Consider the following 48191-nt stretch of genomic DNA (forward strand, 5'->3'; position numbering starts at 1 on the left):
CGGGGCGGCCGACGGCGCCGGGGCGGGCGTCGAGCCGCTGCGGACCGGCTGCCCCCGCAACGACCCGCTGATCACCGGCGGCGACCCGCACGAGCTGGCGGCGCTGCGGCGGCGCCTCGGGCTGAGCGGCGACCGCCGCTACGCGGTGCTGTACGCGCCCGCGCCCCGGATCGGCGACGACGGCCTGCCCGCGCGCTCCGCCGAGCTCGCGTTCCCGCTGGAGCGGTTCGTCCGGGAACTCGGCGGCACGCACGTCCTGCTCGTCCGCCCGCCGCACGCCGGGGCCGCCGTGATCCCGCCCGGCATGGACGGCGCCGTGATCGACACCGCGGCCGTCCACGACGCGACCCTCCTGATGCTGCTGTCCGACGCGCTGGTCACCGACGAATCCCCGATCATGTTCGACTACGCGCTGCTGGACCGGCCGATGGTCTTCTACACTCCGGACGGGACGCGCCGGCCGGCGGGCGCTCCGGAGCCGCCCGTGCCGGTTCCCGGTCCGGTCGCCGCCGGCGACGACGCGCTGCTGGCCGCCCTCGGCGACCTGGACGGCGTGCGGAGCGGGCACGCCGCCGCGCGCCGCCGGTTCACCGAGCTGTACGGCGAGTACGACACCGGCACCGCCGGGAAGGCGATCGTCGAGCGGTTCTTCGCCGGCGGCGGGCGCTGACCGGCGATCCGCGGGTGTACTACCGGGTTTGTAGTAGAAAGAGACCATGCCGACCGCAGTGAACGCACCGCCCCGGACGGGGAGCGCCGACGGCGCCGTCCCCTGGGTGACGGTGGTCGCGCTGGCGTTCACCGCCGCGCAGCTGCGCTTCGTCCCGGCCGGCATGACGCTCGGCGCCGGCGAGGTGGGCAACGTGTGGCAGGCCCGCAGCGGCGACCCGGGCGCCTTCCTGGACGTGTCGCGCGGCCACGCGACCGTCGCGCTGGTCGCCCCGGTCGTCCAGGCGACCTCCTCGACCGCGGCGATGCGGATCTACCTGGCGGTCGCCTCGGGCGCAGGGCTGTTCGCCGCGCTGTGGGCGTGGCGGCCCCTGCACCGGCCCGAGGCGCTCGCGGGCGCGGGCGTGCTGTTCGGCGGGCTGTGGGCCGCGCAGCTCTACGGGTCGCAGGCGATGCCCGACCTGTGGTGCGCGTTCGGGGCGCTCGCCGCCGCCGGCTGCCTGCTGCGCGTCGCCCGGGACCGGCAGGACTATCCCGCCATGCTCGGGGTGACCGCGAGCCTCGCACTGGTCGCGGCGATGCGGCCCTCGCAGGGGCTCTGGCTGGCCCTGCCGCTGTGCGCGGCCCTGGCCGTCGTCCCCGCGTGGCGGCACCGCGAGGCCGTCGTCAGCGTCCTGGCCGGGCTGGTCCTGGACGTCACGGCATGGCTCGTCCATGAGCACGGCGGCTCCGGGCCGGAGCCCGTCCAGCGCGCCCAGCGCGCCGCGGCGCGCGGGTCGGGCTGGGTGGACGGCTGGCCCGGATGGTCGGGGTTCGCGGCGGTCGCGGTGTTCCTCGCCGTCGGCGGGCTGGTGCTCGTGTCCGGCGGTCGGCGGCCCGGCAACGCGCTGCTGCCGATGGCCGTCGCGGCGTGGATGCTGGTGCCGGGAGCCCTGGCCGGTCCGGGGACGGCGGCGGGCTTCCTGCTGACGGCGGGTGCGCTGGCGGCCGTGCCCGCCGCCGCGGGATGCGTGCGGGCGCTCACCCGGGCGCGGCGCCGGCCGCTGGCGGCGCTGCTCACCGCCGGCTGCCTGGTCACCCACCTGGCCGTGCAGAACGCGGCGCTCGACGCGGCGACCGACGCCGCGTCGGCGCCGGGGCGGCACGCGACCGGGCAGGGCGCGCACGCGCCCGGAGACGGGGCCGTTCGAGCGGAGGGGACGGGCAGTGACACCTTCCGGAGCTGATCAGGACGCGGCCGCCGGGGCCCCGGACGCCCCGGCGGGGCACCCGCGCCCGGCGCCCGGTACGGCGCGCACCGCGCTCGCGGCGCTCGGGCGTGCCCTGTCGGCGGAGGCGTCGGTGCCGCGCGTCGTGCTGGGGACCGCGGTCGCGGGCGCGGTCGTCGTGCTCGCGCTGACGCACCGGGTCGCCCTGGACGCGGGCGGCGAGAGCCTGATGGGCGCCGACCGCGCCTGGCTGCTGATCGCCGCGCTCGCCACCGCCGCGATGTGGTGCGTGGGCACCGTGACCCAGCTCGGCTCGATGCCGGTGCGGCCGCCGGTCGGCCGGCTGTTCGCGGTGCAGGTCGCCGCGTCCTTCGCCGACCAGCTGCTGCCCGCCGGCTCGGGCGGCATCGCGATCAACGTGCGGTTCCTGCGGCGCTGCGGGCTGACCCGCGGCGCCGCGATGGGGTCGGTCGGGCTGAACTCGCTGGCCGGGCTGGTGACGCACCTGCTGCTGCTCGCGGTCGCCGTCGCGGGCGTCCCGTCGGCGCTCGGCATGCTGGGGGAGCGGCGCTGGCCGCGCCCTCGGGAGGTCGCCGCCGCCGTCGCCGGGAACCCGTGGGTCGAAGGCGGCCTCGCCGCGGCCGCCGTCGCCGCCGTGGTCGCGGTGGTGTGGCTGCGCCCGGCCCGCTTCGCGCGCGTCCTGCGGTCCCGCGCCACCGCCGGCCTGCGGCACGTTCGGCACGAGCTCGCCGGGCTCGGCACGGTCCTGCGGCACCCCGGACGCGCCACCGCGCTCTGGCTGGGCTCGGCGTTCTCGCCGCTGCTGCACGGCCTCGTGCTGTTCGCGGTGCTGCGCAGCCTGTCCGTCCCGATCACGGTGACCAGCGTCGTCGTGGTCTACCTCGTGGTCTCCTCGGTCTCGGCCCTGGTGCCCTCGCCCGGCGGCATCGGCGGGCTGGACGTGGTGCTCGTCGCCGGGCTGGTGTGGGCGGGCGTGCCGTCGGCCGCCGCGCTCGGCGCCGTCGTCGGATACCGGCTGATCACCGTCTGGCTGCCGCTGCTGCCGGGCGCGTGCGTGTTCGCCGTCCTGCTGCGCCGCCGGATCATCTGACCGCCCGCGTAGACCGTCCCGTGCCCGGCCCACACCAGGCCGGTCGCGAGCACCGCCGCCGCCGTCACCGCCATCCCGGCCAGGACGTCCAGCAGGTAGTGGTTGGCGGTCGCCATGACGACGAACGCGGTCGTCGCGGGATACAGCGCGGCGAGCCAGCGCGCCCGATGGCGGCGCAGAAGCGCCACGACCACCGCCACCACCCACGTCGCCCACGCCAGGTGCAGCGACGGCATCGCCGCGTACTGGTCGGCGGGCACCGGGCCGCCGTGCGTCGTCCCGAACCCGGCGAGCGCCACCGAGTCGGCGAACCCCGCGCCCGGCAGCAGCCGCGGCGGCATCACCGGCAGGACGAAGAAGACCGTCATCCCGGCGAGGTTCGTCAGCACGAGCGCGTTGCGCGCGGGCCGGTAGAGGTCCGGCCCCGCGATGTAGCACCAGGCCAGGGCGGACAGCGTGACGCCGATGTGCGCGCGCTGGTACCACTCCACCGCCGCCCACGCCGTGGCGTGATGCCCGGTCAGCCACCTGTTCAGCGCGTGCTCGACGTCCAGATGCAGATCGCGTTCCACGGCGAGGACGTCCCGCCCGTGCGCGAGCGCCGCACCGTGCCGTGCGGCGGCGAGCGAGCGCACGTAGTCGTACACCTTCAGCAGCGCCAGGACGATCAGCAGCTCGCCGATCAGCCACGGCCGCCTGCGGCGCGGCCGTCCGGTGGCCCGGCGGCCGGTCATGCGCGCCTCGGGGCGCGGGAGCGACGCGCGGACGGCTCAGCCCACCCTTCCCTCGGGCCGCCCGCCGGGCGCCCTGTCCAGCCGTTCGACGGCCAGACCGTACAGGTCCTCGGTCCGGCGCAGCACGCCGGGCCAGGTCACGGGCGGTTGCACGGCGCGGGCGCGGGCGGTCATCCGGGCCCGCAGCGCCCCGTCGGACGCCAGCCGCACGATCGCCTCCGCCATCGCGCCGTCGCTCGCGGCCAGGAGGCCGTCCTGGCCGTCGGTGACGAACTCGCCGATGCCGCCCTCGGTCCGGGCGATCACCGGCAGGCCCGCGCACCGCGCCTCGAGCGCGGCGATGCCGAACGACTCCAGCACCGCCGGCGCGACGAACAGGTCGGCCCGCTGGAACAGCGCGCGGATCTGCTCGCGTTCCAGCCGGCCCGGCAGGTCGACCCAGCCGGTCATGGCGTGTCGGCGCAGGTAACGGTCGATGGAGCGGCGCTCCGGCCCGTCTCCGACGATCACCGCGCGCAGCCCGGCGGACGGGCCCAGCGCGGCGCGCGCCCGCCGCAGGATCCGCAGCAGGTGGTGCGGACGCTTGCGCGGCGCGAGCCGCATGACGGCGACGACCAGCACCTCGCCCGGCGTGCGGGGGAGCGGGTCGACCCGCCAGGCCTCCGCGTCGATGCCGTTGGGCAGCACGAACACCGGCGCGGGGGCGACCAGGCGGCGCACCGGCTCGGCCGCGGTGTCGCTGACGGCCGTCCACACCGCGGGCAGTGCGGACCAGCCCGTCGCCGCGTCCAGCACCCGGAACGCCGGCTCCATGTAGGAGATCAGCGAATGCACCGTCACCACGGTCGGGATCTCGGCGGCCAGCGTGGCGCCCGCCACGGCCAGCGGCGTGAACGGCCCCGCGTGCACGTGGACGACGTCGTACTTGCCGTCCCGCGCCAGCCGCCGGCCCGCCACGATCCCGCCGGGGTTCAGCGTCGTCGGGAACGCCATCCGCTCGGTGGGCCGCAGCACCCGCGGCCCGTCGCGGCCGGTGCGGCCGTCCGGGGCCGGGCGCCGCAGCCCGGCGGGCCGCGCCGACGAGGTGATCACGGTGACGTCGTGCCCCGCCTCCTGCTGCCGGGTCGCCAGGTCGTGGACGTGCATCTCCACCCCGCCGAGCCGCGGGAGGTAGTAGTCCGTCAGGTGCGCGATCCTCATCGCCGGGCTCCCGGCGCCGGGCGGGCGGCCCGCTCCGGCACACTTGACCGGTGCCGTACACGCTGGTGTCCTTCCACGCCCATCCCGACGACGAGGCGCTGCTGACCGCCGGGACCCTCGCCCGCGCCGCCGCGGACGGCCACCGGGTCGTCCTCGTCATGGCGACGCTGGGGGAGGCGGGCCTCGCGGCGTCCGCCGACCGGGAGGACGGGCGGCTCGGCGAGCGGCGCCTCGCCGAACTCCGCGACTCCGCCCGCGAGCTGGGCTGCGCCCGCGTCGAATGGCTCGGCTACGCCGACTCCGGCATGGCGTCCGACCCGTCGGGCGCGCCGGGCTCCTTCGCGGACGCCGAAGTGGAAGAGGCGGCCGCGCGGCTGGCCGCGATCCTGGACGAGGAGGGCGCGGACGTCCTGACCGTCTACGACCCGGCGGGCGGGTACGGGCACCCCGACCACGTGCAGGTGCACCGCGTCGGCACCCGCGCGGCCGGACTCGCCGGCACCCGCGTCGTGCTGGAGGCCACGGTGGACCGGCGGCTGCTGCGCCGCGCGCTCGCGCTGATCGCCCGGCTGCCGGGCATCCCGTCGGACTTCGCGCCGTCCCGGTTCGCCGCCGCCTACAGCGCACCCGAGGCGCTCACCCACCGGGTGGACGTGCGGCGCTTCGCCCGTCAGAAGCGCGCCGCGATGGCGGCCCACGCCACGCAGGCGGGCGCGGACACGGGCGTCCGGACGCTGGCGGTGCTGCTCAGGCTGCCCCGGCCGGTGTTCCGGTGGGCCCTCGGCCACGAGTGGTACGTCGAGCACGGCAGGACGCCCGCGCGCCCCCTGCTCGACGACATCTTCGCGACCCTGCGCGACGCCCCGGACCGGCACGGCTGACACCGCGGTCACGGCTGACACCGCCTTGACGGCCGGTCGGGGGCGGGCGGCGCACGGGCCCGTCACGCTCGCCCCCGTCACGGCAGCCCCAAGCCTCGATCACGTACGCTTCGCTCCAATCTACTACAAATCGCGTAGTAGATCGTTGTCGCGGCGAAGGCGCGAGTGGTGGGGGTGCGGGGTCTCCCGAGGGCGCGGGCGCAGTGCTAGGCCGGCGCGGACGCGCCGGTGCCGAGCGCGGCGCGCAGCGCGCCGGTGGTCAGCCGCCGGGCTTCGACGGCCGCCGGGAGCACATGGTCGAGACCGAAGAACCCATGGAAGGCGCCCTCGATCCGGTGGGCCTCCACCGGCACGCCGGCCTCGGCGAGCCGCGCCGCGTACGCCTCCCCCTCGTCCCGCAGGGGATCGCACTCGGCGGTGAGCACGAAGGCCGGGGGCAGGCCGGACAGGTCCGGCGCCCGCAGCGGGGAGGCGTACGGGTGGTCCGCGTCGGACGGGTCGTCCAGGTACTGCTCCCAGTACCAGCGCATGTGCGTCGCGGTGAGGAACTTGCCCTCGCCGTGCTCGCGGTAGGACGGGGTGTCCTGCCCGGCGTCGGTGACGGGGTAGACCAGCGCCTGGAACGCGATCGGCGGGCCCGCCCCGTCGCGCGCGGCGAGGCACGCGACCGCCGCGAGGTTGCCGCCCGCGCTGTCCCCGGCGACCGCGAGACGCTCGGGATCGCCGCCCAGCGCCGCCGCGTTCGCGTGCGCCCAGGCGACGGCGGCCCGCGCGTCCTCGACGGCGGCGGGGAACGGGTGCTCGGGCGCCAGCCGGTAGTCGACCGAGACCACGATCGTCCCGGCGCCGGACGCGAGGATCCGGCAGAAGCGGTCGTGGCTGTCGAGCCCGCAGAGGGTGAAGCCGCCGCCGTGGAAGAACACCGTGACCGGGTGCGGGGCGGCGCCGTCCGGCCAGTAGATCCGGACCGGCAGGTCGCCCTGCTCGAGGCGCAGGGTGCGGTCCTCGGTGCGGGCGACGGGGATCGGTTCGAGGCCGGGGCCGGGCGCGGCGGCCAGCAGCCGCCGCGCCTGCGCCGCGTCGGTGACCTCGGCGCCGATCGGGGGGAAACCCGCCGTCATCGCGGCGGCGATCTTCTGCGCGCGGGGGCCGAGCGGCATGGTCAGCCGGCCGCCTGCGCCATCATGACGACCTCGCCGGCCGTCCAGCCGCCGTCCACGGCCAGCTCGGCGCCGGTCACGTAGGCCGCCGCGTCCGAGATGAGGAAGGACACCGCCTCGCCGATCTCCTCCGGCACGCCCACCCGGCCGAGCGCGGCGAGCGGGAAGCCCCCCTCGCCCTGGGTGGCGTGCTCGGCGGTCATCGGCGTGTAGGTCATGCCGGGGTGTACGGAGTTGACCCGGATCCGGTGCCGGCCCAGCTCCGTCGCGGCGATCTTGGTGAGGCCGCGGACGCCCCACTTGGACGCGCCGTACCCGGACGTCAGCGGCAGCGCGGTCAGCCCGGCCGCGGAGGAGATGTTGACGATGGAGCCGCCGCCCGCCGCCTTCATCGGCTCGATCACGGCCTGCAGGCCGAGGAACACCCCGAAGAGGTTGATCTTCAGCACCTTCTCGAAGTACTCCGGCGACTCGTTCTCGATCAGCGAGTTGGACGCGATGCCGGCGTTGTTGACCAGCCCGTCGATCCGGCCGTAGGCGCCGAGCGCCGCCTCGGTGACGGCGCGCCAGCCCTCCCGGTCGGTGACGTCGTGCCGGACGAACAGCCCGCCGACCTCGGCCGCGGTCTTGGTGCCCGGCTCCTCCAGCAGGTCCGTGACGACGATCTTCGCGCCGTCCCGGGCCATCCGCGCGGCGGCCGCGGCGCCCAGGCCCCGGGCCCCGCCCGTCACGATCACTACCTTGTCCTGCAGTCCGGACATGTCCATCTCCTCGCTCTGACGTGCGCTTTCTTCTGCAGCGTATTCCAAATTGGAACATCTCTGTCGGGGTGTGACGCGTCAGACCCCGGCAGGTGGCTAGGCTGGTCGCCATGGCGCGCCCCTCCGAACCGCCCGGCTCCGAACCGCCCGGCGAACGGCTCCCCGCCACGGCGTGGGCCGTGCTCGGCGTCCTCTCCTTCGGCGAGGGGCTGACCGGCTACGAGATCCGCCAGTGGGCCGAGCACATCCTGCGGTTCTTCTACTGGAGCCCCGCGATGAGCCAGATCTACACCGAGCTCAAGCGGCTGGAACGCGTCGGCTACGCCGAATCGCACCTCGGCACCGCCGCCGACGGCCGGTCCCGGCGCGTCTACACCATCACCCCCGCCGGCCGCGACGCGCTCACCGGCTGGGTCGAGCGGGCCCCGGTCGAACCGCCCGTCCTCAAGCACGGCACGGCCCTGCGCGTGTGGCTCGGCCACCTCGCCACGCCCGAGCGGCTCCGCCAGATCGTGACCGAGCACCGCGACGACGCCCAGCGGCTGCTGGAGGAGGCGGAGTACTCCCGCTCGTACGCGGCGTCCGTGTCCGGGTGGGCCTACCCCGAACTGGTGGCGCGCTGGGCGACCCGCTACTACGCGGCCGAACGCGACCTGGCCGACCAGATGCTCGCCGACCTGGACGAGCTGCTCGCGTCCGGGCGGGCCGTCCCGCCCGCGGGCACGCCCACCCGGGCCTCGGGCTGATCACGCGCGCTCCCGCAGCTCGCCCTTGACGACCTTCCCGCTCGCGTTGCGGGGCAGCTCGTCCACGACGTGGAAGTGCCGGGGCACCTTGAAGTTGGCGAGGCGCTCGCGCAGCCACCCGGTCAGCTCCGCGTCGTCGATCCCCGTGCCGCCCTCGGCCGGGACCAGGAACGCGGCGCCGACCTCGCCGAGCCGCGCGTCCGGCACCCCGATGACCGCCGCGTCCGCGATCGCCGGATGCCGGACGAGGACGCCCTCGATCTCCGCCGGGTAGGCGTTGAACCCGCCGACCACGAACATGTCCTTGATCCGGCCGGTGACGGTCAGGTAGCCGCGCTCGTCGAGGCGGCCGCAGTCGCCCGTGCGCAGCCAGCCGTCCGCGTCGATGGCCTGCGCGGTGGCGTCCGGGTCGTCCAGGTAGCCCTTCATCACGTTGTAGCCGCGCACGAGGATCTCGCCGGTCTCGCCGGGCGGCAGCGGCCGCCCGTCGGCCGCGGCGATCCGGATCTCGGTGCCCGGCAGGGCCGGGCCGGTGGTGCGCGCGACGGTCTCGGCGTCGGCGTCCACCGGGCAGACCGACGCGACGCCGCATGCCTCGCTCAGCCCGTAGGCCGTGAACACGTCCGGCACGCCGAGCTCGGCGCGGATCCGGCGGACGAGGTCGACCGGCACGTCGGCCGCGCCCGTCCCCGCGAGCCGCAGCGCGTGCGGCGGCCGGGCGGGCAGCGCGAGCAGCGACGAGAAGATCGTCGGCGGGCCCATCAGCACGGTGACCCGCTCGTCGGCGAGCCGCCGCGCGGCGCGCTCCGCGTCGAACACCGCCTCCGGCAGCATCGTCGCGCCGTTCAACAGGCAGGCGAGCACGCCCGCCTTGTAGCCGAACGTGTGGAAGAACGGGTTGATCAGCAGGTACCGGTCGCCCGGCCTCAGCGTGGCGACCTCGCTCCAGGCCTGGAAGACGCGGAGCGTCTGGCCGTGCGTCGACATGGCGCCCTTGGGACGCCCGGTGGTGCCGGAGGTGAAGACGATGTCGCACACGTCCTCGGCGCGCACCGCCTCCGCCCGCTTCCGCGCTTCCTCCGCGCTCACGGATGCACCGCCCGCGAGGTGATCGGCCCAGCTCACGGCGGTGCCGTCGGGCTCTCCTTCCAGCAGGACGGTCAGCCGGAGGCCGGGCAGGTCGGCGCCCGAGGCGGCCAGCATCGCCGGATAGTCGGTGCCGAGGAACCCGCGCACGGTGAACAGCGCGGTGGCGCGGCTGCGGCGCAGGATGTCGGCCGCCTCGGCGGCCCGGTAGCGGGTGTTCAGCGGCACGAGCACCGCGCCCGCGCTCACCAGCCCGAGCGCCGCGACGACCCACTCCGCGCTGTTCGGCGCCCAGATCGCCACCCGGTCGCCGGGCCGGACACCGGCCCCGGCCGCCGCCCGCGCCGCCGCCTCGACGTCGGCTCCGAGCTGCGCGAACGTCCGGCGGACCGGGCCGTGCGCGGTCTCGGTCACCAGCGCCTCGCGGTCGCCGTGGACGCGGGCCGCGTGCCGGACGAGCGCGGGGATCGTGGCGGGGGTCAGGTCGGCTGGCATCGTCGCTCCTTCGGGCCGGACGGGGGAGCCGGGCGCCTTGACATGGAACCACAGGGATGCTTCTAATCGGAATGTTTCTATTAGAAATATATCGATTCGATGCATCGGGAGGACGCATGGCGGCGCACGCGACGATGGAGGAGACGGTGGAGCCGGTCAGCGGGGAGCGGATGCGCCGGGTCCTCGGCACGTTCTGCACGGGCGTCGTGGTCGTCACGGCGATGGACGGCGACGAGCCGGTCGGCATGGCGTGCCAGTCGTTCTCGTCGCTGTCGCTGGACCCGCCCCTGGTGTGCTTCTGCCCCGGCGCCGCGTCCACGACCTGGCCGCGGGTGCGCGCCGCGGGCCGGTTCGCGGTGAACGTCCTGGCCGCGGATCAGGGCGAGGTGTGCCGGGCGATGGCGGGCCGGGACAAGTTCGCCGGCGTGCCCTGGACGCCGGGGCCGGGCGGTTCGCCGCTGCTGGACGGCGCGCTGGCGTGGATCGAGGCCGACATCGAGCGGGAGCTGCCGGGCGGCGACCACTCCATCGTGGTCGGGCGGGTCCGCGACCTGGCCGCCGGGCGGGCCGAGCGGCCGCTGCTGTTCTTCCGCGGCGGCTTCGGCCATGCGCTCACGAGCTGAGCGGCCGGCCCTTCGCGGATCCGGCGGCGAGCTCGTCCAGGTCGGCGAGCATCGTGCGGGTCAGTTCGCGCTCGGCCTCGTAGTAGCGCTGGGACCAGCGCAGCACCAGCTCCGGGTAGGCCCACTCGGCCACCTCGGCGGCGCCGTCGGCGTCGGCCTGCGCCCGCCGGCTCATCTTCTCGGCGTACTCGCCGTGCTGCTCGAGGATCTCGCGGAGCCGGGCCGGTTCCATCAGGTGGCCGAGCCAGGTGCGGAGCATGACCCCGTGCTTGAGGACGGGCGGCTCGACGGGCGCCTCGCGCGCCCAGCGCGACACCGCGGCCATGCCCTCCTCGGTGATGGTGTAGACGCGCTTGCCACGGGTGCTCTCGGTCAGCTCGACGCGGGACGTGGCGTACCCGATCTTCTCCAGCCGCTTCAGCTCGCCGTAGATCTGGCTGTAGGAGGGGCTCCAGTAGAAGAACTTGAGGCTCCAGTCGGCCCACTTCTTCAGGTCGTAGCCGGAGAGCTCCTCGCCGAAGGACAGCAGCCCGAGCACGGCCCAGCTGGTCGGCGGCAGGTTCGGGATCCCGTCCTGTGCCGCCCTGTCCTCCGCCGTGCCGTTCCGGGGTGCGCTGCCGCTCGTCGCCGTGTCGCTCACCCGGCCAGCCTAGCCGCCGCGGCATGCCGGACGGTCATGTGGCGGTCCCGGCATATATCTGTTAGGAATATTCCGAACCGAAATACTGGAGGTGCCCCCCGATGCAGTTCTCGATGATCTTCGAGGCCCAGCTGGCGAAGCCGACGCCGGAGCGCGAGCGTCGGCTCCTGCTCGACAGCGTCGAGCAGGCCGTCTACGGGGAGGAGATGGGCTTCGACCGCGTCTGGGCCGTCGAGCACCACGGGCTCGAGCGCTACGCCCACATGACCGCGTCCGAGATCTTCCTCAGCTGGGTCGCCGCCCGGACGTCCCGGATCCGCATCGGGCACGGCGTGATCTGCATGCCGTTCAACTACAACCACCCGGTCCGGGTGGCCGAGCGGGTCGGCATGCTGGACGCGCTGTCGGGCGGCCGTCTCGACGTCGGCGGCGGCCGCGGCTCCACCCGCATGGAGATGGGCATGTACGGCGTCGAGCCGTCCGAGACGTACCCGCAGATGGAGGAGTCGCTGCGGTTCCTCGCCAACGCCTGGCGCAAGGACGAGGTCGACTGGCACACCGACCTGCTCGACGTCGGTCCCGCGAAGATCCTTCCGCGTCCCGTGCAGAGCCCGCACCCGCCGCTCTACATGGCCTGCTCCAAGCGCGACACCGTCAAGCTCGCCGCCGCGCTCGGCGTCGGCGCCCTGGTGATGGGCTTCGCCGGCCCCGAGGAGGTCAAGGAGATGTACGACCTCTACTGGGACACCGTCCGCACGCGCACCCCGGAGCGGCTCGTCACCACCGACACGACCGACAAGTTCGTGGCGCTCTGCCCGACGATCGTGCTGGACGACGGCGACCGCGCCCTCCGGATCGGCGCGCGCGGCCAGCGGTTCTTCGCCGAGTCCATCGCGCACTGGTACGGCCACGGCCCCGCCCCCGCCGAGGACACCGAGGACGACGACAACATCGCCGCGCTCGCCCGCGACAAGGAGGCCCTCGTCGCCAAGCTCAACGAGGCCAACATCCCGGCCCGCCCGCAGGACACCGGCACCTTCAACGCCGAGCACGCCTACGGCACCGCCGAGTACGCGATCGAGTACGTCCAGCGGCTCGCCGACATCGGCGTGGACGAGATCATGTGCCTGATCCAGATGGGCACCGTCCCGCAGGACGTGTGCATGGAGACGATCCGGCAGTGGGGCGAGACCGTCATCCCGCACTTCCGGGGCGCCGGCAAGGCCCGGGCATGAGGCTCGATGGGAAGGTCGCGGTCGTCACGGGCGCCGCGCGCGGGCAGGGCGAGGCCGAGGCGCGGATGTTCGCCGACGCCGGCGCCCGGGTCGTGCTCACCGACGTCCGGGAGGCCGAGGGCGCGGCCGTGGCGGGGTCCATCGGGGACGCCGCCCGGTTCGTCCGCCACGACGTGGCCTCGGCCGGTGACTGGGAGCGGGTGGTCGCCGTCGCCCGCGAGGAGTTCGGCGGCGTCGACGTGCTGGTCAACAACGCCGCGATCTGGCGCACCGCCCCGGTCGCCGAGGAGACCCGCGAGAACTTCGAGGAGATCCTGCGGATCAACCTCGTCGGCCCGTTTCTCGGTGTCCAGGCCGTGGTGCCCGCGATGCGCGAGCGGGGCGGCGGCTCGATCGTGAACATCTCCTCGACGGCCGGGCTGCGCGGCATCCGCGGGCACTCCGCCTACGGCGCGAGCAAGTTCGGGCTGCGCGGCCTGACCCTGTCCGCCGCGCTCGACCTCGGCGCGGACGGGATCCGCGTCAACTCCGTCCATCCCGGCGTGATCGACACCCCGATGATCGCGAGCATCGGGGTGGAGCGCGGGGCGGGCAAGGCGCCGCGCGTCCCGCTCGGCCGCGCCGGGATCCCCGAGGACGTCGCGGGCCTCGTCCTGTTCCTCGCCTCGGACGCGTCCGCCTACATCACCGGCGCCGAATTCGCCGTGGACGGCGGCCTCAGCACCGGCTGACCCCGTCGAGGTGTGGCGGAGGCGGGCCTGGGTGCGGGCGTCGACGCCCAGGCCGACGCGCAGGTAGCGGTCGAGCGTGCCGTACGAGCGGCGCACCTCGTCGAGCGCCGAGTCCAGGTAGTCGGCGCGGACCTCCTGGATCGGGATCAGCAGGTCGGGGTCCTCCATGTATCCGGCCGCCTTCAGTTGCGCCCGCGTGGCCGCGTCGGCGTCCCGCCGGTACTCGTTCGACAGCAGGTAGTCGTACCGCGCGGTCGCGTCCGGGACGCCGAGCGCGCGCAGCAGCAGGTAGCTCATCCAGCCGGTCCGGTCCTTGCCGCTGGTGCAGTGGAAGACCAGCGGCGTCCCCGGCCGGTCGGCGGCGTCGCGCAGCGTGCGGCCGAACGCCGCGCGCGAACCGGCGTCGCTGACGAACGTCCGGTACAGCGTGCGCATGATCTCCGCGCCGCGCCCGCCGCCGAGCACCGCCTCCTGCTTCGCCGGGTCCTTCGACCCGATCGCCGCGTTCACGGCCGCGTACATGCCGCCGTCGGAGATCGGGCGCGCCGTGACGGCGAGGCCGGGCGGCAGCCGGTCCGCGCCGTCGCCGGCGACCTCGCCCGGCGTGCGGAAGTCCACGACCTCGCGGACGCCGAGCCGGGCCAGCGCGCCGAGGTCGGCGTCCGTCGTGCGGTTCAGCGCGTCCGTCCGGAACACCAGGCCGGGCCGCACGCGCGCGTGCGAGACCGTCCGGTATCCGCCGAGGTCGCGGAAGTTGACGGTGCCCTGCAGCGCGTCCTGTGCCGCCGCGGTGGCCGCGGGCGCGGCGGCCGGCACGGGCGCCGCCGCGACGGCGGCGGGGGAGACGAGCAGGCCGCCCGCCGCGACGAGCGCGGCGACGCCCGCACCACGAATCGAAGGCATGGGGATCCTCCTGGAAGGGGGGTGAGAGGTGGCTCACACCGTAGGAACCCCTGCCGGGCGCGCCTCCGCGCTTTCCCGATGAGCGGGAGGCCGATCCGGGCGCCGCGTCAGCGGGTGCGGGTGCGGGGGGTGGCGGTGAAGAGGGCGCGCCACACGTCGCGGGCGGTGGTCAGCAGCGGCGGGACGACGCGGCGCGCGTCCATCCGGGACGGCGGGCCGCAGACGGAGATCGCCGCGACGCCGCGCCCGGTCGCGTCGCGCAGCGGCGCGGCGACGCAGGACACGCCCCGGTGCCCCTCCTCGCGGTCGAACGCGACGCCGTGGTCGCGGATGTAGGCCAGCTCGCGGCGGAGCGCGCCCGGGTCGGTGATCGTGAACTTGGTGCGGGCGGGCAGCCCGGCGGCGAGCGTCTCGGCGAGCTCGTCCTCGCCGGCGAACGCCAGCAGGGCCTTGCCGGCGCCGGTGCAGTAGGCGGGCTGCCGGCCGCCGAGCCGGGACGGCACGCGCCCCTCCGGCCCGTCGCCGATCTTCTCCAGGTAGACGATCTCGGGCCCGTCGAGCACGGCGAGGTGCACCAGCATGCCGGTGGTCTCGTGCAGCCGGCGCAGGTGGGGGAGGGACGTCTCGCGCAGCCGGTTCTGGTGCACGGCGAGCGCGCCGAGCTCGAGCAGGCCGAGGCCGAGCCGGTAGCGCGACCCGGTCCGCTCCAGGGCGCGCAGCTGGACGAGCTGGTCGAGGATGCGGTGCACCGACGAGCGGGGCAGGCCGGTGCGCCGGACCACGTCGCTCATCGACAGCTCGGGGCTCGTGCTCGTGAAGGAGTACAGGATGCGGGCCGCGCGGGCGAGCATCGAGGACTCCAGGGGCGGCGCGGACGCCGCGGCGGGTGCCGCCATGGGGTGGTTCCTCCCGGCTTGTCTCCCACTCAGCGGGAAGTTGGTATTTCTAATTGGAACACCATGCCTAGCGTGCACGCAACTCCCGGGTGAGCCGGATCACCCGGAACGGCGCCCGGGGGACGAGTGTCCGAGCAAGGAGCGAGCATGAGCGAGCAGGTTCTGGAGGCGGTGCGCGACCTCGTGCCCGCGATCGCGGCACGGGCCGGCGAGGCCGAGGAGGCGCGCCGGGTCCCGGAGTCCACGATCAAGGAGCTGGCCGGGACGGGGTTCTTCCGGCTGCTGCAGCCGAAGGCGTTCGGCGGCCACGAGGCGCACCCGGCGACCTTCTACACCGCGGTCCGGGAGATCTCCGCGGCCTGCGGCTCCACCGGCTGGGTCGCCTCGGTCGTCGGCGTCCACCCCTGGCAGCTCGGGCTGTTCCCCGTCCGGGCGCAGGAGGAGGTGTGGGGCGCCGACCCGAACACGCGGATCTCCTCGTCGTACGCGCCGACCGGCAAGATCACGCCGGTGGACGGCGGGTTCCGGGTGAGCGGCCGGTGGAGCTTCTCGTCCGGCTGCGACCACGCCGACTGGGTGTTCCTCGGCGGGCTCGTCCCGGGGCCCGACGGCACCCCGGTCGACATGCGGACGTTCCTGCTGCCCCGCGCCGACTACCGGATCGACGACGTGTGGCACACGATCGGGCTGCGCGGCACCGGCAGCAACGACATCGTCGTCGAGGACGTGTTCGTGCCCGAGCACCGGACGCTGAGCTTCGCCGACACCTCCGTGTGCGCCTGCCCCGGCCACGAGGTCAACAAGGCGCCGCTGTACCGGCTGCCGTTCGCGGCGGTGTTCTCCACGACGATCAGCATGCCGATCGCGGGCATCGCGCAGGGCGCGCTGGACGCCTACCTGAAGGCGACCCGCGAGCGCATCCGCGTCTCCTACGGCGGCCAGAAGGTGGCCGAGGACCCGCACGCGCAGGTCCGCATCGCCACCGCCGCGGGCGAGATCGACGCCGCGTGGACGCTGATGGAGCGCAACATCCGCGAGCTGATGGCGGCGGCCGAGGCGGGGGAGGAGTTCTCGCTGAAGCTGCGGCTGCGCACCCGCCGCGACCAGGTCATGGCGACCGCGCGCGCGATCCGGGCCGTCGACCTGCTGTTCGAGAACGCGGGCGGCCACGCGCTCAAGGAGGGCCACCCGGTGCAGCGCGGCTGGCGCGACGCGCACGCCGGCCGCGTCCACGCCGTCAACGACCCCGAGCGGGCGCTGACCCTCTACGGGATGGGCGCGCTGGGCCTCGAGGTGACGGACACGATGATATGAGCGGCCCGGATTCCGGGGCCCGCTTCCGGGACGTGCTCGGCCGGTTCGCGTCCGGCATCACCGTCGTCACGTCCGTGGACGGCGACGGGCGCCCGGCGGGCCTCGCCTGCCAGTCGTTCGCGTCGCTGTCGCTGGACCCGCCGCTGGTGATGTTCTGCGTGGCCCGCACGTCCACGAGCTGGCCGCGGATCGCCGCGACCGGCCGCTTCGCCGTCAACGTCCTCGCCGAGGACCAGCGGGAGGTGTGCCGGGCGTTCGCGGTGAGCGGCGCCGACAAGTTCGCCGGCGTCGGCTGGACGGCCTCGCCGCACGGCACCGCGCACCTTGACGGGGCGCTCGCCGCGATCGACTGTGCGATCGAGGACGTCCACGAGGCCGGCGACCACCTGATCGTGGTGGGCGCCGTCCGCGAGCTGCGCGACCGGCGCGACCACGGCCCGCTGCTGTACTTCCGCGGCGACTACGCCGCCGGCGCCTTCCACTAGCCGGAGAAGGAACATGGAACGAGAACACGAGTACGACGTCGTCGTGGTCGGCTCCGGCGCGGGCGGGCTCGCCGCGGCGGTCACCGCCCGGGCGCACGGCCTGACCGCGCTCGTCGTGGAGAAGACCGACCGGTACGGCGGGTCGACGGCCCTATCCGGCGGCGCCGTCTGGATCCCGAACAACCTCTACCTGGAGCAGGCCGGGCAGCGCGACACCCTCGCGAACGCCCGCGCCTACATGGACGCGACGGTCGGCGACCGCGTGCCGGACGAGCGCAAGCACGCGTACCTGACCCGCGGCCCCGAGATGCTGCGCTTCCTGCACGACCGGACCCGCTGGGTGCGGTTCGCGTACACGCCGGGCTACTCCGACTACTACCCGGAGGCGCCGGGCGGGAAGCCGGAGGGCCGGTCGGTCGAGCCGTGCATCGTGGACGGCCGCAAGCTCGGCCCCGAGTTCGCGAGGATGCGCCGCGCCGGGCTGCCCACCTACGGGCTGACGATGACGTCCGCCGACTTCGGCAAGCTCAACATGGTCACCCGGACGTGGAAGGGCAAGCGGACGGCGATGCGCGTCGGCCTCCGCGCGGTCGGCGCCCTGCTGACCGGGCGGCGGCTGCTGTCGCTCGGCGAGGCGCTGATCGCCCGGCTGCGGCTGGCGCTCGCGGAGGCGGGCGGCGAGCTGTGGCTGTCCAGCCCGTTCCAGGAGCTGGTCGTCGAGGACGGGCGGGTCGCCGGCGTCACGGTCCGCCGCGGCGGCCGCGACGTGACGGTCCGGGCGCGGCGCGGCGTCGTCCTCGCGGCGGGCGGGTTCTCCCACGACCAGGCGCTGCGCGAGCAGTACCTCCCGTCCCCGACGAAGACGGAGTGGACGCACGCCGCCGAAGGGCAGACCGGCGACACCCTGCGGGCGGGGCTGAAGCTCGGCGCCGCCGTCGACCTGATGGACAAGGTGTGGGGCGCGCCGTCCGTCCCCACCCCGGACGGCCGGCTGTTCTTCCTGGTCGCCGACCGGGCCATCCCGTCCATGGTGATCGTGGACGGCAACGGCGAGCGGTACGCGCGCGAGTCGCTGCCGTACCACGAGTTCGTCGAGCGGATGTACGAGCACGGCGCGCCCGCGATGGACTCGTGGATGATCGTCGACGCGCGCGCCAAGGCCCGGTACGTGTTCGTCGGGCTGTTCCCCGGCCAGCCGTTCCCGAAGAAGTGGCGGGAGAGCGGCTTCCTCAAGACGGGGGACACGCCCGCCGAGCTCGCCGCAGCGATCGGCGTCCCGGCCGAGCGGCTCGAGGCGACCTTCGAGAGGTTCAACGAGTTCGCCCGGGCCGGCAAGGACGCCGACTTCGGCCGCGGCGACAGCGCCTACGACAACTACTACGGCGACCCGACGCTGCCGAACCCGAACCTCGCGCCGCTGGAGAAGGGCCCGTTCTACGCGGTCCCGGTCGTCCCGGGCGACATCGGCACCAAGGGCGGGCTCGTCACCGACGCCGACGCGCGCGTGCTGCGCGCCGACGGGTCCGCCATCGAGGGCCTGTACGCCACGGGGAACTGCTCGTCGGCGGTGACCGGCGAGACCTACCCGGGCCCCGGCGCGACGATCGGGCCCGCCATGACCTTCGGCTACGCCGCCGCCACCCACATCGCCACCGCCGCGGCCGCCCGGGCCGCCGGCGACGAGCCGGCCACGCAAGGAGGCACATCATGAACCACCGCGTCATCGAGGCCGCCCCGCCCCCGGAGCGGTTCGCCCGGGGCTGGCACTGCCTCGGCCTGGCCGACGCGTTCCGCGACGGCAAGCCGCACGCCGTCGAGGCGTTCGGGACCAAGCTCGTCGTGTTCCAGGGCGAGAACGGCAAGCTGAACGTCCTCAACGGCTACTGCCCCCACATGGGCGGCGACCTGACGCAGGGCACCGTCAAGGGCGACGCCATCGCCTGCCCGTTCCACGACTGGCGGTGGGGCGGCGACGGCAAGTGCGCGGGCATCCCCTACGCCAAGCGCGCGCCGCGCGGCGCCCGGACCCGCGCGTGGCCGGTGCTGGAGGAGAACAAGCAGCTGTTCGTCTGGAACGACCCGCAGGGCAACCCGCCGCCGCCCGAGGTGACGATCCCGCGGATCGAGGGCGCGTTCAGCGACGAGTGGAGCAACTGGACCTGGAACACGCTCCGGGTGGACGGCTCGCACTGCCGAGAGATCGTCGACAACGTCGTGGACATGGCGCACTTCTTCTACATCCACTACGCGCTGCCGACGTACTTCAAGAACGTCTTCGAGGGCCACGTCGCCACCCAGTTCTTCGACGGGACGTCCCGCGACGACGCCTACCTCGGGTTCGTCCCGGGCCCGCCGCAGAAGATCGACCAGAAGTCCGAGGCGGCCTACTACGGCCCCTCCTACATGATCGACTACCTGTGGAACAAGGCGGAGGACATGACGGTCGAGACCGTCCTGATCAACTGCCACTACCCGATCAGCCCGACGTCGTTCATGCTCCAGTGGGGCGTGATCGTGAAGAAGTTCCCCGGCATGTCGGCCGAGGAGGCGGACGCGACCGCCGCGCAGGTCGCCGAGGGCGTCGGCCTCGGCTTCATGCAGGACGTCGAGATCTGGAAGAACAAGACCGCGATCGACAACCCGCTGCTGTGCGACCAGGACGGCCCCGTCTACCAGCTGCGCCGCTGGTACAGGCAGTTCTACGTGGACGTCGAGGACGTCACGCCGGAGATGACCGACCGGTTCGAGTTCGAGATCGACACCTCCCGCGCCGTCGAGACGTGGCGCGAGGAGGTCGCCGAGAACGTGGCGAACGGCGTGTCGTTCTCCGTGATCCCCGAGTCGATGCGGGCCTAGCGGATGCAGCCGGTCGACTGCCGGGCGTGCGGGGCCCGCGTCCTGGTCGAGAAGAAGAGCCCGCCGCACACCAGCGTGCAGTGGACGGCCGCGGCCGGCGCCGCCTGCGGGGAGATCGCCCCGCGGGTGGCGGCCGGCGAGCCCGGCGCCCGCATCCGGCACTGCGGGGCGCTGCGCGCGTCCATCGAGTGGGCGGTCGCCGAGGGCCTGGTGCGGATCGAGAACCCGGAGTGAGGGACGAGGATGGCAAGGCTTGACGGCAAGGTCGCGCTGATCACCGGCGGCGCGCGCGGGATCGGCGAGGCGCACGTGCGCCGGTTCGCCGCGGAGGGCGCGCGGGTGGTCTTCGGCGACCTGCTGGAGGACCGCGGCGCGGCCGTCTCGGCGGCCACCGGCGCGGTGTTCGTCCCGATGGACGTGACGCGCGAGGACGACTGGGAGCGCGCGGTCGCGACCGCGGTCGACCGGTTCGGGACGCTGAACGTGCTGGTCAACAACGCGGGGATCCTGCGGCACCGGCTGCTGACCGACATGACGCGCGAGCAGCTGCAGCAGGTCCTCGACGTGAACCTGGTCGGCCCGTGGCTCGGGATGCGGGCGGTCGTCGAGCCGATGAAGGCGGCGGGCGGCGGCTCGATCGTCAACACGTCCTCGATCGAGGGCTACGCGGCGGCGGCGGGGCTGTCGGCGTACGCGGCGAGCAAGTTCGGCGTGCGCGGCATCACCAAGGCCGGCGCCCAGGAGCTCGGCAGGTTCGGCATCCGGGTGAACTCGATCCATCCCGGCGGGATCGCGACGGAGCTGGCCCTGGACCCGGAGGTCGCGCAGGGCGTGGAGGTCGACGCCGACGCGTTCTTCAAGGCGCTGCCGATCCCGCGCTGGGGCGAGCCGGACGACGTGGCGGGCGCCGCCGTGTACCTCGCGTCCGACGAGTCCGCCTACTGCACCGGCACCGAGATCCTCGTGGACGGCGGGTTGCTGAGCGGCCCCGGCTACTGACCGCGCCGCCGAGCCGGGGCGGGCCCGTCCTGCCCCGGCCCGCCCCTTTCCGGGGGCCGCCCGCGGGGTTACGTTGTGAGGTACCTCACTCACGGACCGGGAGGTCAGGCGCGTGAAGACCAGGGCAGCAGTACTCGCGGGACCCGGCAAGCCGTTCGAGATCACCGAGCTCGACCTGGACGGCCCGAAGGACGGCGAGGTCCTCATCCGCTACGTCGCGGCCGGCCTGTGCCACTCCGACCTGCACCTCACCGACGGGGACCTGGTGCCGCGGTTCCCGATCGTCGGCGGGCACGAGGGCGCCGGCGTCATCGAGGAGGTCGGCACCGGCGTCACCAAGGTCGCGCCGGGCGACCACGTCGTGTGCAGCTTCATCCCCAACTGCGGGACGTGCCGCTACTGCTCGACCGGGCGGCAGAGCATCTGCGACATGGGCGCGACGATCCTGAACGGCGACCTGCCCGACGGCACGTTCCGCTTCCACGGCGGCGGCGAGGACTTCGGCGCCATGTGCATGATCGGCACGTTCAGCCAGTACGCGACCATCTCGCAGCACTCGGTGGTGAAGGTCGACGACTGGCTGCCGCTGGAGACGGCGGTCCTGGTCGGCTGCGGCGTCCCGACCGGCTGGGGGAGCGCGGTGTACGCGGGCGGCGTCCGGCCCGGCGACACCGCCGTGGTGTTCGGCATCGGCGGCGTCGGCATCAACGCCGTCCAGGGCGCCCGGCACGCGGGCGCGGCGAACGTCGTGGCGGTCGACCCCGTCGCGTTCAAGCGCGACAAGGCCCTCGAACTCGGCGCCACGCACGCGTTCGCCGACGCGGACGAGGCGCTCGCCAAGGTGATGGAGCTGACCTGGGGCCAGGGCGCCGACCAGGCGCTGGTGACGGTCGGCGTGGTGGACGAGGAGGTCGTCGGCGCCGCGTTCAACGTCCTCGGCAAGGGCGGCACGCTCGTGGTGACGGGGCTCGCGCATCCGGAGAAGCTCACGATCCACGTGTCCGGCGCGGTGCTCACGCTCTTCGAGAAGACGATCAAGGGGTCGCTGTTCGGGTCGGCGAACCCGCAGTACGACATCCCGCGCCTGCTGCGCCTGTACGACCAGGGCAAGCTCGACCTCGACGCGCTCGTCACCAAGCGGTACACGCTCGACCAGGTCAACGAGGGCTACCAGGACCTGCGCGACGGCAAGAACATCCGGGGCGTCATCGTGCACGAGCACTGACGCGCCCTCCCGTACCGTCACCGCCCCGCGGCTCCGGCCGCGGGGCGGTCGCCTTTGCGCGGTGGCGCGCGCCGCGGTCTCCCAGGTCGGTCGCGCCGCGGGACCGGGAACCCTCTTATTGGCGATCTGCCAACAGCTATTGTCGCACCGCCAAAGTGCGCCTAGAGTTCCGGTCAACGGATTGGTCCGGCGTCTCGGACGCCCGCCGCCGAAGCCCCGGTGCCGGCCGCACGCGCGCCCAAAGGTGCGGCCGGCGCCGGTTCTCCCGCTCCCGCGCGGGTAGGGCCCCCGCATGATCGATGCGGTGCTCTTCGACGTCGACGGGACGCTGGTCGACACCAACTACCTGCACGCCACGACGTGGTGGCAGGCGTTCCTGCAGCACGGCCACACGGTCCCGATGGCGGACGTCCACCGGGCCATCGGGATGGGCTCGGACAAGCTGCTCGACCACCTGCTGCCGAGCGACCGGGACCGCGACGCCGACGACGCGATCCGGTCGGCGCACACCGCCCTCTACGCGCAGTACTGGACGCGGCTGAAGCCGTTCGACGGCGCGGCCGACCTGCTGCGCGCCTGCCACCGGCGCGGCGGCCGCGTCGTGCTCGCGAGTTCCGCCGCCGTCCCCGAGCTGAAGGCGCTGCGCGCCGCGCTCGACGCCGACGACGCGATCGACGAGGCCACCTCGTCATCGGAGGTCGGAGCCAGCAAACCGGCCCCCGACCTGGTCGAACTGGCACTGGAACGCGCCGGGGTGCCCGCCGCGCGGGCCGTGTTCGTCGGCGACACCCGCTGGGACGTCGAGGCCGCCGCGCGCGCCGGGATGCCGTGTGTGGGCGTCCTCACCGGCGGATGGAGCCGGGACGAGCTGGAAGAGGCGGGCGCGGCGGCCGTCTACGACGCCCCCCGCGCCCTCCTCGGCGACCTGGACGGGAGCCCGCTCGCCGGAGCGGGCTCCCGGGCCTGAGGCGGCGGGACCGGGTCAGGACGCGCGGTCGCGCTCGGCGGCGAGCTGCAGCGCCACGTCGATGATCATGTCCTCCTGGCCGCCGACGTAGCCGGCCTCGCCGACCTTCTGCAGGATCTCGTGCGCCGGCACGCCGTAGCGCTCCGCCGCCCGCTCGGCGTGCAGCAGGAAGCTGGAGTACACGCCCGCGTAGCCCTGCGTGATCGCGCCGCGGTCCGCGAACGGCAGCCGGTGCAGGAACGGCTTCACCACGTCGTCGGCGGCGGCCATCGCGCCCTGCACGTCCACGCCCGTCGGGATGCCGAGCCGCTCGAACGTCGCGACCAGCACCTCGGTCGGGGAGTTGCCCGCGCCCGCGCCGAGCGCGCACAGCGCCCCGTCGATCTGCCGGGCGCCGTTCTGCTGCGCCAGCACCGAGTTCGCGACGCCGAGCGAGAGGTTCTGGTGGCCGTGGAAGCCGACCTGCGCCTCGTGCCCGATCTCCTTGACCAGCGCGCTGATCCGCTCCTGCGCCTCGCCGAGCACCAGCGCGCCCGCCGAGTCGACGACGTACACGCACTGCGCGCCGCCGTCCACCATGATCCGCGCCTGCTTCGCCAGCTCCTCCGGCCCGACCCGGTGCGACAGCATCAGGAACCCGACGGTCTCCATGCCGAGCTCGCGGGCCGCCGCGAAGTGCTGCAGCGACACGTCCGCCTCGGTGCAGTGCGTCGCGACCCGCGCCACCGACGCGCCCGCGTCGTGCGCCATCCGCAGGTCGTTCACCGTGCCGAGGCCCGGCAGCAGCAGCACCGCGATCTTCGCCTGGGTCGCCTCGTCCACGGCCGCGGCGACGAGCTTGACGTCGTCCTCCAGCGAGAAGCCGTAGTTGAAGGACGAGCCGCCGAGGCCGTCGCCGTGCGTCACCTCGATGACCTCGACGCCGGCGCTGTCCAGGGCGTGCACCACGCCGCGGACCTGCTCCTCGGTGAAGCGGTGCGCCATCGCGTGGCTGCCGTCCCGCAGCGTCGAGTCGGTGATGCGGATCTTCTCCGCCGTCTGCTCGGTCATGAGGTGGCCTTCCTGCGCGCGAGCTGCTCGCCCACCCGGGCGGCGGCCGCGGTCATGATGTCGAGGTTGCCGGCCCACGGCGGCAGGTAGTCGCCGTTCCCGCGGACCTCCAGGAACACCGCGACGCGGGCCATCCCGTTCCAGATGTCGCGGGGCTCGTCGAACTGCGGCTCGGCGCGCAGCGTGTAGCCGGGCACGTACGTGGCGACCTCGGCGACCATCTTCTCGATCGACGCGGCGATCGCCTTGGTGTCGGCGTCGGACGGGATCGCGCAGAACACCGTGTCCCGCATGATCATCGGCGGGTCGACCGGGTTCAGGATGATGATCGCCTTGCCCCGGGTCGCGCCGCCGACCTGCTCGATCGCGCGCGCCGTGGTCTCGGTGAACTCGTCGATGTTCGCGCGGGTGCCGGGACCGGCGGACCGCGAGGCGATCGACGCGACGATCTCCGCGTACGGCACCGGGACGACCGACGACACCGCGTGCACGATCGGGATCGTCGCCTGCCCGCCGCAGGTGATCATGTTGAGGTTCGGCGCGTCCGACAGCGTGTCCAGGTTCACCGGCGGGCACACCAGCGGCCCGGTGGCGGCGGGCGTCAGGTCGATCGCGGTGATCCCCGCCTCCTCGTAGCGCGGGGCGTTGGCGAGGTGCGCCTTCGCCGACGTCGCCTCGAACACGAGGTCGGGCAGCGTCGGCTGCTTCAGCAGCCAGTCCACGCCCTCCGCCGACGCCGGCACGCCCATCTTGCGGGCGCGGGCGAGGCCGTCGGAGTCGGGCACCACCCCGACCATCGAGTGGACGTCGATCAGCTCGCTGCGCGTCAGCTTGACCAGCAGGTCGGTGCCGATGTTGCCGGGCCCGACGATCGCGGCCGTCAGCTTGCGCGCGCCTTCTCGAGGGGGGACGACCCCCCGCGCCCCCCGGGTCGCTTCGCTCATTTGAGCTCCTCCTTTCCGAACCGTGCGGTGACGGAACCGATCCCGGCGAACGTCGCCGTGAGCGTCTCTCCTGGCGCGACCGGGACGGCCGCGGTGATCGAGCCGGGCAGCACCACGTGCCCGGCCTCCAGCGCGATGCCGCGCTCGCCCAGCACGTTGGCCAGCCACACCAGCGCGTTGATCGGCGAGCCCAGCACCGCGCCGCCCGCGCCGGTGTCGATCAGGTTCCCGTCGCGGTGCAGCAGGCAGCCCATCAGCGCGAGGTCGAGGTCGCCGAGCCGGACGGGCCGGGTGCCGAGCACCAGGCCGCCGCTGGAGGCGTTGTCGGCGATGGTGTCCGGCAGCGTGATCTTCCAGTCGGCGATCCGCGAGTCGATGACCTCCAGCGCGGGCAGCACGTACTCCACCGCGGCGACCGCGTCGGCGGCCGTCGCGCCGGGCCCGGACAGCGGCCGGCCGAGCACGAACGCGACCTCCGGCTCCACCCGCGGCTGCAGGAAGCGGCCCGTGTCGATCGGGCTGCTCTCCGGCAGGAACATCGAGTCCAGCAGGACGCCGAAGTCCGGCTGGTCCACGCCCATCTGGCGCTGCATCGCGGCGGACGTCAGCCCCACCTTGTGGCCCTTGATCCGGGCGCCCGCGGCGGTCCACGCGTCCGACTGGGCGCGCTGGATCGCGTACGCGTCGTCCACCGTCATGCCGGGGTGCGACGCGGTGAGCGGGGCGATCGGGACGCCGGAGGCGTACGCGTCGAGGAGGGCCCTCGAAGCCTTCTCCACTGAACCCGGGTCCATGGCCGTTTCCTTTCGGTCGTCTCTGCGACGAGCCTTCCGCGCCGGGGGCCGTCCGGGCAACGCGGCCGTCCCGCGTGGTGGGACACGTCTTCTACAGTGAGGCCATGCCGTCCGACGACACCTTCCTGCGCCGCGCCGTCGCGGTGCTGACCGCCTTCCGGGCGGACGACGACGGGCTCGGCGCGGCGGAGCTGGCCCGCCGCAGCGGCCTGCCGCGCTCGACGGCGCACCGGATCGCCCTCGACCTGGTGGAGGCGGGGCTGCTGGAGCGGCAGGGTACGCGGGTGCGGCTCGGCCTCAGGCTGTTCGAGATCGGCCAGCGGGTGCCCCGGCAGCGCGTCCTGCGGGACGCCGCCGTGCCGTACATGTCGGACCTGCGGGAGGCGACGCGGCAGACCGTCCACCTCGCCGTCCTGGAGGGCGCGGAGGTCGTGTACGTGGAGATCCTCGGCGCGTCCGACGCGCCGAGGATGCCGTCGCAGGTCGGCGGGCGGCTGCCCGCGCACGCCACCGGCGTCGGCAAGGCGATCCTGGCGTTCTCACCGCCGGAGGTCGTCCAGGGGGTGCTGGACGCGGGGCTGGTCAAGGTCGGCGAGCGCACCGTCGTCGCGCCCGGCCTGTTCACCCGCGAGCTGGCGAAGATCCGCGAGGAGGGCGTCGCCTACGATCGGGAGGAGTCCGGCAACGGCATCCTCTGCGCGGCGAGCCCCGTCCTCGGCCCGGACGGCGAGGCGATCGGCGCGCTGTCGGTGTCCGGCTGGTCCAACCGCATGCGCCTGGCCGCCGTCGCGCCGGCCGTCCACACCGCCGCCCTCACCCTGTCGCGGACCCTCGCCCGCCGCTGACGTCACTCCGGGAGGTGGCGGGCCAGGAGCTGGGCCAGGTGCTCGCCCCGCCTGGACGCGAGGTCGGCGAGCTGGGTGCGGCAGCTGAAGCCGTCGGCGAGGACGACGTCGCCTTCGGCGGCCTCGCGGACGGCCGGGAGCAGCCGGTGCTCGGCGATCGCGACGGACACGTCGTGGTGGCCCTTCTCGACGCCGAAGTTCCCGGCGAGGCCGCAGCAGTCGCCGAGCCGGGCGATCGCGGCGCCGGCGTCCTCGAGCAGGGCGGCGTCCTTCGTCCAGCCCATGACGGCGTGGTGGTGGCAGTGCGGCTGCGCGATCCCGGTGACGCCGGACAGGTCGGGCGGCGTCCAGTCCGGGGTCTCGGCGAGCAGCTCGGCGAGGGTGCGGGTGGCGGCGGCGACCTCGCGGGCCGCCGCCGCATCGACGCCGCGCAGCAGCTCCTCGGCGTCGGAGCGGAGCACCCCGGTGCAGGACGGCTCCATGCCGACGACCTTCGCGCCGCGCCGCACCGGCGGGAGGAGGGCCCGGACGGTGCGGCGGAGCTGGGCGCGGGCGCCGTCGAGCTGGCCAGTGGAGATCCATGTGATGCCGCAGCAGACCGGGCGCTCGGTGACGGTCACGCGGTAGCCGGCGTGTTCGAGGACCTTGACGGTCGCGTCGGCGACGTCGGGGGAGAAGGCGTCGGTGAAGGTGTCGACGAACAGGACGACCTCGCCGTTGCGGCCCTCCGGGCTGCGGTGGGAGGCGAACCGGCGGCGGAACGTGACGGGCGCGAAGGCGGGCAGGGAGCAGCGGCGGTCGATGCCCGCGGCCCAGGCGACCAGCGGACGCAGCGCCCGCGACCGCATCGCGGCGTTCACCACCGTCACGGCGGCGGGCGCCTTCGCGGCCAGCCGCGTCCAGCGCGGCAGCAGGCCGAGCGCGTAGTGCGCGCGGGGCCGGATCCTGCGGCGGTAGCGCTGGTGGAGTGCCTCGGCCTTGTAGGACGCCATGTCGATGCCGGTGGGGCAGTCGGACGCGCAGCCCTTGCACGACAGGCAGAGATCGAGGACGTCGTGTACGGCCTCGGACTTCCAGCCGTCCGGACCGAGATGCCCGGAGACGACGTCCTGCAGGACGCGGGCCCGCGCGCGCGTGGTGTCCTTCTCCTCGCGGGTGGCGAGGTACGACGGGCACATCACGCCGCCGGTCCCGGTGTTGTCGGCACGGCACTTGCCGACGCCGGTGCAGCGGTGCACGGCCCGTGACAGGTCGCCTCCGTTGTGCCGGTAGGCGAGGCCGAGCGTCGGGAGTTGCGCGCGGGTGACCGGGGCGATGCCCGCCATCCGCACGTCGGCGTCCACCGGAGCGGGCCGGACGATGATCCCCGGATTCAGCAGGTCGTCGGGATCGAAGAGATCCTTGACCTGCGCGCACAGGTCGAGCGCCTCGGCGGAGTACATGTGCGGCAGCAGTTCGCCGCGCGCGCGCCCGTCGCCGTGCTCGCCGGACATCGTGCCGCCGTGCCGCGCCGCGAGCGCCGCGGCCTCGTTCAGGAAGTCGCGGAACACGCCGGTGCCGCCGGGACGGTCGAACGGGAAGTCGATGCGGACGTGTACGCAGCCGTCGCCGAAATGCCCGTACGGGACGCCGAACAGGCCGTACCCGTCGAGGAGCGCCTCGAACTCGCGCAGGTACGAGCCGAGCCGCTCGGGCGGGACGGCCGCGTCCTCCCAGCCGGCGTGCGCCTGCCGGCCGTCCGGGGTGCGCGCCACCAGGCCCGAGCCGTCCTCGCGGATCCGCCACAGCGCGTCCGCCAGCGCCATGTCCTCGACCAGCATCGAGCCGGCGCTTCCGGACTCGGCGACGACCTTGCGGGCGGTGTCGCGCAGCGGTCCGATCACCGGGCCGGCCAGCTCCACCAGCAGCCAGCCCGAGCCCTCGGGCAGCGGCGGCACCGCGTCCGGGCCGCGCCGCTCCCGCACCACGTTCGTGATCCGCGAGTCGAGCCCCTCGCAGGCGACCGGGCCGTGCGGCAGGATCGCCGGGACGGCGTCGGCGGCCTCGGCCATCGACCCGTACCCGAGCACGACGAGCAGCCGGCGGGCGGGCTCGCGGACCATCCGCAGCCGCGCCGCGAGCGTCACGGCGAGGGTCCCCTCGCTGCCGACCAGCGCGCGCGCGACGTCGAAGCCCTTCTCCGGCAGCAGGTGCTCCAGCGAGTAGCCCGACACCTGCCGGCCGAACCGCCCGAACTCGGTCCGGATCAGTGCGAGGTTCTCGCCCACCAGCCCGCGCAGGCGCTCAAGGAGAAGGCTGCCCGCCGGGCCTCCGGGGACGTCGCCGAGCCGCAGCCGCTCCCCGGTCCCGGCGACCGCGTCCAGGCCGAGCACGTTGTCGCTGGTGCGGCCGTAGCCGAGCGCCCGCGACCCGCACGCGTTGTTGCCGATCATGCCGCCGAGGGTGGCGCGGGTCCGGGTGGACGGGTCGGGCCCGAACCGCAGCCCGTGCGCGCCCGCGACCTGGTGCAGCCGGGCCTGCACGATGCCGGGTTCGACCAGCGCCGTCCCGGCGTCCGGGTCGATCTCCAGCACCCGGTTCAGGTGCCGGCTCGCGTCCACGACCACGCCGGGGCCGACGGCGTTGCCCGCGATGGACGTGCCCGCGCCCCGCATCGTCAGCGGCACGGTGAACTCCCGGCACACCGCCAGCACCGCGGGCAGCTCGGCGGTGTCGCGGGGCGTCACCACGACCGCGGGCGGGACGCGGTACAGCGAGGCGTCCGAGGCGTACATCGACCGGGCCAGCGCCGAGTCGTCCACCCCGCTGACCCCGGCGCGCCGCAGCGCCGCCACGAGACCGCCGTGATCGCCCACATCCGCCCCTTCGCCCTGGACCCGGGCCGCCGCGCCGAGGCGGCGCCCTGCCGTCGACGGTAGTACCGCGCCATCCCGAGCGCGGCCACCGGGCGGCGGACGGCGCGCGGCGGGCGGCCGCGCGGCTCGCCCGCCTTTCGGTAAGAGCCGTTTAAAGACGACAAAGCAGGCATTCTGCATTGATCAAAGCGTCGTCCGCCCAAAGGCGGCGGTGTCCCCATGGTTAGCAGTACATGCCCTTGTTGTGCATGTCGAATTCTGCCTACACTCGCCCCTGTCAGGTGAGTTTCTTAACCGGTCAGAAAATGGAGGGCGCCAACGTGACCGACGTGTCGGAAGAATGCCCGCCGACCTTGCCGCACTGGACGGACTCGAAGGAGTCGCTGTTCGCCGCATTCGAGCCGGCCCTCTTCCGGAGGAATTCCGAGGCGGTCGCCGCCCGGCTGGAATCGCATCTGGCCGACCTTTCGGTGCGCGGATTGGAGCTGTCGGACCCCGGCGCGCTGTCGCGGGCCGCGCGGGCGCTGATGACCACCGAGCGGGAGAGCATCGCCGACTTCGACGACAAGCGGCTCGCCGCGATCGTCGACCTCTACCTGCGCACCGGGATCCAGGTGCACTCGCCCGGCTACATGGGCCGGCAGTTCTCCGGCACCGTCCCGCTCGCGGGCGTGATCGACTTCGTCGGCTCGGTCGTCAACCAGCCGTCGACCTACTACGAGGCCGGCCAGTTGCCGATCACGGCCGAGCGGATCATGGCCGAGGAGCTCAACCGCTTCATCGGCTGGGAGCCCGGCCGGTTCGCGATGGTCACCACGTCCGGCGGCTCGCTGGCCAACCTCACCGCGCTGCTGGCCGCCCGCAACCGCACCTGCCCCGGCATCTGGGCGCGCGGCGAGCACCGGGGCCGCGGCCGCCCCGCGATCGCGGTCGGCGAGGACGTGCACTACAGCGTGACCCGCGCGGCCGGCATCCTCGGCATCGGCGAGTCCCGGATCGTCCGGCTGCCGGTGGACCGGCGCGGCCGGATCGCCGCCCGCCGGGTGCCCGCGGCGCTCGCCGCCGCCGAGCGCCGCGGCCTGGAGGTGTTCTGCCTGGTGGCGTCGGCCGGCACCACCGCGCTCGGCGCCTTCGACCCGATCGACGAGCTGGCCGGCGTCGCCGCCGCGCGCGGCATCTGGCTGCACGTGGACGGCGCGCACGGCGCCAGCCTGCTGGTCTCCGACACGCTGCGGCACCGGCTGCGCGGCATCGAGAAGGCCGACTCGCTGACCTGGGACGCGCACAAGCTGATGTTCGTCCCCGCGCCCTGCACGATGCTGTTCTACCGCGACGCGCGGGACGCCCCCGGCGCCTTCCACCGCAGCGTCGCCAGCTACGTCTCCGACGAGGAACCGGACGCGCACTGCGAGTTCGACAACGGCGACAAGAACGTCGAGTGTACGAAACGACCGATGATCATGCCGTTGTGGACCCTCTGGGCGATGTACGGGCGCGCATTGTTCGCCGAGAAGATCGAGCATTTGTGCCGGACGGCGAACGAGGCCTATCACGTCCTTCTCGACGACCCCGATTTCGAGACCCTGCACCAGCCGGAGGCGAACATTCTCTGCTTCCGCTACCGCCCGCAGGGAATCGATGACGACCGCGTCCATCGCCTGCAGCTCCGGATCAGGAAACAGGTCAGGCTGGCCGGCCGGTTCTTCATTTCCAAGGTGAACATCCGGGGCGTCGCCGCCCTGCGCGTCGTCCTGATGAACCACCAGGTGACCCCCGAGCACTTCCGGATGCTGCTCGCCGAGATCAGGACCACCGGAGAGCGCCTCCTCCGCGACGACCTCGCCTGACCGCCCCGCAACCGTCCCCGCCCCCCGCAATCGCCCCCGCAACGCCCCCTGCCGCCCCCGCGACGCGCCCTCACGAACCCCCGCATCACCCCACCGCGACGAACAGGAGAACCTTATGACCTCAATGATCCTCGCCCCTCCCGGGCGATCACCCGGAGACGGCGCGGAGCTGGCCGCGCGGCTGATCCCTGAAGAGGAGATGCGGCCGTGGTCGGTGGACGACGTCCGCGCGCTGCCGTCGTTCGCGAGCAAGATGCGCGAGTGCGAGCGGATCTGCGGCGTCCCCTACAGCGAGACCCCGCACGAGATCCAGGACGCCCTGGTGCTCCGCCGCCTCGGCCAGATGATCAACACGGTGCTGCTCAACCCGCTGTGGCGCGAGCGGCTGGCCGCCTCCGGCGTCACCGGCGCGCCCACCACCTACGAGGAGTGGGAGCGGGTGCCGCTGTCGGACAAGACCGTCCAGCGCGACATGTTCATGGGCGCCCGCCCCGGCATGGTCGTGCCGCTCGGGCACGGCGGGTTCGAGGTGGTCGCCAGCGGCGGCACCAGCGACGGGATGCCGCTGGAGATCGTCTACTCGCTGCGGGAGCTGCGCGACACCTACCGGATCGCGGGCGCCTTCATGGGCGCCTACCAGCTCCGCGACCACCTGCCCGGCGGCGACCCCAGGTGGCTGTTCACCAACCTCGCCGACTACCAGATGTGGAGCAGCGGGACGATGGTCGGCGGCGTCCTGCAGCAGGTCCCCGGCGTGAACTACATCGGCGCCGGGCCCGTCACCGCGCCGGTGCTGCAGCACATGTTCTCCTACCCCGGCCCCAAGGCCATGATGGGGATCTCGGCGGGCATCGCGATCCTCGGCGACCTCGGCGCCGGGCTGAGCCGGGAGGCGCGCGAGAGCTTCCGCGTCGCGATGTACGGCAGCGGCGTGCTGCCGCACCGCAAGCGCGCCGAGCTGCGCGCCGTCTACCCCAACGTCGCCATCCTCAGCTACTTCGCCGCCACCCAGGCCGAGACGATCGGGCTCCAGCTCCGCGACGACTCGCCCTGGCTGGCCGCCGTCCCCGGCCTGCACCTGGTCGAGATCGTCGACGAGCACGGCCGCGCCGTCGCCGAGGGGGAGGAGGGCGAGCTGGTCGTCACCCGGCTGCACGCGCACGAGGCGCCGCTGCTGCGGCTCAAGCTCGGCGACCGGATGATCCGCCGGCCCGCCCTCGACGGGCCCGGGCTGAAGACCGGCCGGTTCGAGTTCGCCGGCCGCACCGGCGACGTCCTGCACATCAACGACAGCCAGTACTCGGCCGCGCTCGCCTACGCCGCCGTCCGGGAGGACCTGCGCACGGCCACCGGCGTCGACCTGGACGAGGCCGCCCACGACGTGCAGTTCGTCAACCACCGCGAAGGCAAGACCATCACGCTGCTCGCCGCCGTCGACGACGCCGACGGCCTCGCGCACGCGGTGTCCGCCGTGCTCGGGCCGTCCGGCGTCCAGCGGGTGTTCGCCGGCGCGCTGCCCCGCTCCCTGTCGCTGTTCAACGACCGGGAGGCCACCCAGGCGGCGGTCGAGCGCACCGGCTACCGCTTCCACCTCGCGTTCGTGCCCCGCTCGTCCCCCGAGATCGAGCGGACGGCCGTCGGCAAGGTCCCCCTGGTCCGCGACCGGGGGTGACGCCGGGCAACGGGCGGACCCGGCCCGGACCGCACCGCCGGAAAACCGCACCGCCCGGATAGCACACCGCCCGGAAACCGCACCGCCCGGAAACCGCACCGCCCAGAACAGGAGTGCCAGTGAATCCGCACGTCAACATCGTCGTCCTCGTGGACGCCGTCGGGGCCCTCTCGGACAGGACCCTGCACAACGGCAACCTCTCCCTGGTGGACGACGGCTCCTTCGACAGCCCCGGCCAGGGCACCGTCGACCTGTGCACCATCGTCGTGCCGGGACAGGTCGTGAAGTGGACCGCGGTCGCGGTGGACGTCCAGACCACCGCCGAGATCTCCGCCATCACCTTCCTGCCGCCCGGCGGCGGCTCCGAGCCCGCCGCGGCGCCCGAGGCGCGGGGCGGGCAGGCGGGCGGCGGCGAGAACCTGGACCTCGAGGTCTGGGAGGGGATCGTCCCCGGCCATCTCGTGCGCGGCGTGCCCTACCGGTACCGGCTCGAGGTGCAGATGCACGAGGGCCGCAACAGCGTCCTGCACATCGACACGCCCGCGCTGATGTGCGCGTGACCCGACCCGCGACCCGGAAGGGGCAGCCATGGCCCAGCAGCAAGGGATCATCGTCCTCGTCGACATCGCCAACGCGCTCCAGTCCAGGACGCTGACCGGCAACGTCTACTTCTTCGACAACATGAAGTTCCTCGGCTCGACCGGGCAGGGCACCGCGGACCTGGTGACCATCTGCCCCGGCACCTACTGGGCCGACGGCTCGCAGGCCACCGAGCAGGTGCTGAACTGGCTGCCGGCCAGCCTCGGCTCCATCCCGCCGACCGTGCCGCGCGGCTACCACTCCGACCGCGCGGAGGCCACCGACCAGGAGGCGCTGGAGGAGATCGCCGGCGTCGCCGACCGGGCCGCCGACCCCTCGGTCGACACCGCCGCCGAGCTGGAGGGGCTGCGCCGCCGCGTCGGCGCCCGCGCCCGCGACCGGCAAGGTCCTCGACGTCACCGGCAACGTCGTCACCGGCGAGGGGCAGGCCTACAACCACCCCAACCCGGTGATCACCGACATCACCGGGCCCGCCGTGGAAGAGAAGATCATGTACCCGGCGCAGTACGGCTCGCCGGACATGGTGTCGGACGGCTGGTACTGGGCCGCGTCGGTCGACACGTCCCGTCCGGGCACCTACCGGTACACGATGCACGTCCAGCTGCACGAGCTGGTGTGGCGCAACGGCGAGCCGGCCTGGGAGCCGGTCGACTACACCTGCGACTCCGCCATCAGGGTCACCAGCGACCCCAAGCGCAACGCCTTCACCGGCGGGGGCCTCGGCGTGCTGCCGATGCCCTGAGCCCCGCCGACCGACCCGAAACGGAGAGCCGATGCCCAGCAAGGCCAAGCCGCCCGAGTCCCGGCCCGTGACGATCACCGCGGTGGTCGACCCGGTCGCCGCCCTCGCCACCGGAGAACTGGAGGGGAACCTCTTCCTGTACGACACGAACAAGACCGCCGGGTCCACCGGGTTCGGCACCGCGGACCTGCGCACCCGCGTCAGCTCCGGCGACACGCTGATCTGGAACGTCGTCGTGCTGGAGTGCGAGACCTACGCCGCCATCGACGGCATCGTCATCGACGACAAGATCTGCACGCCCGAACGGAAGGTGTACCCCGACACCGACATCGTCTACTGGACCGGGACGGTGAAGCGGCACGTCGCCGAGCCCGTCCCGTACCGGCTGAAGTTCCGGCTCGGCACCGTCACCGAGCCGTTCGCCGTGTCGTCGCCGGCCCTGGTCGGCCAGGCCGCCGCAGGGGCCGCAGGGAAGGAGCGCCGATGACCACCGAGACCCGCGGCCAGCTCAACTCCGTCCAGCTGAACGTCGTCACGCTGGTGAACATGGAACGGGCCTGCGAGACCGGCTCGCTCGACGACGCGCTGTTCATGATGGACAACAGCGTCGGCGGCGTCGGGCAGGGCACCGACCACCTGGAGACGATCTGCAAGCAGGGCCAGGTGGTCAACTGGATCATCCGGCCGATCGAAATGCACAAGCGGCCGGACGGCACCTGGCCGCCCATGCCGAAGATCAACAACCTGGTGTTCCTCGACACCGAGCGGGGCGACGAGGAGGACGTCGCCGAGCAGCGGATCATGACCGAGCTCAAGATCTACGGGATGCCGGACCTGATGCGCTCGCCCTACACGCCGATCTACTACTACTGGGCCGGGGCGATCCGCAGCACGGCGCGGCCCGGGCTGTACCGCTACCGGCTCGTCCTCGAACTGGAGCAGGACGGGACGAAGGAGAAGCTCTACCTGAACACCAGGAACCACGCGGCGCTGCGGGTCGTCGAGGTGTGAACCCCGCCCGCGCGGGCCGGGACGGCGCGGCCGCCCCGGCCCGCGCGGGCGGGCGGGTCAGGCGAGGGCGGGGCGGTACTCGTCGAGCCAGTCGGCGAACGCCAGGGCGCGCTCGATGGGCACGCGGTCGCGCTGGATGCTGGCCTTGCCGAGCGGCCGGTCGAGCGCCGCGCGCACCGCGTCCGGGTCGAGGAAGTCGCGGACGGGAGCGGAGGAGTCGGCGGCGACGGCGCGCAGCCGGTCGCGGACGGCCTGCTCGTAACCGGGGTTCTGGGTGGCGGGATAGGGGCTCTTGCGGCGCCGGACGACGGAGTCGGGGAGCACGTCGGCGACCGCGCCGCGCAGCAGGCTCTTCTCGCGGCCGTCGTAGGTCTTGTGCGACCACGGCGTGTTGAACACGTACTCGACGAGCCGGTGGTCGCAGAACGGGACGCGCACCTCCAGGCCGACGGCCATGCTCATCCGGTCCTTGCGGTCGAGGAGCAGCCGGACCATCCGGGTGAGGTGCAGGTAGCAGATCTCCCGCATGCGGCGCTCGCGCGGGGACGCGTCTGGCAGGTGCGGCACCTCGGTGAGCGCCTCGTGGTAGCGGTCGCGCTGGTAGGCGCCGGCCTTGGCGCGCAGGTCCGGGTCGAGCAGGTCGAGGCCCTGGCCGAGCGCCGCGGACGTCCACGGGAACGCGTCGGCGGCGACCGCGCCGGGGTCGTGGAACCAGCGGTAGCCGCCGAACACCTCGTCCGCGGACTCGCCGGACAGCGCGACCGTCGACTGCTTGCGGATCTCGGCGAACAGCAGGTACAGGGAGCTGTCCATGTCGCCCATCGCGGGCAGGTCGCGGGCGCGCAGCACGGTGCGCATCGCCTCGGGGGAGGCGAGCTGGTCGTTGCCGAGGACGACGTCGGAGTGGTCGCAGGCGACGTGCTCGGCGACGTCGTGGACGTACGGCCCGTCGGCCGTCTCGCGCAGGTCGTCGGGGACGAACCCGCCGGTCTCGTCCACGAAGTCGACCGCGAAGGAGCGGACGTGGTCGCGGCCGAGGGCCCGGTCGGCGAGCGCGGTCAGCGCGCTGGAGTCCAGGCCGCCGGACAGCAGCGTGCACAGCGGGACGTCGGAGATCAGCTGCCGCTCGACGATGTCGTCGAGGAGCTCGCGGACGTGCCGGACGGTCGCCGGCACGTCGTCGGTGTGCTCGCGCGCGGTGAGCGCCCAGTACCGGCGGTCGGACGTGCCCTCGCGGGAGACGGTGACGGTGTGGCCGGGGATCACCTCGTGCATGCCCGTGAAGACGCCGTGGCCGGGGGTCTTGGCGTTGGTGAGGACCTCCAGCAGGCCCTCCTCGCCGACGCGGGCGGTGAAGTGCGGGTTGGCGAGGATCGCCTTCGGCTCGGATCCGAACAGGACGCCGTTCCCCGTGGGAGCGTAGAAGAGCGGCTTGATGCCCATGCGGTCGCGGCCGAGGAGCAGCTCCTCGCGGCCCGCGTCCCACAGCGCGAACGCGTACATGCCGTTGAGGCGGCCGGCGAAGTCCCCGCCCCATTCGAGGTAGGAGCGCAGGACGACCTCGGTGTCGCTGCGGGTCCGGAAGCGGTGGCCGTGTGCTTCGAGGTAGCGGCGGAGTTCGTGGAAGTTGTAGGTCTCGCCGCTGTAGACGAGGGTGGCGGGGCCCTCCGTCATCGGCTGGACGCCGCCCTCGATGTCGATGACGGCGAGGCGGCGGTGGCCGAGCGCGGCGTGCGGGCCCGTCCACAGGCCCTCGTCGTCGGGCCCGCGCCGGGCCATGGTCCGGGTCATCGCGAGCGCCGTGGCCCGCTCCTTGGTGAGGTCGCGTTCGTAGTCCACCCATCCGGCGATGCCGCACATGGAACGTCCCTTCTGACATGTGCGTCGTGCAGGTAACTGTCCTTCCTTACCTCATTTGACAAGAAACGAATCTGTAACGAACCTCACCGCCGCCCGCTCTTGCCATCTCGCCGTGACGAGCGGCGCCCACGCTGAGCTGGACGAGAGCATCATGGGCTCCCCTCCGGCCGAGCACCGGATTTCCTATTCGCTCAGTAGGGAATCTGATGCCATGCTGGGGGACATGCCTCGCAGCATCGATGAGATCCTCGCCGCCGCCCGCGGGCGGCTCGACCGGCTCGACCCCCGCGCGGCGCACGCCGAGTCCGGCGCGGGCGCCCTGCTGGTGGACATCCGCCCGGCCGCGCAGCGGGCGGCCGAGGGTGAGATCCCCGGCGCCCTGATAGTCGAGCGGAACGTCCTGGAGTGGCGGTTCGACCCGCAGTCGGGCGCCCGCCTGCCGCAGGCCACCGGGCACGACGTGCGCGTCATCGTGTTCTGCTCCGAGGGCTACACCTCGAGCCTCGCCGCGGCGTCCCTGCACGACCTCGGCCTGACCCGCGCCACCGACGTGGTCGGCGGCTTCAAGGCATGGCGCGACGCCGGCCTGCCCGCCACCGCGGGGAGTGACAGCGCCGGTTGAGGTCTTAACATCAGGGATGTTAACTTCCCCTCGACCCGCCGCGCTCGCGGCGTCCGGACGGAGGAGCGGGGCATGACCAACCGGCAGCGGCGGGGGCCCGCGCAACGCCAGGACGCGATCGCCGAGGCGGTCCTCGCCCAGGGCTCGGCGACCGCCGCCGAGCTGGTGGAGCGGTTCGGGGTCAGCCTGATGACCATCCACCGCGACCTCGACGAGCTGGAGCGGCAGGGCATCGTCCGCAAGTACCGGGGCGGGGTCACCGCGCAGCGCTCGGGCGTCTTCGAGAGCAGCGTCGCCTACCGGGGCAAGTCGATGCGCGAGGAGAAGGAGGCGATCGCCGCCGCCGCGGCGGAGCTGGTCGAGCCCGGCATGGCGATCATGCTGGACGACTCCACCACCGCGCTCGCGCTGGCCCGCCGGATCAAGGACGCCGGCCCGCTGACGATCGTCACCAACTTCCTCGACTGCCTCAACCTCCTCGCCCCCGTGCAGGGCGTCCGGCTGATCGCGCTCGGCGGCGACTACGACCCGCTGCACAACTCGTTCATGGGCGTCTCGTGCGTCGAGGCGATCGAGTCGCTGCAGGTCGACCTGTGCTTCGTGTCGACGTCGGCGGTGTCCGCGGGCAACGCCTGCCACCAGGAGCAGCGGGTCGTGGTGGTGAAGCGGGCGATGCTGCGCAGCGCAGTCCGCAACGTCCTGCTGGTGGACCACACGAAGCTGGGGCGCACCGCGCTGCACCGGGTGGCGCCGCTGGGCGAGTTCGAGCGCGTCATCACCGACGACGGGGCGTCCGCCGCGGCGCTCCGCGAGCTCGACCGGCACAAGGTCGAGTACGAGGTCGCCGCGCGCGCCTGAGCGCTCCTCCCGCCCGCCTTCCTGTGATGGGCGATGTTAGAACCAACACCACGGCGCCCCCTGCCGCCTAGAGGGTCCGCACGGTCGATATCGAGTTGTGACCTGGGGTGTTCCGCGGTCGCTTCGCCACCGGATCACGTCGGTGAATGTTAGTTAACGTCGCAGTATTGACACTTCTAACGTTCTGGGTGTTACGTTCTCCCCGCGACGGCCGGTCGGACCCGGCCCGGACGGCCGCCGCGCTGGATCGGCCGCCCTTTCCCACGGGCGCAGCACCGAGGAGACCTCAGTGACGAAGCTTTCCCTCCGGACGGCCGCCGCGGCCGCCGCGGCCCTGGCCGTGCTCGCCCCCGCCGCGGCCTGCTCGTCCAAGAGCGCGGGCTCGACCGGCGGCGACGCGAAGAACGCCAAGATCGCGTTCCTCATGCCGGACATCGCCTCGACCCGCTACGAGCTGTACGACGCGCCGTTGTTCAAGGCGAAGATGAAGCAGCTGTGCGGCGGCTGCTCGGTGCTGTACCAGAACGCTGGCGCGGACGCCTCGAAGCAGCAGCAGCAGGCCAGCTCCGTGCTGGCGCAGGGCGTGAAGGCCATCGTGATCGACCCGGTCGACTCGGCGGCGGCCGCGTCCATCGTCCGGATGGCGCAGTCCCGCAAGGTCGCGGTGATCGCCTACGACCGGCCGATCCCCGCCGCGAAGGCCGACTTCTACGTCTCCTTCGACAACGAGAAGATCGGCGCGATGATCGGCCAGTCGCTGGTCGACCACCTGAAGCAGGCCAAGGCCAAGGGCGGGATCCTCGAGGTCAACGGCTCGCCGACGGACGCCGCGGCGAACCTGATCAAGAAGGGCATCCACAGCGCGGTCGACCCGTCCGGCTTCAAGCTGCTCGCCGAGTACGACACCCCCGGCTGGGAGCCCGCCAAGGCGCAGGACTGGGTGAGCGGCCAGATCAGCAAGTTCGGCGGCCAGATCGCGGGCGTCGTCGCGGCCAACGACGGCACGGGCGGCGCGAGCGTCGCCGCGTTCAAGGCGGCCGGCAAGCCGGTGCCGCCGGTCACCGGCAACGACGCCGAGCTCGCCGCCGCGCAGCGGATCGTGAACGGCGATCAGTACAACACCATCTCCAAGCCGATCAAGATCGTCGCGGAGGCCGCCGCGGAGGCGGCGTACGAGCTGGTCAAGGGCGACGAGCCGAAGCCGAACGCGACGCTGTTCAACACCCCGTCGCAGCTGTTCACGCCGACCGTGGTGACGAAGGACAACATCGCCACGGTGCTGCTCGGACCGGGCGGGGCGCTCAAGGCGTCGCAGGTCTGCACCGCCGAGTACGCCGCGGGCTGCACCCAGCTCGGCATCAAGTAGCGGCCCGTACCGGGCAACGATCCACGAAGGTCGGTCATGTCACCCACGCCCACCCCCACGGCCCCCGCCCCGGCCGCCGCCGAGGACGGCGCGCTGCTGTCGCTGCGCGGCATCAGCAAGTCCTTCGGCGCGGTCGCCGCGCTCACCGGCGTCGACCTGGACGTCGCGGCGGGCGAGGTCGTCGCGCTCGTCGGCGACAACGGCGCCGGGAAGTCCACGCTGGTGAAGGTCCTGTCCGGGGTGCACCCGCCGGACGCGGGGACCATCACGTTCGAGTCCCGGGAGGTCGCGGTGCCGAGCCCCGCGGCGGCGCAGCAGCTCGGCATCGCGACCGTCTTCCAGGACCTCGCGCTCTGCGAGAACCTGAACGTCATCGAGAACCTGTTCCTCGGCCGGGAGCTGCGCGCGCTGCGGCTGGACGAGGTCGCGATGGAGGTCCGGTCCCGGGAGCTGCTGCGCCAGCTGTCGGCGAAGATCCCGTCGGTGGAGGCGCCGGTCGCGGCGCTGTCGGGCGGGCAGCGGCAGACCGTCGCGATCGCCCGGTCGCTGCTCGGCGACCCGAAGGTCATCATCCTGGACGAGCCGACCGCCGCGCTCGGCGTCGCGCAGACCGCCGAGGTGCTGAACCTGATCGAGCGGCTCCGCGAGCGCGGCCTCGGCGTCATCATGATCAGCCACAACATGGCGGACGTGAAGGCGGTCGCGGACCGCGTCGCCGTGCTGCGGCTCGGCCGCAACAACGGGGTGTTCGACGCGGAGGCGACGTCCGCCGAGGAGCTGGTCGCGGCGATCACCGGCGCGACCGACAACGTGGTCAGCCGCCGCTCCCGGCGCGCGCGCCCGTCCGGCGGCGGACCCGATCCCGAGGACGGCGCCGGAGCGGACGCCGAGCCCGCCGCGGACGAGCAGGTCCCGACGACCGCGATGACGAAGGGGGACGGCGATGAGTGACCTCACCACGGCGCCGCCGGTGGAGCGGGCGCCGGCCGAGGAGCCGCAGGACCGCGGCCTGCGCGCCACCCTCGCCGGGATGGCGGACCGGGTGCGCGGCGGCGACCTCGGCGTTTGGCCGGTCGTCGCGGGCCTGGTGGTCATCTGGACCGTCATGCAGATCCTGAACCCGGTGTTCCTGTCCAGCGCGAACCTGGTGAACCTGGCGATGGAGTGCGTGCCCGTCGGGGTGATCGCGCTCGGCGTGGTGTTCATGCTGCTGGTCGGGCAGATCGACCTGTCGGTGGGCTCCGTCAGCGGGCTCAGCGCGGCGATCACCGCGGTGCTGTTCGTCGACCACGGGATGCCCGCCGTGGTGGCGCTCGTCGCGGCGGCCGCCGCGGGCTGCCTGATCGGCTGGTTCTACGCGCAGGTGTTCAACCGGCTCGGCGTGCCGAGCTTCGTCATCACCCTCGCCGGCCTGCTCGGCTTCCTCGGCCTCCAGCTGTGGATCCTCGGCCCGAAGGGCTCCATCAACCTGCCGTTCGACTCGTGGCTGGTGACGTTCGCGCAGCTCGACTTCGTCCCGCCGTGGCTGGCGTACGCGCTGGTCGCGGCGGGCGCCGGCGCGCTGTACTGGACGGGCCACGCGCGGGCTGCGGCGCGCCGCAGGGCCGGCCTGCCCGCCACCACCGAGCAGACGCTCGTGCTGCGCAGCGCCGTCCTGCTGGCGGGCCTCGCGGTCGCCGTCTGGTACTTGAGCCGAGACCGGGGCGTCGGCTGGATGTTCGTGCTGTTCCTCGGCCTGGTGCTGGCGACGCACTACGTCCTGTCCCGGACGAAGTACGGCAAGTCGGTGTACGCGGTCGGCGGGAACGTCGAGGCGGCCCGGCGCGCCGGCATCAACGTCAAGGCCGTCTACACCTCGGCGTTCGTGGTGTGCACGACGCTCGCCGCGGTCGGCGGGATCCTCGCGGCGGCCCGGCTCGCGGCGTCGAACCAGAGCAGCGGCGGCGGCGACGTGAACCTCAACGCGATCGCGGCGGCGGTCATCGGCGGGACGAGCCTGTTCGGCGGGCGCGGCAACGCGTTCGCGGCGCTGCTCGGCATCGTCGTCATCCAGTCGATCTCCAGCGGCCTGACGCTGCTGAACCTCGACTCGTCCTACCGTTTCATGGTCACCGGCGCGGTGCTGCTGCTGGCCGTGGCGCTGGACTCGGTCGCCCGCCGGTCGCGGCGGACGCACGGCCGCGCCTGACCCCCTGTTTCCGCACCTCACGGGAGAGCCGATGGCGGTCGTCTGCGTCGACGCGGGCACCACGATGATCAAGGCGGTCGGGTACGCCGAGGACGGCACGGAGCTGGCCGTCGTCCGCCGTCCCACCACGGTGTCCCGGCCCGCGCCGGGCCGGGCCGAGCAGGACATGGCCGAGGTCTGGGACGCGGTGGCGGGCGCGGTGCGCGAGGCCGCCGCCGAGGTCACCGCGCTGGGCGCGGGCGTCGACCTGCTCGCGCTCACCGCGCAGGGCGACGGCTGCTGGCTCGTCGACTCCGGCGGAGAGCCGGCCGGTCCGGCGATCCTGTGGAACGACGGCCGCGCCGCCGCGATCGTCGAGGGCTGGGCGCGCTCCGGCGTCATCGCCGAGGCGTTCCCCGCGAACGGGTCGCTGCCGTTCCCGGGGCTGCCCAACGCGATCCTCACCTGGCTGCGCGAGCACGACCCGGACCGGCTCGCCCGGTCCGCGGCGTCCCTCACCTGCGGCGGCTGGATCTTCGCGCGGCTCACCGGGCGGGTCGCGGCGGACTCCTCGGACGCGTCGGCGCCGTTCATGGACGTCCGCGAGCGCGCGTACTCCGGCGACCTGCTCCGCCTCTACGGGATGGAATGGGCCCGCCCGCTGCTGCCCGATCTGCTCGGCGACGACGAGCGGGCCGCCCCGCTCACGCCGGAGGCGGCGGACGTGCTCGGCCTGGCCGCCGGGACCCCGGTCGTCCTGGCGCCCTACGACATCGCGTCCACCGCGATCGGCGCGGGCGCGGTCGGCACCGGGCAGGCCTGCACGATCCTCGGCACGACGCTGTGCACGGAGATGGTCGTGGACGAGCCGCGCCTGGACGGCGAGCCGTCCGGGTTCACGGTGGCGATGGGACTGCCGGACCGGTGGCTGCGGGCGTTCCCGACGCTCGCGGGCGGCCAGGTCGTCGACTGGGCCCGCCGGACGCTCGGCCTCGGCGACGACCCGTCCGCGCTGTCCGCGCTGGCGGCGCAGTCGCCGCCCGGCGCCGGCGGCCTGGTGTTCCTGCCGTACCTGTCGCCCGCCGGGGAACGCGCGCCGTTCCTGGACCCGCGGGCGCGCGGCGCCTTCCACGGCCTGACCGTCGAGCACGAGCGCGCCGACCTCGCCCGCGCCGTCCTGGAGGGGCTCAGCCTGGTCGTCCGGGACTGCCTGGAGGCGGCCGGGACGCGCCCGACCGAGCTGCGGGTCAGCGGAGGCGGTTCGGCGAGCGCGTTCTGGCTCGGAGTGCTCGCCGACGTGACGGGCGTCCCCGTCGTCCGGTCGGCCGACGCCGAGGCGGGGGCGCGCGGCGCGTTCATCGTCGGGCTGCTCGCCACCGGCCGCGCCAAGGACGCGCGGGAAGCGGCCGGGCAGTACGTCCGGCCGGGCGAGGTCTACGAACCCGATCCCGGGCGGGCCGCGCACTACGCGCAGACCTACCAGGACTTCCTGGACATCCGCCAGGCCACCGCGCCGGCCTGGCCCACGCTCGCCGCGATGCGCGAGCGCGGGGGTGAGCGGTGACCGCCGAACCTGTCTGGGTCGGCGTCGACCTCGGGACGCAGAGCGTCCGAGCCCTGGCCGTCACCGCGTCGGGGCAGGTCGCGGGCAGCGGGACGGCCCCGCTGTCGGGCCGCCGCGACGGTCCCCGCCACGAACAGGACCCCGAGCAGTGGTGGACGGCCGTCGGCGCGGCCTGCCGCGAAGCACTCCGCGACGTCGCGGCGGGCGCGGTGCAGGCCGTCGCGGTGGACGGCACGTCCGGCACCGTCCTGCTGACCGACCGCGACGGGCGGCCGCTGACCCCGGCGCTGATGTACGACGACACCCGCGCCGCCGGAGCCGTCGAGCGGATCAACGAGGCCGGCGGCGCGGTGTGGCGGAGACTCGGCTACCAGCGCATGCAGCCCGCCTGGGCGCTGCCCAAGCTGCTGTGGCTGCTGGAGAACGTCCCGGACCTGCCGGACGGCGCGCGCCTCGCGCACCAGGCCGACTTCGTGAACCGGCGCCTCACCGGGCACCCGGTCGCCGCCGACCTCAGCAACGCCCTCAAGACCGGCGCCGACCTCGTCGCCGAGACCTGGCCGCGGGACGTCCTCGACGCGCTCGGCGTCCCCGCCGGTCTGCTCCCTGAGCTGGAACGTTCCGGCACCCAGCTCGGCACCGTCGGCGCCGGCGCCGCCGCGGCGACCGGGCTGCCGGAGGGCACGCCGGTGATCGCGGGCGCCACCGACGGGTGCGCCGCCCAGCTCGGCACCGGACGCCTCACCGCCGGCTCCTGGAACTCCGTCCTCGGCACCACCCTCGTGCTGAAGGGCGTCACCGACGACCTCGTCCACGACCCGTTCGGCGTCGTCTACTCCCACAAGGCGCCGGACGGGCGGTGGCTGCCCGGCGGCGCGTCCAGCACCGGCGCGGGCGCCCTCACCCGCGACTTCCCGGGCCGCGACCTCGCCGATCTCGACCGCCGCGCCGCCGCCCGCGAACCCGCCGCCGCGCTGACCTACCCGCTCGTCGGCGCGGGGGAGCGGTTCCCGTTCGTCGCGCCGGACGCCCGCGGGTTCACGCTCGGAGCGACCGGCGACGAGGCCGACGCCTACGCCGCCGAGCTGCAGGGCGTCGCGTTCGTCGAACGGCTCTGCTTCGACCACCTCGACCTGCTCGGCGCGCCCACCGGCGGTGACCTGACCCTCACCGGCGGCGCAGCGAAGTCGCGGTACTGGTGCCAGCTGCGCGCCGACGTCCTCGGACGGCCCGTCTTGCTGCCGCGCCAGGCCGAGCCCGCGCTCGGCGCCGCCGTCCTCGCCGCATCCCCGGGACGCGATGTCGCCGGCGTCGCGTCCCGCATGGTCGCCGTCGCGGCCACCGTCGACCCGCGGCCGCGCGACGCCGGCCGGTTCGACGACGCCTACCTGCGCATGGTCGACGAACTGGAAGGACGCGGATGGCTCCCCGCCCCGACCGCCGCCCACGCGCGCGCGAGGACGGCCCGATGACGCGGCTCGTCCTCGTCCGCCACGGCGAGACCGAATGGCACGCCGAGAACCGCTACGCCGGCACGAGCGAGGTCGCGCTCACGCGGCGAGGCCTGGAGCAGGCGCGGCTGCTCGGCGCGTGGGCGGAGGCGGCCCGTCCCGACGCCGTCTGGTGCTCCGACCTCGGCCGCGCGCGGCTCACCGCCGAGCCGTCCGCCAAGGCGATCGGCGCGGACCCCGTCGTCGACGCGCGGCTGCGCGAGCTGCACTTCGGGCGCGGCGAGGGCCTCACGCGCGACGAGATGGAGCGCGCGTTCCCCGACGCGCTGCGCGCCTTCCGCGCCGACCCCGTCGCGGGCCACCTGCCCGGCGGCGAGGACCCGGCCGCCGCCGCGCGCCGCTTCACCGCCTGCCTGCACGACATCGCCGGACGGCACCCCGGCGGCCGCGTCCTCGTCGTCGCGCACTCCACCGCGCTCCGCCTCGCGCTGTGCCGGCTGCTGGGGCTGCCGCTCAAGGACTACCGGCGGCGGTTCCCGTCGCTGGGCAACTGCGCACTGACCGAGATCCGGCTCCGGGACGGCGACGCCGCCCTCCTGGAGTTCAACACCGCGATCGAAGGATCGCTCGTTCCCTGGAGCCTGCAATGACGACCCGCGTCCTCGCGGCCGGTGACCTGTTCGTCCGCAACCGCCTGTTCATCGACGCGCTGCGCGCCGCCGCCCCCGGCGACCTGGAGTTCGCCGAGCTCACGCTGCCGTGGCCGGTCGAGCCGTTCGGGCGGGTCGCCGAGGTGGACGAGGCGTCCGGCACCGAGGAGCGGCTCATCGAGGCGCTGCGCGGCGCGCGGATCTGCGTCACCCAGATGGCGCCGCTCACCCGCCGCGTCCTGGAGGCGTGCCCGGACCTGGAGCTGTTCGGGATCAGCCGGGGCGGGCCCGTCAACGCCAACCTGGAGGCGGCCACCGAGCACGGCGTCGCCGTCTGCTACGCGCCGGGACGCAACGCCGGCGCCACCGCCGAGCACACCCTCGCGCTGATCCTCGCCGCCGTCCGGCGGATCCCGCAGACCCACGGCGACCTCGTCGCGGGCCAGTGGCGCGGCGACTACTACCGCTACGAGGCCGTCGGCTTCGAGCTGCTCGGCAGCACCGTCGGGCTCGTCGGCTGCGGCGCGGTCGGGCGCCGCGTCGCCCGGATGCTGGCCGCGCTCGGCGCGAAGGTCCTCGTCCACGACCCGTACCTGGACGGCCTGGGCGACCTCGCCGACGTCGCCGAACTCGTGCCGCTCGACGACCTGCTGGCGCGCGCGCAGATCGTCTCCTTGCACGCCCGCGCCACCCCGCAGACCACCGGGATGATCGGCGCCGCGCAGATCGCCGCGATGGCGCCCGGGTCGATCATCGTCAACTGCGCGCGAGGGGCGCTGCTGGACTACGAGGCCGCGTGCGACGCCGTCGAGTCCGGGCACCTGTTCGCCGCCGCGTTCGACGTGTTCCCCGAGGAGCCCATCCCGGCCGGGTCGCGGCTGCTGACCACCCCGAACGTCATCGTCACCCCGCACCTGGCGGGCGCCAGCAAGCAGACCGCCGCGAACGCCGCCCGCATCATCGCCGAGGACGTCGGCCGCCACCTGCGCGGCGAGCCCCTCCTGCACTGCGCCAACCCCGGCGCCCTCACCGTGCCGCGGCCGGCCTGACCCCGGCCTCGCTCCCGACTCCCCGCGCAACCCCCACCACGAGGAGGCACGATGCACCCGACCCGCCTACCCGCCGACGTCCCGCTGACCCGCCGCACGGCCCTCGGCCTCGCGGGCGCCGCCGCGCTCGCCGGCGCCGCGACGCTGGCCGGGACGGCCCGCCCCGCCGCCGCGGCCGAGCGCTCCTACACCTTCGAGCTCGTCTTCGACGTCCCCGACACCGGCAACATGCAGGGCCTCGCCTACCAGCACGGCCGCTTCTTCGTCGGCTTCGACGTCGGCGGCGGCAAGGGCATCGTCCGCGAATACCGCCCCGACGGCACCAAGGTCAAGGAGAGCGCGCCGCTCGACGTCGGGCACGCCGCCGAGGTCAGCGTCCGCCGCGCCGACGGACTGCTCTACGTCGCGACCGGCGGCGGCACCAACCCGACAAAGGTGAACGTCGTCGACTGGACGGGCGAGCCGCGCATCGTCCGCACCATCGACTTCGGCTCCCTCGGCAATTCCGGTCTGGTGGCCGTCGATGATGAGCGCGACGGATTGCTGGTCCACGCCGGGCCCGGCGACAACGGCCCGTTCGTCTTCGCCTTCACCGACCTCGACGGGAATGTCCGCTCGACGTTCCCGCTCGGCTACCAGGGCGTTCCGCAGGGCCTGGAAATGTCCGGCGACAAGGTCCTGTACTACACCAACAACACGATCACGGTACTGGACCGCGCGGGCACGATCCTGGAAGCGATCACCATCCCGCTGACAGGCGAGAGCGAAGGCCTCGCCGTCGCCCCCGCGGGCCGCGGATCGCGCGTCTTCGTGGGCTACAACAAGCCCAACCGCGTCTACGCGATGACGCCGGCGTTCCGCTGACAGGCCAGGCGCGCGGCCGGGTCCGTCCAGTACCTCCCAAGCCCGGCCGCGCGCCTTCCCACCGGTTTCCGCACGCCCGCCGAATTCTTCCCGATGCGACCGTTCCAATTCCGGATCCGTTGTAAGATCCGGTGGTATCGGGCCTTCGGAGAGTGCCGATTCACGGGCAGGTGAGTGATCTTCGGTGTCCGTTTATCGGAATCCGATGAATTGCGGGCCTCTTTGCGAACCGCCCTATCCTTTCCGGGATCACTCGGGTATGAACAAGGGGTGATCGGCGCGGTCACGGCGGGATTCCGCGGGCCGCGCGCAGGGGGCCGCGCGCGGGCGCCCCCGCGCGCGGAGGCAGGAAACCCTCTCCGAGGAGGAAACCCCGTGAACGCTCCCGCCCGACTCGCGCGGCTCGCCGCCCCGGCGGCCGCCGCGTGCGCCGCGCTCGCGCTGGCGGCCGGCCC

44 protein-coding genes and 2 pseudogenes are annotated in these 48191 nt (G+C 73.9%); 33 read left to right on the forward strand and 13 right to left on the reverse strand.

Annotated elements, in window-relative coordinates; all coding sequences use genetic code 11:
- The 3 genes from F9B16_RS19970 to F9B16_RS19975 all read left to right on the forward strand — a co-directional run.
- The coding region (locus tag F9B16_RS19970; RefSeq protein ID WP_192808877.1) for a CDP-glycerol glycerophosphotransferase family protein at positions 1-670 on the forward strand (670 nt) is incomplete at its 5' end.
- A 46-nt stretch (positions 671-716) separates the two neighbouring features.
- Positions 717-1895, forward strand: coding sequence for a hypothetical protein (locus F9B16_RS50980; RefSeq protein WP_192808879.1), 1179 nt, complete (start codon positions 717-719; stop codon positions 1893-1895).
- Positions 1876-2988 carry a lysylphosphatidylglycerol synthase transmembrane domain-containing protein gene (locus tag F9B16_RS19975; RefSeq protein WP_192808880.1) on the forward strand — a complete coding sequence of 371 codons (1113 nt, stop codon included), beginning with the start codon at positions 1876-1878 and terminating at the stop codon, positions 2986-2988. The genes F9B16_RS50980 and F9B16_RS19975 overlap by 20 nt, the downstream gene beginning before the upstream one ends.
- A 59-nt stretch (positions 2989-3047) precedes the next feature.
- Here F9B16_RS19975 and F9B16_RS52760 read toward each other — a convergent pair.
- Positions 3048-3722, reverse strand: a pseudogene (locus F9B16_RS52760) (phosphatase PAP2 family protein); the annotation flags it as partial.
- Positions 3723-3758: 36 nt separating this feature from the next.
- Positions 3759-4922 carry a glycosyltransferase family 4 protein gene (locus tag F9B16_RS19985; protein ID WP_151541618.1) on the reverse strand — a complete coding sequence of 388 codons (1164 nt, stop codon included), beginning with the start codon at positions 4920-4922 and terminating at the stop codon, positions 3759-3761.
- A 50-nt stretch (positions 4923-4972) separates the two neighbouring features.
- Here F9B16_RS19985 and F9B16_RS19990 point away from each other — a divergent pair, with 50 nt between their 5' ends.
- Positions 4973-5803 carry a PIG-L family deacetylase gene (locus F9B16_RS19990; protein WP_225991790.1) on the forward strand — a complete coding sequence of 277 codons (831 nt, stop codon included), beginning with the start codon at positions 4973-4975 and terminating at the stop codon, positions 5801-5803.
- A gap of 206 nt (positions 5804-6009) precedes the next feature.
- On the opposite strand, the gene F9B16_RS19995 is transcribed toward F9B16_RS19990, so the two are convergent.
- A complete protein-coding gene (locus tag F9B16_RS19995) occupies positions 6010-6963 on the reverse strand; it encodes an alpha/beta hydrolase (RefSeq protein ID WP_151541619.1) in 954 nt (317 codons plus the stop codon).
- Positions 6964-6965: 2 nt separating this feature from the next.
- A complete protein-coding gene (locus F9B16_RS20000; RefSeq protein ID WP_151541620.1) occupies positions 6966-7724 on the reverse strand; it encodes a glucose 1-dehydrogenase in 759 nt (252 codons plus the stop codon).
- Between the two features lie 110 nt (positions 7725-7834).
- Here F9B16_RS20000 and F9B16_RS20005 point away from each other — a divergent pair, with 110 nt between their 5' ends.
- Positions 7835-8470 carry a PadR family transcriptional regulator gene (locus tag F9B16_RS20005; protein ID WP_151541621.1) on the forward strand — a complete coding sequence of 212 codons (636 nt, stop codon included), beginning with the start codon at positions 7835-7837 and terminating at the stop codon, positions 8468-8470.
- Here the strand turns inward: F9B16_RS20005 and F9B16_RS20010 are convergent, their stop codons facing one another.
- On the reverse strand, positions 8471-10051 hold the full coding sequence (locus F9B16_RS20010; RefSeq protein WP_151541622.1) for a FadD3 family acyl-CoA ligase: 1581 nt from the start codon (positions 10049-10051) through the stop codon (positions 8471-8473).
- A gap of 116 nt (positions 10052-10167) precedes the next feature.
- Here F9B16_RS20010 and F9B16_RS20015 point away from each other — a divergent pair, with 116 nt between their 5' ends.
- Positions 10168-10674 (forward strand): flavin reductase family protein, encoded by a 507-nt coding sequence (locus tag F9B16_RS20015; protein ID WP_151541623.1) that lies wholly within the window; start codon positions 10168-10170, stop codon positions 10672-10674.
- On the opposite strand, the gene F9B16_RS20020 is transcribed toward F9B16_RS20015, so the two are convergent.
- Complete coding sequence (locus F9B16_RS20020; RefSeq protein ID WP_225991791.1) at positions 10664-11314, reverse strand: PadR family transcriptional regulator; 651 nt, start codon at positions 11312-11314, stop codon at positions 10664-10666. The genes F9B16_RS20015 and F9B16_RS20020 overlap by 11 nt on opposite strands.
- A gap of 101 nt (positions 11315-11415) precedes the next feature.
- Between F9B16_RS20020 and F9B16_RS20025 the strand changes: the two genes are divergently transcribed.
- Positions 11416-12549: an LLM class flavin-dependent oxidoreductase gene (locus F9B16_RS20025; RefSeq protein ID WP_151541624.1), complete on the forward strand. Its 1134-nt coding sequence runs from the start codon at positions 11416-11418 to the stop codon at positions 12547-12549.
- Complete coding sequence (locus tag F9B16_RS20030) at positions 12546-13280, forward strand: glucose 1-dehydrogenase (protein WP_151541657.1); 735 nt, start codon at positions 12546-12548, stop codon at positions 13278-13280. Before F9B16_RS20025 ends, F9B16_RS20030 begins: the two co-directional genes overlap by 4 nt.
- A gap of 24 nt (positions 13281-13304) precedes the next feature.
- Here F9B16_RS20030 and F9B16_RS20035 read toward each other — a convergent pair.
- Together F9B16_RS20035 and F9B16_RS20040 are read right to left on the reverse strand one after the other, a co-directional pair.
- Positions 13305-14183 (reverse strand): annotated as a pseudogene (locus F9B16_RS20035) (tyrosine-protein phosphatase); the annotation flags it as partial.
- 107 nt (positions 14184-14290) lie between these two features.
- Complete coding sequence (locus F9B16_RS20040; protein WP_151541625.1) at positions 14291-15079, reverse strand: IclR family transcriptional regulator; 789 nt, start codon at positions 15077-15079, stop codon at positions 14291-14293.
- A 147-nt stretch (positions 15080-15226) separates the two neighbouring features.
- On the opposite strand from F9B16_RS20040, the gene hsaA reads away from it, so the two are divergent.
- The 8 genes from hsaA (at position 15227) to F9B16_RS20080 (ending at position 22925) form a co-directional block, all read left to right on the forward strand.
- A complete protein-coding gene (gene hsaA / locus F9B16_RS20045; protein WP_151541626.1) occupies positions 15227-16393 on the forward strand; it encodes a 3-hydroxy-9,10-secoandrosta-1,3,5(10)-triene-9,17-dione monooxygenase oxygenase subunit in 1167 nt (388 codons plus the stop codon).
- Entirely contained in the window at positions 16390-16878 is a 489-nt protein-coding gene (locus F9B16_RS20050; RefSeq protein WP_151541627.1) for a flavin reductase family protein, read from the forward strand. The genes hsaA and F9B16_RS20050 overlap by 4 nt, the downstream gene beginning before the upstream one ends.
- 13 nt (positions 16879-16891) lie before the next feature.
- Positions 16892-18589, forward strand: a complete 1698-nt coding sequence (locus tag F9B16_RS20055; RefSeq protein ID WP_151541628.1) for an FAD-dependent oxidoreductase — start codon at positions 16892-16894, stop codon at positions 18587-18589.
- Complete coding sequence (locus tag F9B16_RS20060; RefSeq protein ID WP_151541629.1) at positions 18586-19734, forward strand: Rieske 2Fe-2S domain-containing protein; 1149 nt, start codon at positions 18586-18588, stop codon at positions 19732-19734. The genes F9B16_RS20055 and F9B16_RS20060 overlap by 4 nt, the downstream gene beginning before the upstream one ends.
- A gap of 3 nt (positions 19735-19737) precedes the next feature.
- The gene (locus tag F9B16_RS20065; protein ID WP_151541630.1) at positions 19738-19968 is read left to right on the forward strand and encodes a hypothetical protein; all 231 of its coding nucleotides are present in this window, start codon (positions 19738-19740) and stop codon (positions 19966-19968) included.
- A gap of 9 nt (positions 19969-19977) precedes the next feature.
- Positions 19978-20733 carry an SDR family NAD(P)-dependent oxidoreductase gene (locus tag F9B16_RS20070; RefSeq protein ID WP_151541631.1) on the forward strand — a complete coding sequence of 252 codons (756 nt, stop codon included), beginning with the start codon at positions 19978-19980 and terminating at the stop codon, positions 20731-20733.
- Between the two features lie 112 nt (positions 20734-20845).
- On the forward strand, positions 20846-21958 hold the full coding sequence (locus tag F9B16_RS20075; protein WP_151541632.1) for an NDMA-dependent alcohol dehydrogenase: 1113 nt from the start codon (positions 20846-20848) through the stop codon (positions 21956-21958).
- Positions 21959-22250: 292 nt separating this feature from the next.
- On the forward strand, positions 22251-22925 hold the full coding sequence (locus F9B16_RS20080) for an HAD family hydrolase (protein ID WP_151541633.1): 675 nt from the start codon (positions 22251-22253) through the stop codon (positions 22923-22925).
- Positions 22926-22940: 15 nt separating this feature from the next.
- Here the strand turns inward: F9B16_RS20080 and dmpG are convergent, their stop codons facing one another.
- Genes dmpG through F9B16_RS20095 form a run of 3 tightly spaced genes read right to left on the reverse strand, consistent with a single transcriptional unit; the run spans position 22941 to position 25713 of the window.
- On the reverse strand, positions 22941-23975 hold the full coding sequence (dmpG, locus tag F9B16_RS20085; protein WP_151541634.1) for a 4-hydroxy-2-oxovalerate aldolase: 1035 nt from the start codon (positions 23973-23975) through the stop codon (positions 22941-22943).
- Positions 23972-24919, reverse strand: a complete 948-nt coding sequence (locus tag F9B16_RS20090; protein ID WP_151541635.1) for an acetaldehyde dehydrogenase (acetylating) — start codon at positions 24917-24919, stop codon at positions 23972-23974. The genes dmpG and F9B16_RS20090 overlap by 4 nt, the downstream gene beginning before the upstream one ends.
- Entirely contained in the window at positions 24916-25713 is a 798-nt protein-coding gene (locus tag F9B16_RS20095; RefSeq protein WP_151541636.1) for a 2-keto-4-pentenoate hydratase, read from the reverse strand. Before F9B16_RS20095 ends, F9B16_RS20090 begins: the two co-directional genes overlap by 4 nt.
- A gap of 104 nt (positions 25714-25817) precedes the next feature.
- Between F9B16_RS20095 and F9B16_RS20100 the strand changes: the two genes are divergently transcribed.
- Entirely contained in the window at positions 25818-26558 is a 741-nt protein-coding gene (locus F9B16_RS20100; RefSeq protein ID WP_151541637.1) for an IclR family transcriptional regulator, read from the forward strand.
- A 2-nt stretch (positions 26559-26560) separates the two neighbouring features.
- On the opposite strand, the gene F9B16_RS20105 is transcribed toward F9B16_RS20100, so the two are convergent.
- Positions 26561-29593 (reverse strand): FAD-binding and (Fe-S)-binding domain-containing protein, encoded by a 3033-nt coding sequence (locus F9B16_RS20105; protein WP_151541638.1) that lies wholly within the window; start codon positions 29591-29593, stop codon positions 26561-26563.
- A gap of 140 nt (positions 29594-29733) precedes the next feature.
- Here F9B16_RS20105 and F9B16_RS20110 point away from each other — a divergent pair, with 140 nt between their 5' ends.
- The 6 genes from F9B16_RS20110 (at position 29734) to F9B16_RS20140 (ending at position 35285) form a co-directional block, all read left to right on the forward strand.
- Positions 29734-31260, forward strand: coding sequence for a pyridoxal phosphate-dependent decarboxylase family protein (locus F9B16_RS20110; RefSeq protein ID WP_192808881.1), 1527 nt, complete (start codon positions 29734-29736; stop codon positions 31258-31260).
- Positions 31261-31375: 115 nt separating this feature from the next.
- On the forward strand, positions 31376-32932 hold the full coding sequence (locus F9B16_RS20115; RefSeq protein WP_151541640.1) for a phenylacetate--CoA ligase family protein: 1557 nt from the start codon (positions 31376-31378) through the stop codon (positions 32930-32932).
- Positions 32933-33051: 119 nt separating this feature from the next.
- Positions 33052-33492: a hypothetical protein gene (locus tag F9B16_RS20120; protein WP_151541641.1), complete on the forward strand. Its 441-nt coding sequence runs from the start codon at positions 33052-33054 to the stop codon at positions 33490-33492.
- Positions 33493-33980: 488 nt separating this feature from the next.
- The gene (locus F9B16_RS20130) at positions 33981-34274 is read left to right on the forward strand and encodes a hypothetical protein (RefSeq protein WP_151541643.1); all 294 of its coding nucleotides are present in this window, start codon (positions 33981-33983) and stop codon (positions 34272-34274) included.
- A 31-nt stretch (positions 34275-34305) separates the two neighbouring features.
- A complete protein-coding gene (locus tag F9B16_RS20135) occupies positions 34306-34761 on the forward strand; it encodes a hypothetical protein (protein ID WP_151541644.1) in 456 nt (151 codons plus the stop codon).
- Positions 34758-35285, forward strand: a complete 528-nt coding sequence (locus F9B16_RS20140; RefSeq protein ID WP_151541645.1) for a hypothetical protein — start codon at positions 34758-34760, stop codon at positions 35283-35285. Before F9B16_RS20135 ends, F9B16_RS20140 begins: the two co-directional genes overlap by 4 nt.
- A gap of 57 nt (positions 35286-35342) precedes the next feature.
- On the opposite strand, the gene asnB is transcribed toward F9B16_RS20140, so the two are convergent.
- Positions 35343-37145 (reverse strand): asparagine synthase (glutamine-hydrolyzing), encoded by a 1803-nt coding sequence (gene asnB, locus F9B16_RS20145; RefSeq protein ID WP_151541646.1) that lies wholly within the window; start codon positions 37143-37145, stop codon positions 35343-35345.
- Positions 37146-37368: 223 nt separating this feature from the next.
- Between asnB and F9B16_RS20150 the strand changes: the two genes are divergently transcribed.
- From F9B16_RS20150 to F9B16_RS20195, 10 genes are all read left to right on the forward strand, one after another.
- Positions 37369-37767 carry a rhodanese-like domain-containing protein gene (locus F9B16_RS20150; protein ID WP_225991792.1) on the forward strand — a complete coding sequence of 133 codons (399 nt, stop codon included), beginning with the start codon at positions 37369-37371 and terminating at the stop codon, positions 37765-37767.
- Between the two features lie 72 nt (positions 37768-37839).
- Positions 37840-38625, forward strand: a complete 786-nt coding sequence (locus F9B16_RS20155; protein WP_151541648.1) for a DeoR/GlpR family DNA-binding transcription regulator — start codon at positions 37840-37842, stop codon at positions 38623-38625.
- 289 nt (positions 38626-38914) lie between these two features.
- Complete coding sequence (locus tag F9B16_RS20160) at positions 38915-39991, forward strand: substrate-binding domain-containing protein (RefSeq protein WP_192808882.1); 1077 nt, start codon at positions 38915-38917, stop codon at positions 39989-39991.
- Positions 39992-40027: 36 nt separating this feature from the next.
- A complete protein-coding gene (locus F9B16_RS20165; protein WP_151541649.1) occupies positions 40028-40942 on the forward strand; it encodes an ATP-binding cassette domain-containing protein in 915 nt (304 codons plus the stop codon).
- The gene (locus F9B16_RS20170) at positions 40935-42179 is read left to right on the forward strand and encodes a sugar ABC transporter permease (RefSeq protein ID WP_192808884.1); all 1245 of its coding nucleotides are present in this window, start codon (positions 40935-40937) and stop codon (positions 42177-42179) included. Before F9B16_RS20165 ends, F9B16_RS20170 begins: the two co-directional genes overlap by 8 nt.
- Positions 42180-42210: 31 nt before the next feature.
- Positions 42211-43722, forward strand: coding sequence for an FGGY-family carbohydrate kinase (locus F9B16_RS20175; RefSeq protein ID WP_151541650.1), 1512 nt, complete (start codon positions 42211-42213; stop codon positions 43720-43722).
- Positions 43719-45194: an FGGY-family carbohydrate kinase gene (locus tag F9B16_RS20180; protein WP_151541651.1), complete on the forward strand. Its 1476-nt coding sequence runs from the start codon at positions 43719-43721 to the stop codon at positions 45192-45194. The genes F9B16_RS20175 and F9B16_RS20180 overlap by 4 nt, the downstream gene beginning before the upstream one ends.
- Entirely contained in the window at positions 45191-45823 is a 633-nt protein-coding gene (locus F9B16_RS20185; RefSeq protein WP_151541652.1) for a histidine phosphatase family protein, read from the forward strand. Before F9B16_RS20180 ends, F9B16_RS20185 begins: the two co-directional genes overlap by 4 nt.
- The gene (locus tag F9B16_RS20190; RefSeq protein WP_151541653.1) at positions 45820-46872 is read left to right on the forward strand and encodes a 2-hydroxyacid dehydrogenase; all 1053 of its coding nucleotides are present in this window, start codon (positions 45820-45822) and stop codon (positions 46870-46872) included. The genes F9B16_RS20185 and F9B16_RS20190 overlap by 4 nt, the downstream gene beginning before the upstream one ends.
- A 51-nt stretch (positions 46873-46923) precedes the next feature.
- Positions 46924-47736: a hypothetical protein gene (locus F9B16_RS20195; RefSeq protein ID WP_151541654.1), complete on the forward strand. Its 813-nt coding sequence runs from the start codon at positions 46924-46926 to the stop codon at positions 47734-47736.
- The last annotated feature ends 455 nt before the right edge of the window (positions 47737-48191 follow it).

Origin of the sequence: Actinomadura montaniterrae (genome assembly GCF_008923365.1) — a bacterium.
Taxonomy (GTDB): Bacteria; Actinomycetota; Actinomycetes; order Streptosporangiales; family Streptosporangiaceae; genus Spirillospora; species Spirillospora montaniterrae.

Coding starts and splice junctions, on each gene's coding strand:
- F9B16_RS50980 (WP_192808879.1), top strand. CDS start 717: ATGCCGACCGCAGTGAACGCACCGCCCCGGACGGGGAGCGCCGACGGC.
- F9B16_RS19985 (WP_151541618.1), bottom strand. CDS start 4,922: ATGAGGATCGCGCACCTGACGGACTACTACCTCCCGCGGCTCGGCGGG.
- F9B16_RS19995 (WP_151541619.1), bottom strand. CDS start 6,963: ATGCCGCTCGGCCCCCGCGCGCAGAAGATCGCCGCCGCGATGACGGCG.
- F9B16_RS20000 (WP_151541620.1), bottom strand. CDS start 7,724: ATGTCCGGACTGCAGGACAAGGTAGTGATCGTGACGGGCGGGGCCCGG.
- F9B16_RS20005 (WP_151541621.1), top strand. CDS start 7,835: ATGGCGCGCCCCTCCGAACCGCCCGGCTCCGAACCGCCCGGCGAACGG.
- F9B16_RS20010 (WP_151541622.1), bottom strand. CDS start 10,051: ATGCCAGCCGACCTGACCCCCGCCACGATCCCCGCGCTCGTCCGGCAC.
- F9B16_RS20015 (WP_151541623.1), top strand. CDS start 10,168: ATGGCGGCGCACGCGACGATGGAGGAGACGGTGGAGCCGGTCAGCGGG.
- F9B16_RS20025 (WP_151541624.1), top strand. CDS start 11,416: ATGCAGTTCTCGATGATCTTCGAGGCCCAGCTGGCGAAGCCGACGCCG.
- F9B16_RS20030 (WP_151541657.1), top strand. CDS start 12,546: ATGAGGCTCGATGGGAAGGTCGCGGTCGTCACGGGCGCCGCGCGCGGG.
- F9B16_RS20040 (WP_151541625.1), bottom strand. CDS start 15,079: ATGGCGGCACCCGCCGCGGCGTCCGCGCCGCCCCTGGAGTCCTCGATG.
- hsaA (WP_151541626.1), top strand. CDS start 15,227: ATGAGCGAGCAGGTTCTGGAGGCGGTGCGCGACCTCGTGCCCGCGATC.
- F9B16_RS20050 (WP_151541627.1), top strand. CDS start 16,390: ATGAGCGGCCCGGATTCCGGGGCCCGCTTCCGGGACGTGCTCGGCCGG.
- F9B16_RS20055 (WP_151541628.1), top strand. CDS start 16,892: ATGGAACGAGAACACGAGTACGACGTCGTCGTGGTCGGCTCCGGCGCG.
- F9B16_RS20060 (WP_151541629.1), top strand. CDS start 18,586: ATGAACCACCGCGTCATCGAGGCCGCCCCGCCCCCGGAGCGGTTCGCC.
- F9B16_RS20065 (WP_151541630.1), top strand. CDS start 19,738: ATGCAGCCGGTCGACTGCCGGGCGTGCGGGGCCCGCGTCCTGGTCGAG.
- F9B16_RS20070 (WP_151541631.1), top strand. CDS start 19,978: ATGGCAAGGCTTGACGGCAAGGTCGCGCTGATCACCGGCGGCGCGCGC.
- F9B16_RS20080 (WP_151541633.1), top strand. CDS start 22,251: ATGATCGATGCGGTGCTCTTCGACGTCGACGGGACGCTGGTCGACACC.
- dmpG (WP_151541634.1), bottom strand. CDS start 23,975: ATGACCGAGCAGACGGCGGAGAAGATCCGCATCACCGACTCGACGCTG.
- F9B16_RS20090 (WP_151541635.1), bottom strand. CDS start 24,919: ATGAGCGAAGCGACCCGGGGGGCGCGGGGGGTCGTCCCCCCTCGAGAA.
- F9B16_RS20095 (WP_151541636.1), bottom strand. CDS start 25,713: ATGGACCCGGGTTCAGTGGAGAAGGCTTCGAGGGCCCTCCTCGACGCG.
- F9B16_RS20100 (WP_151541637.1), top strand. CDS start 25,818: ATGCCGTCCGACGACACCTTCCTGCGCCGCGCCGTCGCGGTGCTGACC.
- F9B16_RS20105 (WP_151541638.1), bottom strand. CDS start 29,593: ATGCAGAATGCCTGCTTTGTCGTCTTTAAACGGCTCTTACCGAAAGGC.
- F9B16_RS20115 (WP_151541640.1), top strand. CDS start 31,376: ATGACCTCAATGATCCTCGCCCCTCCCGGGCGATCACCCGGAGACGGC.
- F9B16_RS20135 (WP_151541644.1), top strand. CDS start 34,306: ATGCCCAGCAAGGCCAAGCCGCCCGAGTCCCGGCCCGTGACGATCACC.
- F9B16_RS20140 (WP_151541645.1), top strand. CDS start 34,758: ATGACCACCGAGACCCGCGGCCAGCTCAACTCCGTCCAGCTGAACGTC.
- asnB (WP_151541646.1), bottom strand. CDS start 37,145: ATGTGCGGCATCGCCGGATGGGTGGACTACGAACGCGACCTCACCAAG.
- F9B16_RS20150 (WP_225991792.1), top strand. CDS start 37,369: ATGCCTCGCAGCATCGATGAGATCCTCGCCGCCGCCCGCGGGCGGCTC.
- F9B16_RS20155 (WP_151541648.1), top strand. CDS start 37,840: ATGACCAACCGGCAGCGGCGGGGGCCCGCGCAACGCCAGGACGCGATC.
- F9B16_RS20165 (WP_151541649.1), top strand. CDS start 40,028: ATGTCACCCACGCCCACCCCCACGGCCCCCGCCCCGGCCGCCGCCGAG.
- F9B16_RS20170 (WP_192808884.1), top strand. CDS start 40,935: ATGAGTGACCTCACCACGGCGCCGCCGGTGGAGCGGGCGCCGGCCGAG.
- F9B16_RS20175 (WP_151541650.1), top strand. CDS start 42,211: ATGGCGGTCGTCTGCGTCGACGCGGGCACCACGATGATCAAGGCGGTC.
- F9B16_RS20185 (WP_151541652.1), top strand. CDS start 45,191: ATGACGCGGCTCGTCCTCGTCCGCCACGGCGAGACCGAATGGCACGCC.
- F9B16_RS20190 (WP_151541653.1), top strand. CDS start 45,820: ATGACGACCCGCGTCCTCGCGGCCGGTGACCTGTTCGTCCGCAACCGC.
- F9B16_RS20195 (WP_151541654.1), top strand. CDS start 46,924: ATGCACCCGACCCGCCTACCCGCCGACGTCCCGCTGACCCGCCGCACG.